This is a genomic window from Bifidobacterium parmae (assembly GCF_002860365.1).
GTDB classification, from domain to species: Bacteria; Actinomycetota; Actinomycetes; order Actinomycetales; family Bifidobacteriaceae; genus Bifidobacterium; species Bifidobacterium parmae.
This window is the reverse complement of the sequence record NZ_NMWT01000010.1, coordinates 1-57,671: the sequence shown is the minus strand read 5'-3', so window position 1 is coordinate 57,671 and position 57,671 is coordinate 1. Positions and strand designations below refer to the sequence as shown.

Here is a 57,671-nt window from a genome sequence, read left to right as displayed (position 1 = left end):
CGCCGAGATCCTCGGCGATGGAGCCCCACTGGTTGATCGAGGCGACGACGGCGAGTTTGCCTGCGGATGCGCCATCGGCGGATGCTCCCGAACCGCAGGCGGCGACGGAACAGAGCGTCGCGATCGCGGCGACGGCGGCCAATCCTCGCCTGACGGCGGACGTGATGGTGGTCGACATGGGCATGATGGGTGATTCCTCTCTACGCGGCCGTCTTCCCGGCCGTCTCGTGTGACGCATCACACTATAACACATATTGAGAACTATTATCATTAGCACTTTTGCGGCGTGTCGCGCAGCTGCCTTCCACCGGAGCACACAGCTGAATCCCGCCGGCCGCCCATATCGCATCAGCACAGCAATCGCCGACGACACATCGCCATAGAATCACTTGCGAGACCGCACACCGCGGATGAAGAAGGAAGACCACAGTCATGCGACACCTGCCACCGGCTCCCACGCCAGCGCCCACGACGACCATGCCGCCTGTACCCGCACCGCTCCCCCAAAACGCGGGAGATCCGCCCATGCCGACCCCATCGCGACCGGTCGGCGACGCGACCATCACCGATGCCCCCGCACCGGCGTCGCAACAGGCCGTTCCACCGGTACCGGCGCCCGCATTCGCTCCGGCATCCGTGCCGACACCCGTACCATTCCCCGCGCCGGCTCCCGTACCGCAACCACCCGCACCCGCAGCCGCTGCCGCAGCCATCGGAAAGCAACCGCCAGCACCGACCGAAACGGCTCCACTGATGGCATTGCCCGCGGCGATCGAACCGTCGCCGCTCGCACCGCTCGCCGCCGTGGCAACCGAGGAAACCCTCACACCGGAACCGGAACCGGAACCACAGTCACAACCGGAACCACCGTCGCGGACGCAACGGCCGATGGCGCAGCAGCCCGGCTCCGCACCTACTCCCGCAGCCTCCGGTCCATCCACCGGCGACAAGCGCCGTCTCACCATCATCGCCGCCGTCACGGCCGCAGCCTTGATCGTCGCCGGAATCGGCGGCTACCTGCTGTGGTCGAATCATCGGCGCGACGCTGCGATGACCGCCTGCCGGAACGCGGCCAAGGAATACGACAAGACGCACGACGCGATGGCGAAGATCCTCGCACAGGCGAAATCCCTCTCCTCCACGGACGAAAGCACGATGAGCTCGACGGATTCGCTCGACAAGCTCAAGAAGCTCATCGCGAGCAAGACCGCCACCGACACCACCCCGCCGATCTGCGACGCTGGACTGGTTACCAGCGAACTGGAATCCACGAAGGGACGTCTCGACGATCTCGCCGGCGACAACCGCGCGCTGCAGCGGCAATTGGAGTCGTCCATCAAGGACGTGAACGCCAGCATCGACGCCAAGACGCTGAAGAACGCCCAAGACGATCTGAACGACGCAATCGACCAAGCACAGAACGTGCTCGACAGTTCCGCCGGTCAGGTCGCCGACGAATCCACGCGGTCGAATCTGCAGACCGCGATCGATGACGCGCGCAAGACCGTGAACAAGGACAAGCCCAGCGCCGCGGAGATGACCAAGGCCACCAAGTCGCTGACCGACGCAATCGGCAAGGTCAACTCGTCCATCGCCGCGAAGCAGCAGGCGGACGCCGAGGAGAAGGCGCGCAAGGCCGCGGAGGGGCCGCAGGGCGCGTTCTTCTTCGCCGCCGGCGCCGGCGGGTACCGCGAGAGCATCACCTTCGCGGACGGGCAGGCGACGAGCATCCAATGGATGTCGCTGAGTCCCGACAGAAAGACGGTCGTCTATCAGGTGAGCTCCGATGATGGATATACTTACACGCTGACCGACAACGAGGGCGGCACCCGCACGTTCACCTACGACAGGGGATCCAACACGCTCACCGACGTCACGGCCGGACTGTCCAACGAATACGCACACGCCGACAACTGATTCCCACCGTTCGCGGGACACGATCGTCCACCACGACTCCTCCGCCGCAGCGGACGGATCGCAGTACACGCCGATAACGCAGGAGGGGTGCGGTTCACAAGAACCGCACCCCTCTTATCGACGGGAATCCACTGCCTGGAACCCACTGCCTGCCGAAGCCGTTCGGAACAGGCCGGAACCGTTCAGACCGTCTCCTTCGCCTTCTCCCGACATTCCGGGCACAGGCCGAAGACCTCGAGCGTATGACGCTCGACGGTGAAGCCGTGGCCCTCGGCGACCTTGCGCAGCCAGGCTTCGCTGGGCGGGTCGATCTCGACGGTCTTGCCGCATTCACGGCACACCAGATGGTGATGGTGCCCGTCGTCGCCGCACAGGCGGAACAGCTGCTGGCCGTCGAGCCGGATCGTGTCGGCCGCGCCCGAGTCGGCGAGCGCGTTCAGCTGCCGGTACACGGTGGCGAGGCCTATGCGCGAGCCGGCATCCTGCATGCGCCGGTGCAGGTCCTGTGCGGAAATGAACTCGTCGCACCCGGCGAGCGCCGCGTGGATCGCGTCCTTCTGCTTGGTCTGACGTTCGATGTGTTCAGCCATGGACGCGGGTCACGCCTCCGTCTCGGATCCGGCTGCGCCGGACGCATCGGAGACACCAGACACAGCGGGCTGCACGAACGGACGCGCGTAGGGCTTGAGATCGTCCCAGCAGCCGGTCGCCTCGAGCTCGTCCACGGTGCGCGCGGTATCGTCGGTGAGCACGGTGATGTGCCCCATCTTGCGGTTGTGGCGCAGCTGCGCCTTGCCGTAGTCGTGCACGTTCCATTCGGGATGCGTGGCGATCTGCGCGCGCGTGGGCAGCACGTGCTGGCCGAGCACGTTGACCATGACGGCGGGGCTGAGCAGCTTCGGCTGGATGAGCGGCCAGCCGGCGATGCCGCGGATGTGCGCGTCGAACTGGTCGAACGAGCACGCCTCGATCGTGTAGTGGCCGGAGTTGTGCGGGCGCGGCGCGAGCTCGTTGACGATGACGCGGCCGTCCTTGGTGACGAACAGCTCGATGGCGAGCGTGCCGGCCAGTTCGAAGCCCTTCGCGAGCGCGAGCGCCATCTCGTGCGCGGTCTTCGCGATTTCGGGGCTCACTTCGGCGGGCGCGATCGTCATGTGGAGGATGTTGTTGCGGTGGTCGTTGCGCACGATCGGGAACGTCACGTAGTCCTTGCCGTTGCCGGACACGAGGATGGACGCCTCGAACGCGAAGTCGACGAAACCTTCGAGGATGGACGGGGGGAAGCCGCCGCCGCGGTCGCCGCGCGCGCGGATCTTCTCCAGATCCATGTCGTTCTTGAGCACGTGCTGGCCGTGGCCGTCGTAGCCGCCGGAACGGGTCTTCAACACGCACGGGTAGTGCAGGTCGTCGATGGCGGCCTCGAGCTCGTCGAAGTCGTTGACCTCGCGCCACGGGGCGGTCTCGATGCCGTGCTTGTTGATGAACGTCTTCTCGTTGATGCGGTCCTGGGTGACGCGCAGCAGGTCGGTGCCCTGCGGGGCGGCGACCAGGTGGCGCACCTCGTCGATCGAATCGGCGTCCACGTTCTCGAACTCGTAGGTGAGCACGTCGGACTTCTCCGCCAGATCGTGGATGGCGGTCTTGTCGTCGTACTCGCCGACGACCTGGAAGTCGGCGACCTGCGCGGTCGGGCAGTCGGGGGTCGGGTCGAGCACGCCGATGCGGAAGCCCATGTACTTGGCGCTCAGGGCCATCATGCGGCCGAGCTGGCCGCCGCCGATGATGCCGATGGTCGCGCCCGGCTGCAGCATCTGCGTGGCGCCGTGGGTTTCCTCAAACAAGCTGGGCATTGGATTCCGCCACCTTCTCCTTCAGCGACTCACGGTAGGCCTGGAGCTTGTCGGCCAGGTCGGGCTCGAACGCGGAGAGCATCTGCACGGCGAGCAGGCCGGCGTTGGTGGCGCCGGAGTTGCCGACGGCGGTGGTGGCGACGGGGATGCCGCCGGGCATCTGCACGATGGAGAGCAGCGAATCCCAGCCGGACAGGGCGTGGGAGCGCACGGGCACGCCGATGACGGGCAGCGTGGTCTGCGCGGCGATCATGCCGGGCAGGTGGGCGGCACCGCCGGCGCCGGCGATGATGACCTTGAGTCCGTTGGCGCGCGCGTTGTGCGCGAAGTCGGCCATGAGCTCCGGGGTGCGGTGGGCCGAGATCACCTGCTTGTGATAGGCCACGCCGAACTGGTCGAGGATGTCGCAGGCGCGCTTCATGGTCTCCCAGTCGCTGGACGATCCCATGACGACGGCCACTTCGGGCTTGCTGTCCGTCATTATCATTACCTCCACGTTATTGAGAATGTGGTTTCACTGTACTCCCCCGCCACCCCGGCGCGGCGACGGGCTCACACGGTAAGCGCGACCTTGCCGAACACGTCGCCGCCGATCGCGCGGCGGAACGCGTCCGGCGCGGCGTCGAGTCCGGCGAACGTCGAATCGATCGCCGGATGCAGGTCGGCGTGTTCGACGAAGCGCAGCAGGCGTGCGAAGTCCTCGCGCGATCCCATCGTGTTGCCCTGCACGCGGATGTCCTGGAAGAAGACGCGTGTGAGCTCCGCGCCCGGCTGGTCGCCGGTCGTCGCGCCGCATATGGCGATCGTGCCGCCCGGACGCACGGATTTCACGGAATGGGACCACGTGGCGGCTCCCACGGATTCGATGACTGCGTCGACCTTGCGCGGCAGACGCGCGCCGGACTCGAACGCCGCGTCCGCGCCGAGCGCCAGCGCGCGTTCGCGTTTCGCTTCGGAACGCGACGTGACGAACACCTCCAGCCCCGCCGCGTGCGCGAGCTGGATCGCCGCGGTGGACACGCCGCCGCCCGCGCCCTGCACGAGAATCGTGTCGCCGGGCTTGACGTTCGCCGCCGTGAACACGAGCGCATAGGCGGTGAGCCAGCTGGTGCCGAGCGCCGCCGCCTCGGCGAAGTCGAGGTTCGCGGGCTTGGCGAACACGTTCGCGGACGGCACCGCGACATGTTCGGCCATCGTGCCCGGATACTTCTCGGACAGGATCGTGCGCCGCTCCCCCGGAGCCACGCCCGCGCCGTCGGTGCCGACGAACGTGTAGAGCACGACCTCGCTTCCCGCTTTGAGCCCGCCGCGGCCCGACACGTCGTCGTCGAGGATTCCGGCGGCGTCGGTACCGAGGATCATCGGCGTCTGCTTGTCGGAGAGTCCCACGCCCTTGAGGCTCCACACGTCGTGATGGTTGACGGTCGCGGCTTTGACGGACACGGTCGACCAGAACGGTCTCGGCTCCGGCTCGGGCATCTCGCCCACGGCGAGCGCGGCGAGCGGGTCGGCGTTGTTGACGCAGGATGCGTATACGGCCTTCATCGGCGTTCCTTTCGTTGCGGCGCCGTCACGCACCACCGCGCGACGGTTCACTTTCCGTCATTATTGTCGCACGCGCACACGCCGATTTACGGAGATGTTGGGAGTATCGCCGCGTGGCACGCGGACAGGAGCGGCCGATGCGTCTAGGCTTACGTCGGCGGAAGGTAGTCAGTCGGGAGGAGAGACACGCGTATGACGAACGGCATTCTGGAGCGGATTTCGGGGCCCGACGACGTCAAGGCGCTCTCACGCGCGGAACTCCACGGGCTGTGCCGCGACATCCGGTCCACGCTGCTCGCCTACGGCCACGCGCACGGCGGCCATATCGGCTCGAACCTCGGCATGGTGGAGGCGACGGTCGCACTGCACCGCGTGTTCGATTCCCCTCACGACCGCATCGTGTTCGACGTGTCGCACCAGAGCTACGTGCACAAGATGCTCACCGGCCGTGCCGGCGCATACCTCGATCCGGCGCGTTTCGACGAGGTGACCGGGTTCACGAATCCGGACGAAAGCGAACACGATCAGTTCACGCTCGGCCACACCGGCACGTCAATCTCGCTCGCCTGCGGTCTCGCGAAGACGCGCGACATGGCGCTTGCGGCCTCCGACGGGACCGACGACGCGGGCATCGGCGACGTGGTCGCGGTGATCGGCGACGGCTCTCTGAGCTCCGGCATCGCGTTCGAGGGACTGAACAACGCGGCCGAGCAGGGCGGCAACCTCATCATCGTGCTCAATGACAACGAAATGTCGATCGCCGGCGATTTCGGTGGCATGTACGGCCCCTTGGCGCGTCTGCGCGAATCGGGCGGCACCGCCGAACCCAATCTGTTCCGCGCGTTCGGCCTCGACTACCGGTATGTGGCGCGCGGCAACGACGTGGACGCGCTGGTCGCGGCGTTCGAGGAGGTCCGCCATATCGGGCACCCGGTCGTCGTGCACATCCATACGTTGAAGGGCGCCGGATTCGCGGGCGGTCCGGTCGCTCAGGTCTCCCCGGACGATCAGGTCTCCCCGGACGCTGTCGCCGCGACCGGCGGTTTTGACGGCGCGTCGAGCGACACCGGCATCGCCACGACCGGCAACGTCGCGCACGCCGAGCCGTGGCGATCCGACCACTGCGACCTGCCGGACTCCGCGCCGCACGAAGGCCAATGCGAAGCATCGCACTGGCAGACACCGGACAAGGCGCTGGGCCGCCCGGACGATCCGCGCAAGCACTACGGCAAACTCGCGATGGCGGCACTGGAACGCCGCTTCCCCGACGAGCCGGGACTCGTCGTGATCTCACCGGCGACGCCCGGATCGAACGGCATCACGCATGATTTCCGCGAACGCGCGGGCGCGCACTACGTGGATTGCGGCATCACCGAATCGCATGCGGTCACGTTCGCCTGCGGCATCGCACGCGCCGGCGGCACTCCGGTGGTGGCGACCACCGCGTCGTTCTTCCAGCGCGCCTACGACCAGTTCTTCCAAGAGATGAGCCTCAACCGTTCCCGCGTAACGGTGCTCGACTTCCTCGGCGGCCTGTCCGGTTCGGACAACACGCATTCGGGTGCATACGACATCGCGATGTTCGCGAACATCCCGGGCGTGACGATGCTCGCGCCCACCTCGACGCGCGATTATCTCGACGCGCTGGCCTGGGCGACCATGCCGACCGATGCCGCGAACGGTGACGGCACTCGTCGCGCTCGCGGCGCTGTCGGTACTGTCGGCATGATCGGTGCCGCAGGCGCGACGAATCCGCCCGACGGCCCGGTGGTGATCCGCGTGCCGGGACAGGCGATCCTCGACCGCGAACGTAATCTGGGACGCGAATCCTCGCCCGAAGAGGTGCTTCGCGGAGATCTCACGGGCGACGGCGCGTCGGACATGCTCGCGTACCGCATGAACCACGCGGGCTCCGACGTGGCGGTGCTCGCGCTCGGCAACACGCATCCGTTGGGCGAACGGGTGATAGAGGCGCTGGCTGCGCCGGACACGACCGATGCCGTCGGTGAAGGCGACGGCGGCCACTCCCCCATCGACGCGACCCTCATCGACCCGCGGCAGTGCACGACGCTTGATATCGCGGCGCTCGACGCGCTGCGCGACGGGCATCGTCTCGTCGTCACGTTGGAGGACGGACAGCTGGAAGGCGGCTGGGGCGAGAAGGTGACCGCATACTATGCGAACCATCCCGGCGCCGCCGTTGATGACGCGGACCGCGGAGGCGCGGACGGCGGGCGCATGCGCGTGCTCAACTTCGGCGCGACGAAGGAGTTCACCGACCGCGTGCCACTCGCCGAACTCAACGCACGCTACGGGCTGACCGTGGAGGCGGTCGTGCGACGCATCCGCGAAACGCTCGATCGCTAAGGGCACGCGGAGGGCACGACGGGTGCGTTAGGGTGCACGGAGGGTGCGGCACACCGATGCCGGGGTTGCGCCAAACCCGCTCCACCATTAGAATTCATTGAGTTTGGCCCCGTAGCTCAGCTGGATAGAGCATGTGACTTCTAATCTCAAGGTCGACGGTTCGAGCCCGTCCGGGGTCACTTTTTCAACGTCAGGCGCATCTGATGCCAGACGACGTCGCCGTGCGTGGATTCGGAGATGCCTTCGTCCACGAATCCGAAGCGCGCGTAGAAGCCGACGAGCCGGTCCTTGCATGTGAGCACGAGTCCCTTACGACCGGCAGCGCGCGAATCCGCGATCACACGGCGCATCACGAGGCTCGCGAATCCACGATGCCGGAAGGCGGGCGCAGTGTCCACGCCGAAGATCATCTGCCACGCGCCATGCGGGTCATGCTGCGCCGCATCGTCGTACATGTCGTCCGTCAAATCGGGGCGGTCAGTGGCGAATCCGTTGACGAACGCGACGATTCCGCCGTCACCGTCACGTGTCAGCAGCCAGAATCCTTCCGGATAGGAGGCGAGCCGTGCGCGCAACGATTCACGCGACGCGGCTTCGGCATCCGGGAAACACGCGGATTCGATTGCGTCGAGCGCGTCAAGGTCGGCCGTCGCCGCGTGACGGACCGTCATGCCCGTGGGAACGTCACATGCATCCGACACCGGTTTGATGGATGCGGAGGAAACGGCGGACCGGCCGGCTCCATCGGTCCCATCGGTTCCTTCATGTGTTGTCATCATTGTCATATCGGCATCGTATCGCCCGGCTGCACCGGATGGTTCACGAGGTCGCGTTCGATCCACGCCATGACGAGGTCGGCGAGGCGATTCACCTCCGCATCGGTGAGCTCGCGGCCCTTGGGAATGTGATGCCATTTCTCGATGCAGCCGCGGCAACAGGTGGCGGTGGCATGCTGCGCGGTGAAGACCGGATGACCGCGCCACGGCGTCTGCCGTCCATCGTTCTTCGGAATCGCATCGCCGACGCGGGCGCGCAGCATCTCGCGCGCATGCCGGTCGATGATCGCTTTCCCCTTGGCGCGCGCATAGGCGCGGTCCTTGTCCGTCAACGCGAATTTCGCACGGAACGCGGAATGCGAGAGTCGTGCCAGCGTTCCGTCGATCCACCGCCGTTCGTCATCATCCATGTCCGTCTGCCACCTTTCGCATCCGCGCCTTTAGCACCGCACGCCCGTGATGGTGCCCTACCCCGGCATAACACGTCCCACTCCCGCCTGACGACATCGTTCCACGCCCGGCACGACTCATTCCGGCCCTTGCACGACTCGCTCCCCGGCAATCACGGCTCGCTCCTTGACTTGCCACGACAATCCGTAACAAACCGTGGAGGGAACCGTGCACGGTAGGGAGGGAACCGTGCAGGACGGGGAGGAAACCGCGCGAGGTAGGGAGGAAACACGGGGACGAGAGGAAACGCCGACGGGAACGCTACCCATCGGAGCGGGAAACGACTAGAACAGGAACCAGCCGGGGAATCCCGAGGGCGGGGTTCTTGAAATCCACGGCATACGCCGATGCCGATGGCGTGCGTGCGACGGCCGTGGTACGAAACGCAAGGAGTCTACTATGACTGGCATCAGCGAAGAGGAACTGGACGAGAAGCTTGCGGCGGCGCAGACCATCGACGAGGTCATGGCGATCGCCAAGGAGGCGGGTCATCCGCTGACCTACGAGGAGGCGGATGCGTTCTTCGGCCGTATCGAACAGGCGAAGTCGGATACGGCCGAGCTTGTCGGCGATTCGGTGAAGTCCGTAGCCAAGGAGGCGCTCGGCATCTGAGCCGGAACGGCCAAACGACTATAAACGACCGTATCGGATCGCATTGATACGAGCGGCGGGCCTTTGGGAAGAAGGCCCGCCGCTTTTGCATACCAACCGTCGCTCCCCTAGTAGTCAACTACGACGACAGCCTCTTCATCGGTGGGAGCCGAGTTCAGCAGGCACAGTCGAGCTGCGTCAACGCACCATCAGGGGGACGGCTGTGAGGGTCAAGCCTGCGGACGGGCGCGCAGGAGCGCACGGCCGGAGGCGAGGCGGTCGAGCACGCCGGTCGCGGCGAGCGCGAGCATGAGGAACCACGGCATGACGCCGCTCAGCACCACGCCACCGGTCACTTCGGAAATCAGATGCACGATGCCACGCGGGCTCGCAATCGCCACACCCTGGTAGCGGAAGAACAGCAGGTAGAAACCGTATTCGATGGCGACCATCGCACCGGAGGCGATCAAAACCGGCAGGTTGAACACGCGGTAGCGGGTCAGGAAGAACGGAATCTCGGCGAACACGCCCTGCAGCAGGGCGGACACGATCACGAATCCGATGCCGTACTGGCTGCCGATCACGGTTTCGACAAGCGTGCCGACCACGTTCACGTACAGCGCGGCACCGGGCTTGCGCAGCACGAGCACGGCGAGCGTGCCGGAGAAATACCACATGGCGTGCGTCACGCTCGCAAGTCCCGGCAGCACGGCGCCAAGGAACGACGAGATCGGCATGTACGCGAAGTTGAATCCCCAGAAAATCACGCCGCATGCGACGCCCAGCGTGGCACCGACGGCGATGTCGAGCGGACGCCACTTGAGACGGGTCTCATCGGACACCGACGCCGCGGAGACGGAACGATCGGAACGCCCGAAACGATCGGAACGATCGGAACGATTGGATGAATGGTTGTTTTGCTGAACGGACATGGTACTCCCCTTGCCGGTCTCGGCCGCGCACAGTGATCCACGAAGACGTTCCTTGACCTGCGCGGCTCGGGCGGGAACGCCGTCTGTCAGTATACGGGCTTCGGATACGAACACGTGAACGACCTCGGCTGCGTGGGGCGGCACCATATCCCACCGCATTCCACCGCATCCCGCCCCAAGCCGACCCCGAACCGCGAACAGCACAACTTCGCACAGGAAAACCGCACACAACATCACAAATCGCACCGTTTCGAGCGGTTCACGGCTGCAAGTACCCTAAAGAGTTATGAAGCTTACCGATATTTCCCCCGCAATCGCACTGACGCCGCTCGACGGCCGCTACCACAACGCCACCGCCCCGCTCGTGGAATACATGAGCGAACCGGCCCTCAACCGCGAGCGTATGCGCGTCGAGGTGGAGTGGATGATCCTGCTGGCCAACGGCTTCGAAGGCAACGGCGACCAGCCGATCATCGACGGCGTCGAACCGTTCACCGAGGAGGAGAAGGCGTTCCTGAGGTCCATCCCCGAGGACTTCGGCGCCGAGGGCATCAAGCAGCACGCCGCGCACGAGGCCGTCACGCACCATGACGTGAAGGCCGTCGAATACTACATCGACGACCAGTTCGACAAGGCCCCGGCCTCCCTGACGCACATCAACGACCGTCTCAAGACGCTCGTCCACTTCGCCTGCACCTCCGAGGACATCAACAACCTGTCGATCGCCCGCTGCGTGAAGAACGCCGTCGAGAACGTATGGACCCCGGCGTTCAGGGAGATCATCGATCATCTCGCCGCCAAGGCCGAGGAGCACAAGGATCTCGCACTCCTGTCCCTCACGCACGGCCAGCCGGCCACGCCAACCACGCTCGGCAAGGAGCTCGCCGTCTACGTCTACCGTCTGAACCGCCAGCTCAAGCACATCGAGAACCAGGAGTACCTGGGCAAGATCAACGGCGCGACCGGCACGTTCGGCGCGCATCTGGCCGCCTGCCCGGACGTCGACTGGGTCGCCGTCTCCCGCGAGTTCGTCGAGAACCGCATGGGCCTGACCTGGAACCCGCTGACCACGCAGATCGAATCCCACGACTGGCAGGCCGAGCTCTACTCGACCATCTCCCACGCGAACCGCATCATGCACAACCTGTGCGTGGACGTGTGGATGTACATCTCCCGCGGCGTGTTCGCCCAGGTGCCGGTCAAGGGCGCCACCGGCTCCTCCACGATGCCGCACAAGGTCAACCCGATCCGCTTCGAGAACGCCGAGGCCAACTTCGAGATCAGCTGCTCGCTGCTCGACACGCTGTCCGCCACGCTGGTGGAATCCCGCTGGCAGCGCGACCTGACCGATTCGACCACGCAGCGCAACATCGGCTCCGCGCTCGGCTACTCGCAGCTCGCCCTGACCAACCTCATGGGCGGCCTCAAGTCCATCCACCCGAACGAGCACGTCATCACGCGCGAGCTCGACGAGAACTGGGAGGTGCTCGGCGAGCCCATCCAGACGGCGATGCGCGCCTGCGAGCTGCGTGGCCTGCCGGGCATGGAGAAGCCGTACGAGAAGGTCAAGGAGCTCATGCGCGGCCACACGATCGACCAGGCCCAGGTCGAGGCGTTCATCGACCAGCAGTCCTTCGATCCCGAAACCGCCGCCCGCCTCAAGGCGCTCACGCCCGCCACGTACACGGGCGTCGCCTCGAAGCTCGTCGCCTTCGACCGCTGATTCCGCAAGGAGTCGTACCCACCGATGTCCACGCACATCGACGATGTGGCGCCCCGGCGCACACACGATTTCGGTGATCTGACACGTGCCGCCATGTCCCTCGGACTGGCGGCCGTCGTCATGGTGTTCGCCGTATACATGGGCGGCATGACGCGCGGCGTCGAATCCGACGCGCACACCGCCGCGCAGGCCATCGACTGGCTCGCCGGCATCCCGTCCACCGTCCTGCAGCAGTTCGCCACGCTCGTCATCGTGGTCATGGTGCTGTGCCAGCTGCTGATCGGCCGCGAATGGCTGCAGGCGGCCGTCTCCGCGCTCGCCATGTTCGCCGGCTACGGCACGGTGTGGCTCGCGTCGGCGGCGATCAGCGGGCTGGCGGACAAGACGCTCGCCCTGTCGCTCGCCTCCGCCGCGACCGCGTTCGGCTCCGGCCTGCTGCCGAACATGTACGCGGGCATGGCGTCGTTCCTCACCGTGGCCGGTCCGCGGCGCACGCGTTCGAGCGTCAAATGGAGCTGGAACATCCTGTACGCGGTGGCGGCGGTCATGGTGGTGCTCTCCTGGCATTCGGTGACCGGCATGCTCGTCTCGTTCGCCTGCGGGCGCACGGTCGGTATGCTCATCCGATTCGCGGTCGGCACGCAGAACAAGGGCGTGTGGGGCGAAGACCTGGCGGCCGCGCTGCGCGGCGTCGGCCTCGACCCGTCGTCGCTGGTGCGCCGCGAGGACCCGTCGCCGGGCGTGCGCGCGTTGAGCGCCTCCCTCGACGACGATCTGGTCGAAGGTTCGCGCATCTACGATCTGGAGACCCGCGACGGCGGCCGGTACACGGTGTCCGTGCTGGACGCGCAGACGCACACGGCCGGCTATCTCAAGCAGTTGTGGGATTGGCTGCGGTTCTCCGGCGTGGCGATGCGCCGCGACCGTTCGGCGCGCGACGCCGTCCAGCATCATCTGTCGATGCTGCTCGGCCTGCACAACGTGAAGCTGCCAGCGCCCGCGCCGTACGCGATCGCCGACACGGAGGAGTCCGCGATCCTCGTGCTCAACGCGCATACGACGGAGCTCGCCGCGAACCTCAACACGCTGACGCGCGGCGACGCGGTCGACTACATGCGGTATCTGGCCGTCGCGAACCGTCGCGGCTACACGCACCGGCGCATCACGCCGGACGTGCTGTCGCGCTTCGAGGACGGCACGCCGGTGATCGCCGGATGGCAGAACGGCGACGGCGCCTCCTCCCCCGCGAACACCGCGTTGGACAAGGTGCAGCTGCTCGCCCTGTTCGCCGCGCTGATCGGCGTGGACGAGGCGGTCGCCGCGGCCCGCGACGCGTGGGACTCCGCGACGCTCGCCTCGATCGCGCCGTTCATCCAGAAGATTGCGGTGCCGGCACCCACGCGCGCGCTCGACGCGTGGGACAAGACAACGCTGAAATCGTTGCGTGACGCGGTCGCGCCGCGACGCGACGATACGAGCGAGACCGACGCCGCCGAGACCGCGACGGCGGACGACGAGACGCCCGTGGAGACGGTCCCGTTGGCGCGGTTCTCGCTGCGTTCGATGCTCACGATGCTGCTGCTTATCGTCGCCGCGGTCGTCGTGTTCACGCAGATGCGACCCGACGAGATCATCGCCGCGGTGCGCAACGCGAATCCGGTCATGGCGCTCGTCTGCCTCGCGTTCGGCGTGTGCGGTTGGATCGGCTCGTCGCTTTCGCTCGGCGCGCTGATGGATCGCGACCGGCGCGACCCGATGGGCGTGTTCATGAGCCAGGTGGCCGGCGGCTTCGCGACCGTGTCGATGCCGGCGGGCGTCGGCCCTTCGTTCGTGAACCTCCAGTTCCTGCGCCGGTCCGGCTACCGCAACACGGCGGCGACGGCGATCATGAGCGCCGCGCTCGTCGTCTACTATGCGGCGTACGCGGTGATCGTCGTGGTCATCGGCCTGTTCACCGGCCGCAACACGTTCTCCGGCATGATCCCGACGAACACGCTGGCGATCGTGTTCGGCATCCTCGTCGTCGTGTTCTCCGTCGCGATGATGATCCCGACCATACGCCATCTGGTCATGCAGCGCGTCGTGCCGGTCGTGAAACGGTATCTGAGCCAGCTGCTCGACGTGCTCGGCCAGCCCGCCCAGCTCACGGCGAGCGTCGCCGGCGCGTTCCTGCAGAACGTCACGACGGGACTCGCGTTCTGGGCGGCGCTGCTCGCGTTCGGCGTGCACACGAATCCGATCGAGACGACGTTCGTGTTCATGCTCGCCTACGCGCTCGGCTCGGCGGTGCCGACCCCCGGCGGTCTGGGCGGCGTGGAGGCGGCGCTCACCGTCTCGTTCGCCGCGGTGGGCGTGCCGCAGGGCGTGGCCCTGTCCGCGACGCTGCTGCACCGCGTCGTCTTCTACTGGCTGCGCATCCCGCTGGGGGCGCTGGCGATGAAATGGCTCGACAAGCGCAACCTCGTGTGATACGCGAACCGTTCGCGCCAATCCGCATAATCCGTGAAAATCCGTCGCGGAACACGTGAAATCGTTGAAAAATGCGCTGTTTGGCCTCATCATGCGCTATCATCATTGATGAAATAAACGGACCGGCGGCCAAGTTGCCGGTCCCCGGACAAAGAAGGATGCTGTTCATGGCATACAACAAGTCTGATCTCGTTTCGAAGATCGCCCAGAAGTCCAACCTGACCAAGGCCCAGGCCGAGGCCGCCGTCAACGCCTTCCAGGATGTGTTCGTCGAGGCCATGCAGTCCGGCGAAGGCCTGAAGCTGACCGGCCTGTTCTCCGCCGAGCGCGTCAAGCGCGCCGCCCGCACGGGCCGCAACCCGCGCACCGGCGAGACCATCGAGATCCCCGCCACCTACGGCGTGCGCATCTCCGCCGGCTCCCTGCTGAAGAAGGCCGTCACCAACAAGTGAGCCTTCCGCCCCACGGCGTAGCAGCATAGATCTTCGAGGGCCCTCCGCACCGGATTGGTGCGGAGGGCCCTCGCGTATGCGTGCCGTCGTGATTCACGCTGTCACTCCATCGCGGCCATCAACGCGCGGTAGGCGTCGGTCGGTTCGGCGCCGAACGGGTCGAGGAGCGTCGCCTCGCGGCGGGTCGGCGCGGTGACGACGAGCGTCGTCCAGTCGCAGGAGAACTGCACGCCCGCGTCGAGCGCGCGCCGCACGAACGCGCCGCGCAGCGCGGCGCGCGTGTCGGCGGGCGGCCGGTGCTTCGCCGCGGCCACGGTCGAATCCTCCAGCAGCACCTGCAGCCGGCTGTGCGCGACGAGCGACCCGTAGAGCCGCCCGTTGGCCACGTCGTGGTAGTCGAGCTCCATCCGTTCCAGCTGCGCGAAGTCCAGGTCCGGCCGGCGGCGGCGCATCGCCGAGGCGAGCACATGCTTCGCCGCCCAGTCGACGCGCGTCGCCAACGCGAGGAAATCCCGGCGTTCCAGCATCTCCAACGCCCACCGCCAGTCGGCGAGCACGACGTCGACCTCGCTTCGCGGCAGGGAGGCGGCGACCGCGTCGTGATGGTCGCGCACGAACGCCTCGACGATGTCGAGATAGCGATGCTGCATGGCGAGCGGATCGGGCATGCCGTCGGCCCCGTCATCGTCGGACGGCCGCTCCCCCGTGTCCAGCCAGCGGCTGACCGCGCGGTTCGCGGCGGCCGGATCGTCGAACGCGAGATCCTCGAATCCGCTCGGACGCCCGCGGCGCACCGCGTCCTCGATCACGCACAGGACGAGGTGCGTGACGGCGAGCTTCATCCACGTGGCCCATTGGGAGCGGTTCGAGTCGCCGATGATGACGTGCAGGCGGCGGAACGATTCGGGGTCGGCGTGCGGCTCGTCGCGCGTGTTCACCATCGGGCGGGAGCGTGTGGTGGCGGATGAGACCGCCTCGTCGAGGAAGTCGGCGCGTTGCGTGATCTGGAAGCCGTCCGGCGTGAACCGGCCGGCGCCCGTGTACAGCTGGCGGGTGATGAGGAACGGCAGCAGCTGCTTCTCGATCGTCTCCAACGGCACGAACCTGCGCACGAGATAGTTCTCGTGGCAGCCGAACGCGTGGCCGGCGGAGTCCACGTTGTTCTTGAACACGTGGATCGTCGCGTCTTCGCCGTGGCCCGCACGGAGCCGGGTCTGCGCGTCCGTCGCGAGCGACGCCATCACGCGTTCGCCGGCCGCGTCCTGCGCGAGCGCGTCGTACGGGTCGCGCGCCTCCGCGGTCGCGTACTCCGGGTGGGATCCGACGTCGAGGTAGAGGCGCGAGCCGTTGTCGAGATACGTGTTCGTCGAACGGGCGCGGGAGACGACCGGCTGGAACATGGTCATCGCGACCTGTCCGGCGTCCACCGGACGGTCGGCGCCCGTGACGGACACGCCGTATTCGGTTTCGACGCCGAAGATGCGCATGAAGCCGTCGAGTTCGGCGGCCGGCGTCGCGCCCGCCTCGTGGGCGGCGCGCGTGCCGCTGTCGCGCAGCTGCGGCATCACTCGCCGCCCTTCTGCACGAAGCTGTTCACGTACTCCTCGGCGTTGGTCTCCAGCGTGGATTCGATGTCGTCGAGCACCGCGTCGAGCGCGTCGAATTCGACGTCCGACTGCTGCGAGGCCTGCGTGGCCGCGGACGCGAGCTCCTCGCCCGTGGTCTGCTGGTCCGACTGCGCGGACTGGTTCGCCTGCGCGAATTCCTGAGGCATGATGGTTCCTTCCGTTCGTTGCATTCGTTACGTTCTGTGTCCGTTTTCCGGCGGCCCGTCGCCGCCGATCCGTTGCCTACGATACGCGAAAGCCCCGGGATGTTCCCCCGGGGCCCGCGATACGGTTGTCGTCAGGCCGTCACTCGCCTTCGCTTTGGACGAGATACGGCTTGATCTCGCGGTCGATCAGACCGTTCGTGCACAGCACGTCGTTGTTCTGACGCCAGTGGATGCCGCTGCCGTTCCAACGCCGCAGCGCGCCCTGCGCCTCCCAGACGACCACGGCGGCCGAGGAGATGGCGGGCACGTCCCACTCGTGCAGCATCGGCTCGAAGTACGCGTCGTACGTGCCGTCGGCCACCTTGCACAGGTCGAGCGAGGCGGGGCCGACGCGCTTGATGTCGGCGGGACGGCCTTCGGCGAGCGCGGCGACGGTGTGCAGCGCGCGATCCGCCTCGCCCGGCACGTAGGACATGCCGAAGCTGACGACCGCGCCGTCCAGCGAGGCGGTCATGGACGGCACGACCTTCTCGCGCTTCTCGCCGACGGGCGTGTTGCGGATGCGCACCGCGCCCGCGCCCTTCGCGGCGAGGTACGTCTCGCCGAGCGCCGGCGCGTGCACGACGCCGAGGATCGGCTGCGCGGAGCCCTCCTCGTTGAATTCGAACAGGGACACGGTAATCGCCCATTCGCTCATGTTGCGGATGTAGTTGATGGCGCCGTCGATCTTGCCGACGCACCAGTAGCGCTGTCCGGGGCGGGATTTCGACGGACGCGTCTGCCAGAAGCCGTCGAAGTGCTCCATGTCGGCGAGACGGCCGGACATGTAGCGCAGCAGACGCCCGTCGACCTCCACGTTGAACTGTTCGCCGGGGTTCTCGCGTGAGATGAGCATGTCATGCGGTGCCATCTGATCCTGCAGGGCGTGCTTGCCTGCCGCCTGGGCGATGGCGGCGACCTTCATCGCGAGGTCGCGCAGATTCTCCTGTTGTGCCATGGTTCACCATCTTATCGGTGTTTTGTGGCGGTGTCGTGCGGCCGGTGGCGCGACGGCCGCCGACGGCCGCCGGCGACGGCCCGCGTCGGCTATCGGCGCAGCGCGAGCCGTTCGATCAGCGAGGCCGCGTCGTCCGCCTCGGCGAGCGCGGTCTCGACGTTCTCCTTACGGAACGCGAGCGGATCGGACATGTCGAGGCTGACGAGGTCGCCGGGGCGCACGCCCGTCGCGTCGTCGCCGACGCCGGCGGCGGGTTTGCGCACGGTCAGGTGCGACCAGCTGGCGGCGACCACGTCGGCGGGGAACGTGCGCACGAGCGCCGCGCGCAGCCAGGCGCGCGTCGTCTCGGGCGGGTTGTGCGCGGCGCGGTCGAGCGCGTCGTCGTCGACGAGACGTTCGACGCTGCCGGCGGCGGCGAGACGCGCGAACACGGATTTCGCCGGGTCGAGCGCCGCCCAGGAGAGGTCGACGGCGGCGAGACGCGCGTCGGCCCATGAGGCGGCGCCGGTGCCGGTCGTGTCGGTCGCGCGGGTCGCGCGGGCGATCTTGCGGCGCAGTTTCTCGAGCAGCTGCCACTTGAGCAGCCATTCGACGCGCCCGGCCTCCGCCTTCATCGTGAGGCGCGTATCGTCGTCGGCGTGGCGGATGGCGGCGGTGTCGGCGAGCGCCTGCCCCCACATGGCCATGATGTTGCGGGTCTCGCGGTCCTCCCATGCGGGTTCGCCCTTCGTGTCGGTGCCGAGTGTGGCGGCGGCGACCTCGTAGACGGCGCGTCGCAGGGCCACCTGCATGAGCCATGCGGTGGTCGTGCCGCCGGTTTCGAGCGGGAGCGCGGCGGTGAGCGTCAGGTCGTGGGAGACGGTGTGCATCGCCTCGACCGGGTCGGCGAGCTGGAGGGAGCCGAGCAGCGCGTCGAGGTCGTAGCCGGCCTCGCGCGCGTGTTCGAGCGTCCACAGGAGGATGGAGGTGACGCCGAGTTTGAGCGCCTGGGGCACGTCCATGCGGTTCGCGTCGCCGACGATCACGTGGAGGCGACGGAATGCGCCGGTGGAGTGGGATTCGTCGCGCGTGTTGATGATGGGCCGGTCGAACGTGGTCTGCAGTCCGATCTTCGCGTGGATCGTGTCGGCGCGCTGGCTCAATTGGAAGCCGGGCGTCTCGCTCGCCTCGCCGATGCCGACTCTGCCGGAGCCGGCCCAGATCTGGCGGGAGACGAAGTGCGCGGTCATCAGGGCGGCCACGTCCGCGAACGGCACGTCGCGGCGCATCATGTAGTTCTCGTGCGTGCCCCAGCTGGCGCCTTTGCCGTCCACGTTGTTGCGGTGGAGCACGACCGGGTGCCCGGACGCCTCGGGTTCGGGGTCGGCGGCGCTTGCGGCCCGCGCGGCGGCGAGCATGAGGCGGTCGCCGGCGTGGTCGTAGAGCAGCGCCTGGAACGGGTCGGTGGTTTCGGGCGCCGAGTATTCGGGGTGCGCGTGGTCCACGTAGATGCGTCCGCCGTTGGGGGCGATCACGTTGGTGATGTTGAGCTGGGGCGCGTCGGTGAGCATGTCGGGGCGCGCGGCGGCGCGGTCGAGCCGCGTGCCGCGCGCGTCGTTGACCGGATCCTCCTGCCGGTAGTCCCAGCGGATGTGCCGCGTCGCGTCGTCGGCGGCCGCGCCGACCACGTCGAAGCTCAGTTTGACCGGCTGGTAGTAGGCGACGCCCGGCTGCGACACCGCGTACTCGGTCTCCGTCCCCATCACTCGTCTGACGGTCATGTTCCACTCCTTGCTACTGTTCCACGCCGCGGATCGCGGTGACGGTTCCGGCGTCGAAGCCGTTGACGCGGCTCCACTGCACGGGGTCGGCGTCGAGCAGCGAGTCGCGGGTCTCCGCGAACTCGTCCTCGACGGCCCGCGCCAGCAGGTCCACGCCGATCGCCACGTCGCCGCCCTGTCCGATCGACGCCTTGACGGCGAGCGTCTTCGCCCGGTCGACGATGTTCTTGAGGCTCGCGCCGCTCGTCACGTCGGCGAGGAACAGCGCGTTCCACGTGCCGTGCTCGTCGCGCACGTCGGCGAGATGGCGGCGTGCGGAACGCGTGTAGATGTCGCGCACGAGCACGCGGGCGAGCGCGTCCGCGTCGAGGCCCGGATCGAGCGGCAGGTCGTCGGTCAGATAGTGGCGCACGATGGCGACGGCGGCCTCGCCGTCCGGCCGGTCGATGCGGATCTTCACGTCGAGACGGCCCGGGCGCAATACGGCCGGGTCGATCATGTCGACGCGGTTGGAGGCGCCAATCACCATCACGTTGCCGAGCGATTCGACGCCGTCCAGTTCGGCGAGGAACTGCGGCACGATCGTCGTCTCCACGTCGGAGGAAACGCCGGACCCGCGCGTGCGCAGCAGCGAGTCCATCTCGTCGATGAACACGATGACGGGACGGCCGTCGGCGGCGCGTTCGCGGGCGCGCTGGAAGATGAGGCGGACGAGGCGCTCCGACTCGCCGACGAACTTGTTGAGCAGTTCGGGGCCTTTGACGGACAGGAACACGCCCGGTTTGCCCGTGCCCGCGCCTTCGGCGAGCGCGTGGGCGACGGCCTTCGCGATGAGCGTCTTGCCGTTGCCGGGGGACCGTACAGGAGCACGCCCTTGGGGGCGGCGAGATCGTAGCGGGCGAACAGGTCGCGGTGCTGGAACGGCAGTTGGACGGCGTCTCGGATGCGGTCGATCTGGCGGTCGAGGCCGCCGATGTCGTCGAACGTGACGTCGGGCGTCTCCTCGAGCACGAGGTCGGCGTCGTCCTGCTTCGGCAGCGCGGCGACGGCGATGCGTCCGGACGTCTCGACGACGACGCGGTCGCCCTTGTCGAACGAAACGGAGGCGAGCGCGCTGGCGCGGCGGACGACGCCCGGATTGCCGCCCGCGTCGGCGACGACGAGACGGCCGTCGGCGAGCGTCTCCGCGACGGTGCGGACCGGACCGAGCACGTCGTGGTCGCGTTGCTCGACGAGCACCATCTTCTCGTTGAGGACGACGGTGGCGCCGGTGGCGAGACGGGACGCGTTGAGGTTCGCGGCGACGGGCACGACCATGCGGCGCGTGCCGGCGATGACCTCGGCGCTGGCGTGCTGCACGCCCATGTCGTCGATGCGCGACGAGTCGACCTTCACCATCGTGGCGAAGGTGAGCGGCGGCTGGGCGAGCTGCGCCAGCTGCGAGCGCGCCTTGGTGAGCTCCTTGCCGGCGCGGTTCAGCGCCTCGGCGAGCGCATGGTTCCTCGCCATGAGCCGGTCGTTCGCCTCCGCCAGCTCGCGGGCCGTCTCCTCGCTCATCGCCTCTCCTTTCCGTTCATCGCCTGTTCTGCATCACTGTACGCACCTTGCGCACGACCCACACGGCGATGACCACGATGAAGGCGACGATGACCACGTCCTCGAACACGTTGAGCACCCCGAGGATCGAGCACCATCCGGCGCCGAGGAAGTATCCGGTGGAGACGAGGATCGTGTTCCATACGGCGGAGCCGAGCAGCGTCCATCCGGTGAAGTGCAGGAAGTTCATGCGGTTGAATCCGGCGGGGATGGAGATGAGCGAGCGCACGACGGGGATCACGCGGCCGATGAGCACGCTCCACGTGCCGTATCGGGTGAACCAGTCGTTCGCCTTGTCCACGTCGTTGCGGCTCACGCCGGGGATCCGGTCGGCGGCCTTGTGGATGCGGTGCAGTCCCACCCACCGGGAGATGCCGTACAGCGCCCACGCACCGAGCAGGGAGCCGACGGTCGCCCAGATGATCGCCTCGGCGAGGTGCAGGGTGCCGCGGGAAGCGGTGAATCCGGCGAGCGGCAGGATCACTTCGGAGGGGATCGGCGGGAAGATCGATTCGAGTGCGATGGCGAGTGCCACGCCGATGCCGCCGACCGTCTCCATGAGGGAGACGAGCCAGTCGGTGATGATCTGGATGAGGCCGCCGTCGCCGGTCGGGCAGACGGGAGCGGCGGCGGAGGCGGCGAGGGCGGGGCGGACGGTCGTGGCGGCCGCTGCGGTCGTGGTCATGGCGTCATGGATGGCGTCGAAAAGCATAGGGGGTATTGTCCCAAGGTTTTTCGACAATCGGAGGCATGACGCTTGAAACCACGCAATTCCTTGACGAACACGACGCCGGCGCGGCCGGACCCGATCTTCCGGAGCCGCCGACGCTCGCCGAGCCGGGACTGCTGGTCATGGACGTCGATTCGACGCTCATCGACGAGGAGGTCATCGACGAGCTGGGCGAGGCTGCCGGCTGCGGCGAGCGCATCGCCGAGGTGACGGAGCGCGCGATGCGCGGCGAACTCGAGTTCTGCGACGCGCTGCGCGCCCGCGTGGCGCTGCTGGAGGGCCTGCCGGTCTCCGTGTTCGACACGGTGCACGACAAGCTGCATTTCACGCGCGGCGCGTTGGCGCTCATCGACGAGCTGCACGCGCACGGCTGGAAGGTGGGCGTCGTGTCCGGCGGATTCCATGAGGTGGTGGACCGTCTCGCCGAGGAGGCGCGCATCGACCATTGGCTCGCGAACCGTCTCGACGTGCGCGACGGCCGTCTCACCGGCCAGGTGGTCGGCGACATCGTATGCAAGACGGTGAAGCTGCACGCGTTGCGCGAATGGGCGAAACGCGACGGCATCCCGATGGCGCAGACCGTGGCCGTGGGCGACGGCGCGAACGACATCCCGATGATCCAGGCCGCGGGGCTCGGCATCGCGTTCTGCGCGAAGCCGAAGACCCAGTTGGCCGCCCACGAGGCCATCAACGAACGCGACCTGACGAAGGTCCTCGACTTCCTGCGCTAGGCGAGGCGGGCGCCGGGGGCGAGGCGGGCGCCACGCGCCCAGTCGGCGGCGCGCATGGCCTTCTTGCCCTGCGCCTTGACTTCGAGGAGTTCGAGCGGCGTGGTGCCGGTGCCGACCCACACGTTGCGCTTGCCCGCTTCGAGTTCGCCCGGTTCAAGCGACGTGGGCGCGTTCGGGTTCGCGGCGTCGGCCGGCTGGGCGCGCAGTATGTGGAGGGTGATCGGCTCGGTGTCGTCCGCGTCGCCGCCCGCGTGCAGCTTGCACCATGCGCCGGGGTGCGGCGTGCAGGCGCGGATCTGGCGGTCGATCCCGTCGAGCGGATCCGTGAAGTCGATGCGCGCGTCCTCGACGGTGATCTTGTGCGCGTACGTGAAGCCGTCGGCTGGCTGCGGCGTGTAGGCCGCGGTCCCCTCCCCCACGCGTGCGAGCGCGTCCACGTACATGGGCGCGCCCTCCTCGGCGAGACGGTCGAGCAGTTCGCCGGAGGTCTCGCGGCCGGTGAGCGTCACGCTCATCGTCGCGATGACGGGGCCGTCGTCCAATCCGACGCCCACCTTGAACACGTCGGCGCCGGTGGTCGCGTCGCCGGCCCAGATGGCGCGCTGCACGGGGGCGGCGCCGCGCCACGCGGGCAGGTTGGAGAAGTGGAGGTTGTACCAGCCGAGCGGTACGGCGTCCAGCACGTCGGCGGGCAGGATGTTGCCGTAGGCGATGACGGCGGCGATGTCCACGTCCAGGGACTTCAGCGTGTCGAGGAAGCCGGGGTCGCGCGGCTTCGCGTCGATGACGGGGATGCCGAGCTCGAGCGCGGCCGCCTTGACCGGGCTGGGCTTCAGCTTGCGGCCGCGGCCGGTGGGCGCGTCGGGACGGGTGAGCACGGCCGCGACCTCGAATCGCGGGTCGGCGGCGAACGCCTTGAGGGACGGCACGGCCACGTCGGGGGTGCCGGCAAACAGCAGTCTGAGCATGGAGCGGTGGGATTCCTTTCGATGGGATGGGGATATGGGGCGTTCGTGGTACGCCCCCTCAGTCGGCTGCGCCGACAGCTCCCCCTCAAGGGGGAGCAGAAACGTTACTGGAGGGCGGGGATGTTCACGCCGTTGGCGATGAGCAGCTCGCGCAGCCTGACCGGGTCCTTGAAGCGGACGCCGCGGATGCCGGCGGCGTTCGCGCCGACGATGTTCATCGCCTTGTCGTCGATGAACACGGCGCCGTCGGCGGTGATGCCGAACTCCTGCAACGCGCGCTCGTAGATGTCCTTGTGCGGTTTGCGCAGCTTCACGTAGCCGGAGACGACCTTGCCGTCGAGCCGTCCGAGGATCGGCGTGGCTTTCTCGGCGATCGGGAACAGCTCCTTCTCCCAGTTGGACAGGCCCCACACGCCGATTCCCGCGGCCTTGAGGTCGTTGATGAGCACGCGCGCGCCGGGCACGACGCCGACGAGCGAGTCCTCGAAGTTGTCGAGATAGTACTTGAGGATGTCGGCCCACTTGTCGCCGTGGGTCTCGCGCATCCACGCGACGCCCTCCTCGGGGGTGGCGCCGCCGTCCATGCGGTCGTTCGCGTCGTAGAAGCCGGAAACGTCGTTGTCGAGGAACTCGTCGATGGTCTTCCGGCTGTAGCGCGGGATGAGCACGGCCGCCGGATCCCAGTAGATGAGCACGTTGCCGAAGTCGAAGATGACGTCGGTGATCGGCTTGCCCGCGTTCGCCGCGGCCTCGCCGTCGGCCACCAGCACGTCGTAGTCCATTTCCGGTTCTCCCGGCCAACCCTTCATCGCGTCTCCTTACGTTCGTCCGTATGTTTCCGCAGGCGGGGTGCGCCCGTCGCCGCCATCATGTTCCCATGCGTGCGGGACGGTGGGCGTGGACGCGGGATTCCCACGAGGGAACCACCCCCACCCGCTTCGCGGGAGCCCCCGCCGGCGGGGGCGATGATGAAGGCACTCGCAGGATTCCAGGGCGGGGCGGAGGTGACGGTCTCCGGCGGGAGCGGAGGTGACGGCCTCCGGCGGGGCGGCTCTCAGATGAGGTCCTTTCTGTCGAGTTGGAAGCGCAGTTCGCCGGGTTCGCGGGCGGCCACGTGGCGGGCGACCTCGGTGCGCAATCGTTCCGCGAGCTCCTCGCGCCGCGCGTGCGGCACGCGGATGACGGCGCGCACGCGGTCGGCGGTCACTTCGAGTTCGCGCGCGTCCACGGTGCGTGGCTGCGGGATCGGCACCGGCCCGAGCACGCCGGGCAGTTCCGGAACCGTCGACGGCGTTCCTCCCCCGCCCGGCAGCGGGCAGACGGCCATGTCGCCGCCGATCGCCGCGCCGACGGCGTGCAGCGCGTCGTCGACGGCGTCGCGCCGGCCCCACACGCAGGCGACGGAGACGACCGGCGGCATGCCGGTCTCGTAGCGTTCCGCGAGTTCGCGCGAGGCGAGCATCGAGGAGTCCCAGAGCATCAGCGACTGCGCGATGGCCGGATCGGTCTCCCCGAGCAGCAGCGCCTGTCCGCCCTGTTCGCGCGGCGCGCATAGGGCGACGGCGCGCATCCACGCGGCGAGCGTGTCCACGCGCGCGTCCAATCCGGGCGCGTACAGGCTCGTCCACGCGTCGAGGATCGCGACGGCCGCGTAGGGGGCGTATCGGGGTCCGTCGCCTTGCGGCGCGCGCACGCGCGGTTCCGCGCCGGGCGTCGCGATGACGATCACCGGGCGGTGGTCGATCTCGCCGATCACGCCGCCCGGCTGGCTGGGCGACGACAGCAGGACGGGCACGCCGCGGAACAGGCCGCGCAGTTCGTCGGCGGTGCCGGCCGCGCCGACGCGCACGACGCGCAGCCGTTCGCCGTGGCAGTGCGGGCACGTCCAGTTCGACGCGGCGGCGCCGCACCAACGGCAGCGCGGCACCGGATTGCCGTTCACGCGCTGCAGCGGCCCGGTGCAGCGGCGGCATCGCGCCTGCCGCAGGCATTTCGGGTTCGCGCAGCTCAACGCCTCCGACACGCCGTCGGAGGGGATGGAGAAGAGGACGGGGCCGGAGCGCAGCGCCTCGCGGATGTTGCCGACGGCGACGTGCGGCACGCGCGCGCCGATGGACGGGTCGGCGAGACGCGCGAGCTCCTCGCGGTTGAGCCAGCGCACCCACGGCATGGCGTCACGGAGCACGGTGGGCAGCGGGCGGACGGGTGTGGCCGGGCCGCTCACCGCGGTCGTGACGGCGCGCCGCGGCACGCCGGGCAGTCCCACGGCCTCCATCTGGCTCAGCGGGCTGCGCGCGTTGGCGAGCGCGACGAACACGCCGCCGTGCGTCCGCGCTCGCAGACGCAGCACGCCTCGCGCGTGCGCGTACGGCATCATGCCGTCGGCCTGCTGGTAGGCGACGTCGTCCATGATGGCGAACAGTCCCGGCCCGTCGACGGGCGCGTACATGGCGGCGCGCGGCCCGATCACGCATCTCACCTGCCCGGTGGCGACGGCGAGGTAGGCGCGGTAGCGGTCGACCGGCGACATTTCGGCGCTGAGGATGGCGACGTCGCCGGTCCAGCCGCCGGTCGCGGCGCCGGCGCGTCCCGGCCCGAACGGCGCGAAGCCGAGCGCGCGCATCGCGTCGAGCACGTCGTGCGTATCCTTCATGCCGGGCAGGACGATGACGGCCGCATGCCCGGCCGTCAGCGATTCGGCGGCCATCCACGCGAGCGCGCGCGCGGCCTGGCCGACGCCGGGCAGCGGGTCGAAGACGAACGAACGGAAGGCGCGGGCGTGCAGCGCGTCGCGCAGGTCGCGCACGCCCGCGTCGTATTGTGCGGCGATGCGGTCGTAGCAGGCGTCGACGCGTGCGGCGGCCTCCTCCGGCACGTGCGCGGCCCCCGACGCCGAGGCGCGACCGGCGAATCCGGCGACGAGACGCTGCTCCTGTTCGACTTTGGCGACGCGCGGCGGCACGGTGAGGCGCAGGATGTTGGCGCGCGTGCCGCCGTACGCGTCGGCGATGAGCGTGATGTCGCGGCGCATGGCGGCGGGGACGAGGACGTCGCCGCCGAGCACGCGTTCCAGGTAGCGCAGGGAGGAGCGCGGCACGTCCGAGGATGCGGCGCGCTCCCAGATCACGCCGTTGACGCGTTGTCCGCCGAACCGGACGCGCACGAGCGCGCCGGGACGGGCGGCCTCGGCATCCTTCTCGTCGACGTAATAGTCGAAGGTGCCGCCCAGATGCGTGGCCTGGATATCCAGCACGACGCGCGCGATCGGGTCGTGCGCGGCGGGCGTGTGCGCCGCGGGCGCGCGACGGCGCCGCCTGCGGGGGGCGAGCCCTTCAAGCGCCAGCTGTTCCGCTTCCATTCCGGTCATGGCCACCATCGTAATGGCACTGAAAAAGGACCGGTACGGATGTACCGGTCCTTCATCGGTCAGGCGTGTCGCGTCGCCGCCCATTCCCCATGGTGCGGTTTGAAGGTTTTGTAAAACCGCGGCAACAAGCCGTTTTCGCCTACCGCACCATGAGAGTTTTACCGCACCATGGGAATATGGCGCGGGATGGGAGGGTCAGGCGAGGCTGGTCAGGCGAGTTCGGCGACGGCGGCCTTGAGGGCGTCGACCTTGTCGGTGCGCTCCCACGGGAAGTCGACGTCGACGCGGCCGAAGTGGCCGTAGGCGGCGGTCTTCGCGTAAATCGGGCGCTTCAGGTCGAGTTCGTCGATGATCGCGGCGGGGCGCAGGTCGAACACCTTGCGCACGGCGGCGGCGATCTGGGCGCGGGTCACGCCCTCCTCGGTGCCGTAGGTCTCGACGTTCACGGAGACCGGGTCGGCCACGCCAATCGCGTAGGCGACCTGGACCTCGACGCGGTGCGCGAGGCCGGCGGCGACGATGTTCTTCGCCACCCAGCGGGTCGCGTAGGCGGCGGAACGGTCCACCTTGGACGGGTCCTTGCCGCTGAACGCGCCGCCGCCGTGGTGGGCGGCGCCGCCGTACGTGTCGACGATGATCTTGCGGCCGGTGAGGCCCGCGTCGGCGGCCGGACCGCCGAGCACGAACGAGCCGGTCGGGTTGACGAGCTGGCGGTAGTCGTCGTGCGCCACGCCCTCGCCGAGCACCTCGTCGAGGATCGGGTCGATGACGTGCGCCTTGAGCTGGCCGCGCAGCCATTCCTGCGTGACCTCCGGATCGTGCTGGGTGGAGATGAGCACGGTGTCGACGCGCAGCGGATGGTCGTTCTCGTCGTATTCGATGGTGACCTGGGTCTTGCCGTCCGGGCGCAGGTGCGGCACCTCGCCGCTCTTGCGCACTTCGGTCAGGCGGTAGGCGAGACGGTGGGCCAGATAGATGGGCAACGGCATGAGCACGTCGGTCTCGTCGGTGGCGTAGCCGAACATGACGCCCTGGTCGCCGGCGCCCTGCGCCTCGTAGCGTTCCTCGCGGCTGGCGGCGGACTCCTTCTCGCCGCTCAGACGCGCGACGCCCTGGTTGATCTCGGCGCTCTGGCCGGTGATGGCGACGATCACGCCGCAGGAGTCGGCGTCGAGGCCGACCTCGGAGGACGTGTAGCCGATGCGGCGCAGCGTCTCGCGCACCTTGGACTGGACGTCGACGTAGCCTTCGGAGGTCACCTCGCCGAACACGAGGAACACGCCGGTGGCGGCGGAGGTTTCGACGGCGACGTGGGACTGCGGGTCCTGGCGGAGCAGTTCGTCGAGAATCTCGTCGGAGATCTGGTCGCACACCTTGTCCGGGTGGCCTTCGGTGACGGATTCGGCGGAGATGAGCTTGCGCTCCTGGTTGGTCATATCATCCCTCTTTCGGACTTATCGCCCCGCGTGCCGCGGGATGTCCCTGAGGGCTTCCGGCGCGGGCGAGGCACAATGATACGGATTGTTCTGTTTTCTTCTGGACCGCACGGGCTTCGACGCGGCATCGCGCGCCATGGACGCAGCCTCACGGCTACGAAAAAGGCCCGTGCCAGACCATCGGATGATGGTCGGCGCGAGCCTCAGGTCGTTCGCTCCTGTCGTCCAGTTCTACACGACACGCCGTCTTGGGGCAAGCGTGTGTCGGGGAATCAGGGCGCGGCGGGGCGGATGTGCCGGAAGGTCAGTTGCCTTCGGTCAGGTCGTCCTCACCGAGGGTCTCCTCGAGCAGGCCCTCGTTGATCTCGCGGAAGGCGATGGACAGCGGCTTCTCGTTGTTCTGGTACTCGACGAGCGGGCCGACGTTCTGCAGCAGGCCCTCGTTGAGCTGGGTGAAGTAGGAGTTGATCTGACGGGCGCGCTTGGCGGCGAAGATCGCCAGCGCGTACTTGGAGTCCGCGTGCTCCATGAGATCGTCGATCGTCGGGCTGGCCAGACCGTCGGGGGTGGGGCTGGTGCCGAACTCCTCGTTGCCCTTGACCTCGGTGGTCTCGGTCTCGGTTTCTTCTGCCATATTCATGCTCCAAACCATGGAAAATCTATCTCAACCGCAACGAGTATAGCCGGGTGCGGGGACTCCCCCGCCGTCGCGCCGGCGCGACGGACGACGCCGCGACGGCCGGCGACGGTCGTCTACGGATGCCGCCGGTCGTCGACGGTCGACGGCGGACCCGCATGCGCACGCCTGCGGGCACCGCGACACGCCGACGGGCGACGGATCGCCGGAAATCCGCCGTCGGCGCCCGCGACGGCCGCGCGGCGACGAAGGCCCCGGAATGGACGACGCGTCAAAACCCAATGATGGCAACGATTCACGGACGCGATTCCTGCCAACGTTTGCATCGAACCGGTTCGACACTTGCGGCGATTGACCTGCGAGGACAGGGCGCGACACGCCGGAATCGACGATTCCCCCTTGCGCAGGTCACGATGACGCGCTATTCTGAAACCGGTTTCAGAAAGGAACCGGAAAACAACAAAGCAAAGCCACCAAGGGGCTTTGACCAACGAAAGGAATGGATATGTCGTTCAAGGATTCCATGATTCGCGGTCTCGCCATGTACGGTGCCAGCACGATGGCCCAGCACTCCATGGGCAACACCAAGGTCCTCTCCGACCTCGTGAACGAGTCCGACAAGCTCGGCCGCTGAATCCAGCGCTAACAAGTACAGACTTCGCGACGCACGCCGGCGATACGGAAGACATGCCGCGGCGTCGCACACCGAAAAATGCAAACGTGGTCATCGGCCCAACGCCATGACCGAACCTGAAAGGAAATCATTATGTCGTTCAAGGATTCCATGATTCGCGGTCTCGCCATGTACGGTGCCAGCACGATGGCCCAGCACACCATGGGCAACACCAAGGTGCTCTCCGACATCGTCAACGACGCGCAGAAGATCGCCCGCTGAATCTGATTCATGACTTGTCGGCTCGCGCCTGAGCCGACCGCTGTGTGAGAGAGAAGAGAAGACGGGGGTTCCGGATGATTCCGGAACCCCCGTCTTTCGTATACACGACTACCATCGGCGGGGCGTGGAACTGCTGCTCGGCACGGCGATTCTCGCGCTCGGCGTCGGCACGATCGTCGCCGCCGCCATCACCGGCCCGTTCGTCAACGCCATCAACCGCCGCTGCCGCTTCGTCCCCGCCGTCGATCCGCACGCCGCCGCACATGTCTCAACTCGGACAGCCTGAGGTCAACGTCGCTCCGCGCCGGAATGCAGCCGCAACGTGCGCACGACCTGTTCGGCGGTGAACGCGACGTTGTCGGCGGCGTGCCGGAGCAGGTCGTCGAGCGTGGCGGCGCCGGGGGCGATGCCGAAGACCGCGTCGATGCCGACCTCGTGCAGTTCGCCGACGCCCCTGCCGATGTGGCCGGCCACGGCGATGACCGGGCGGCCGTGCCGCTTCGCGGTCCTGGCTACGCCTGCGGGCGTCTTGCCGAATTTGGTCTGGAAGTCGATCGAGCCTTCGCCGGTGAACACGACGTCGGCCCATCGCGCGGCCTCGTCGAGTCCGGACTGCTCGATGACGAGGTCGACGCCGGGCATGAAGCGCGCGTGCAGGAACGTGAGGAGCGCGGCGCCGATGCCTCCGGCTGCGCCCGCGCCGGGGCGGTCGGCGACGTGGACGTCCAGCTGGCGTTCCACGACGATGGCGAAGCGGGTCAGGGCCTTGTCGAGCAATGCGACGTCGGCCGCGGTGGCTCCCTTCTGCGGGCCGAACACGGCGCTGGCGCCGTCGGGGCCGGTCAGCGGATTGGTCACGTCGCAGGCGGCGACGATCTCGACGTCCCTGACGCGCGGGTCGAGGCCGGTCAGGTCGACGTGGTCGAGGCCGGCGAGCGCCGCGCCGCCGGGTTCGAGGTCCCGTCCGTATCCGTCGAGCAGCCGGGCGCCGAGCGCCTGGAGGAGTCCCGCGCCGGCGTCGTTGGTGGCGGAGCCGCCGAGTCCGACGAGGATGCGTCGCGCGCCCGCGTCGAGGGCCGCGCGGATGAGTTCGCCGGTGCCATACGAGGAGGTGACGAGCGGGTCGCGCTCGCCGGGGTCGAGCAGCGCCAGGCCGCTGGCCTCGGCGGTCTCGACCACGGCGGTCGCGCCGTCGCCGAGCATGCCGAAGGACGCCTTGACCGGGCGTCCGAGCGGGTCGCTGGCGTCGATGGTGCGCATCGCACCGCCGGTGGCATCGGCGAGCGCGCGCGTGGTGCCCTCGCCGCCGTCCGCCATGGGCAGGCATCGAACCTCGGCATCGGGGTCCGCGTTCTTGATGCCCCGTGCCATCGCCTGCGCCGCCTCCATGGCGGTCAGGCTCTCCTTGAAGGAATCCGGGGCGCATAGGTATCGCGTCATGGCTCACAGCCTACCCCGCACGCGTCGGGGCGGAAATGTTTACCACATAACGCAAGGAACAATTTCGAGCCGAACAGTCGATTGTTACGTGCCGATTATGCCCTTGACGGGGCCTGCTCGCCTCGGCGTCGAGCTACGGGTACCGGACACCATCTGCATCATCGTCATGTTTTCTGCATCATTTTGCTATCATATGATGCAGAAAACATGACGATGATGCAGGAAACGAGGTATGACGACGATGAGGACATTCGACTACATCGCATCGGCGGCGGATCTGCTCACCCCGCGCACCACAAGCCTGCTCACCGCGATTCATGAGGAACGGGGACGCCAAAGCGTGCAGGCATCGATCCGTCCGGACATCCTGACGACGCTGACCGCGGTCGCCCGCGTCCAGAGCATCGACACCTCCAACCGCATCGAAGGCATCTCGACCAGCGACAAGCGGCTCCACGCGCTCGTCGCCGAGAAAGTCGCGCCACGCAACCGCGCGGAGGAGGAGATCGCCGGATACCGCGACGTGCTCGCGGTCATCCACGAAAGCCACGACTACATCCCGCCCACTCCGGGCGTCATCCTCCAACTGCACCGCGACCTGTTCCGCCACACCCCCCTCGCCTTCGGCGGACGGTTCAAGGACACCGACAACGTCATCATCGAACGCGACGCGACCGGCGAAAGCCGCGTGCGCTTCGCGCCGCCATCGGCGCTGTCCACCCCGGAACTGGTCGGACGCATCTGCGACGCCTACGCCGAAGCCATACGCGACGGGCACACCGACCCGCTGCTCGTCACCGCCATGTTCACCCTCGACTTCACCTGCATCCACCCGTTCAACGACGGCAACGGACGCATGAGCCGGCTGCTCACCCTGCTGCTGCTCTACCGCAACGGCTATGAGGTCGGCAAATACATCAGCCTCGAGCATCTCATCGAGAGCGGCAAGGAGACCTACTACGAGGCGCTGGCGGCGAGCACCACCGGATGGGACGACGGCGCGAACGACTACGCCCCGTTCACGAACTACCTGCTCGGCGTAATCCTCGCCGCCTACCGGGAGTTCGACGCCCGCGTCTCGGCCATCGAAGGCGAGAACCCGTCGCGCGGGGGGACGGCCGGAAGGAAGACGACCAAGGCGCGACGCATCGCCATCCTGTTCGACGAGACGCTCTCGCCGCTGTCCAAGGCCGACATCCTCGCCAAACTGCCCGATGTCAGCGCCGTGACGGTCGAACGCGCATTGAGGGCACTGCAGGACGACGGCGTCATCGTCAAAATCGGCGCCGGACGCGCCACCCGATACGTGAGGCGACGCTGAAAACCGGGACGACGCGGACGTGCGCGAAGTAACATCCTCGTGAATTCCACATATTGACTCTTGACAAAACGCGTGTCCCGATTAAGGGCTTGAATGGAACCATGACCGAAATGCGATCCGCAAAACTCATGTCCGGCCGCGTCTTCGCAGGCGCGCGCGCCCTCTACCGTGCCGCAGGCGTCAGCGGCGACGATATGGGCAAGAAGCCCATCATCGCCATCGCCAACTCCTTCGACGAGTTCCTCCCCGGCCACGTCCACCTCAACAAGGTCGGCCGCATCGTCTCCGAGGCCATCAAGGAGGCCGGCGGCATCCCGCGCGAGTTCAACACGATGGCCGTCGACGACGGCATCGCGATGGGCCACACCGGCATGCTCTACTCCCTGCCCTCCCGCGACATCATCGCGGACACCGTCGAATACCAGTGCAATGCGCACTGCGCCGACGCCCTGATCTGCATCCCGAACTGCGACAAGGTCGTCCCCGGCATGCTGATGGCCGCGCTGCGCCTCAACATCCCGACCGTGTTCGTCTCCGGCGGCCCGATGGAGGCCGGCACCACCGTCCTCGCCGACGGCACCGTGAAGAAGAACACCGACCTCATCTCCGTGATGTACGCCTCCGCCGACGACAACGTCTCCGAGGAGGACCTGCTCAACTACGAGAAGACCGTCTGCCCGACCTGCGGCTCCTGCGCCGGCATGTTCACCGCCAACTCGATGAACTGCCTGACCGAGGCCATCGGCCTCGCCCTGCCCGGCAACGGCACGATCCTCGCCTCCCACAAGTACCGCAAGGACCTGTTCAAGCGCGCCGCGCAGCAGGTCGTCAAGATCGCGAACCAGTACTACCGCGATTCCGACGACTCCGTGCTGCCGCGCTCCATCGCCACCAAGCACGCGTTCGAGAACGCGATGACGATGGACGTCGCGATGGGCGGCTCCACCAACACCGTGCTGCACATCCTCGCGATGGCCCAGTCCGCGGACGTGGACTTCACGCTCGACGACATCGAGCGCATCTCCCACACCGTGCCGTGCATCTGCAAGGCCTCGCCGTCCGGCAAGTGGGAGATCTCCGACGTGCACCGCGCCGGCGGCATCACCGGCATCCTCGGCGAGCTCGACCGCGCCGGCAAGCTGCACAAGGACGTCCATTCGATCGACTACCCGTCGCTCGAGGCCAAGCTCGACGCGTGGGACATCATGCGCCCCACCTGCACCGAGGAGGCCAAGAAGATGTACCATGCGGCCCCCGGACACATCATCTCCCCCGAGCCGTGGACGCACGAGACGCTGTTCGACTCGCTCGACACCGACCGCGAGCACGGCGCGATCCACGACATCGACCACCCGGAGATCCACGAGGGCGGCCTCGCCGTGCTGCGCGGCAACCTCGCCCCCGACGGCTGCGTCGTCAAGACCGCCGGCGTGCCGGAGGAGATTTGGAAGTTCCGCGGACCGGCGCTCGTCGTCGAATCCCAGGAGGAGGCCATCAAGGTCATCCTCGACGACACTTTGAAGCCCGGCATGGCGCTGGTCATCCGCTACGAGGGCCCGAAGGGCGGCCCGGGCATGCAGGAGATGCTGTACCCGACCTCCTTCGTCAAGGGCAAGGGCATCGGCAAGCAGGTCGCCATGCTCACCGACGGCCGCTACTCCGGCGGCTCCTCGGGCCTGGCCATCGGCCACATGGCCCCGGAGGCCGCGAACAAGGGCCCGGTCGCGCTCATCAAGAACGGCGACATCATCGACATCGACATCGAGGCCCGTTCCGTGAACGTCGAACTGACCGACGAGCAGCTGGCGGAGCGCCGCCGCGAGCTCGAGGCCGGCGACGGCTACGTGGCGCACCGCGACCGCAAGGTCTCGCAGGCCCTCAAGGCCTACGCCGCCTTCGCCCGCTCTGCAGACAAGGGCGCGACGCGCGACCCGGAGCTCATCAACAAGCTCTCCGGCCTCGCCTGATCGAAGCCGGTTCCGGCCGCGCCGGAACCGGACGGCCGGGGAATCCGCGTCCTACTCGTCGATTCCCCGGCTGAAACACCCGTTATCCGCGATGTACAGCATCAAATAGGACATTTCCCACGGTGAAAGCGTCCATTTGACGCTGTAGATCGCGGATTTCGTCTATTTGAACCCGTGGTATGGGTACGTGAGACCGTGGTTGGCCGGCCGGTCGGTCCCAGCGACCGGTGGAGTCTCCCCGGCCGGCCCCAGCGGCCGGCGTGGTCTCCCCGACCGGTCACTCCTCGGCCGGTCTCCTCACTCCCCGATGATCGAGGAGACCACGCCGGAGACGACGGCCATGATGATCGAGCCGATCGTCGCCCACCAGAAGCCGTGCACGTAGACGCCGACGCCGAACAGGCTCAGGGCGAGCCACGAGGCGAGGCGCATGAACAGCCAGTTGATGACCAGATACAGCACGCCGAACGTGAGAATCGTGAACGGCAAGGCGATCGCCTGCGTCACCGGCTTGACGGACGCGTTGATGAGCGCCAGGAACAGGGAGAACGCGGCCACGCCGAGGATCGGCGGCTCCCCCACCGTCGTCATGCCGGGCAGCAGCAGCACCATGACCGCCGCCGCGATCGTCAGCACCAGCCATTCGATCAGAAAGCTTCTCATAGCGCCCATCGTAACGACGCGCCCGTCGGGCTCGTCACGCAGGCGGCGGCACATCAACGGCATCTTCACCCCGTGACGGATGCGTGACGCGCGGCACACAATATGGTCCACGTCACACATCCCATATCCGACATGCCGCGACACGCGGGTGTATCGTTTGACGTATGGTGACGATGAAGGAGATCGCGAAGCGCACGGGGGTATCCATTTCGACGGTGTCGCTGGTGATGAACCACCGCGACGCGGGGCGCGTCAAACCGGCGATCGCGGCGCATGTGCGCGAGGTCGCCGAGGAGCTCGGCTACCAGGTGAACCCGATGGCGAGCTCCCTCAGGACGAACCGCACGCGCACGATCGGCTTCATCAGCGAGGAGGTCGCCACCACCCCGTACGCCGGCGGCATGATCCTCGGCGCACAGTCGGCGGCCAGCCAGCTCGGCTATCTGCTCATCACCGTCAGCACCGACGGCGGCATGGACGAGGGCGAGGAGATCGACGCGCTGAACCGCTACGGCGCGGACGGCTTCCTCTACGCGAAGATGTCGAACCGGGTGACCGGCCTGCCGGACCGCCTCAAGCACAGTCCGGTCGTGCTCGTCGACGCGACCGATGCGGACGGCACAATCCCCAGCATCGAACCGGACGAATACCGGATCGGCTACGACGCGACCAAGCGGCTCGTCGACGCGGGATGCGAGCGCATCGCCTATGTGGGATGCTCCGAGCCGATGATCGCACAGGAGGGCCGTCTCGCCGGCTACCGCGCCGCGTTGGAGGAGGCGGGGCGCAAGATCGACGACCGTCTCATCATCAGCGTGCTCAACAACGGCCCCGCGTTGGAGGCCGTCTCCGACCTGTTCGACTGGGAACGGCCGGACGGGTTCTTCTGCTTCAACGACGCACGCGCCTGGTACGTGTACGAGTGCGCGGCCCGCCGCGGTCTCACCATCGGCCGCGACGTGTCGGTCGTCGGCGTCGACAACCACCGCGTGTTCGCGGAGACGTTCTCGCCGCAGCTCACGACGGTCGCGCTGCCGCATTTCGAAATGGGATACTGGGCGGCCGCGAAGGTGATCTCGATGATCGAGCAGCGTCCACTCGACGATCTGCAATGGCCGGAGACGACGGCGCCGATGCCGCCGCTCGACGCGGAGATTCCGGCGAAGGTCCACTGCACCCTGATCGAGAAGGAATCGGTGCGTAAGGCCTGAGGCCGCGGGCACCCTTCATCCCCCGCGGCTTCGCCGTCAAACGGTTTCGCAACTCGATATCGAACCGGTTCGGAAAGGCGTTGCATCAAACGTTTGACACACTGGAAATATTGAGACACGCCGGAGTTGCGTTTAACGTTTGACGTAAATCGTTTGACGGTTTATAGTGAGAACCACAACGAACACGATTCCCCGCCACGGCGCGGCAGCCGCGACAGGGAACCCCGCCCGAGGCCATGACGGCCCGGACCCACACAACAAGCCATATGGAAGGAAGCGCCCGCGTCGCAGCGGACGCGAGAGACAAGGGAATACAAACAAATGGCAACCAAGGCAAAGACGTCTGCGTGGAGGAACCCCTCCTACCTGCAGAGCTCCTTCGGCATCTTCATGTTCTTCTGCTCCTGGGGCATCTGGTGGTCCTTCTTCTCCAGGTACCTCATCGACGGCGTCGGCATGACCGCCGCCGAGCAGGGCCAAATCTACTCGATCAACTCGCTGGCCACGCTGATCATCATGTTCGTCTACGGCGTCATCCAGGACCAGCTCGGCATCAAGCGCAAGCTCGTCATCTTCGTGTCCTTCGTCGCCATGCTCGTCGGACCGTTCGTCCAGTTCGTCTACGCCCCGATGCTCAACGCCGGCGGCACCACCCGCTTCATCGGCGCCCTCATCGGCTCCGTCGTGCTCTCCGCGGGCTTCATGTCCGGCTGCTCCCTGTTCGAGGCCGTCACCGAACGCTACTCCCGCCACTTCAACTTCGAGTACGGCCAGTCCCGCGCCTGGGGCTCCTTCGGCTACGCGATCGTCGCCCTGTGCGCCGGCTTCCTGTTCAACATCAACCCGCTGATCAACTTCTGGGTCGGCTCCGCCTTCGGCCTCGGCATGCTGCTCGTCTACGCCTTCTGGATCCCGTCCGAGCAGAAGGAGGAGCTCAAGAAGGAGGCCGATCCGAACGCGGCCCCGACCAACCCCTCCTTCAAGGAAATGGTCTCCGTCCTCAAGATGCCGACCCTGTGGGTGCTCATCGTCTTCATGCTGCTGACCAACACCTTCTACACCGTGTTCGACCAGCAGATGTTCCCGACCTACTACGCCTCCCTGTTCCCGACCATGGAGATCGGCAACGCCACCTACGGCACGCTCAACGGCTTCCAGGTCTTCCTCGAGTCCGCGATGATGGGCGTCGTCCCGATCATCATGAAGAAGATCGGCGTGCGCAACGCCCTGCTGCTCGGCGCGACCGTCATGTTCCTGCGCATCGGCCTGTGCGGCGTGTTCCACGACCCGATCTCCGTCTCCATCGTCAAGCTGTTCCACTCCATCGAGGTCCCGCTGTTCTGCCTGCCGGCGTTCCGCTACTTCACCCTGCACTTCGACACGAAGCTGTCCGCCACGCTGTACATGGTCGGCTTCCAGATCGCCTCGCAGGTCGGCCAGGTCATCTTCTCCACCCCGCTCGGCATGCTGCATGACCACATGGGCGACCGTCCGACCTTCTTCACCATCTCGGCGATCGTGCTCGCGGCCCTGATCTACGGCATCTTCGTCATCAAGAAGGACGACCAGGACGTCGGCGGCGACCCGTTCTACACCGACAAGCAGCTGCGTCAGATGGAAGCCGCCAAGGCCTGATCCGACGCCTCTCCCCGCCGGAGGCAGTCACCCACGGCAGACATCCTTCCTCCCGCCAGCGGCAGGTGGCGCGAAGCACCGGAGGGTGGACGACGGGCACGACAGCACAACCCGAACGACCACCCTCAGTCGCCTTCGGCGACAGCTCCCGCCAGCGGGAGCGAAGTAGAAACACACCGCCCCACCGCCCGCCAGCGGGAGCGAAGAGAAACGCACCACCCCGAGCGAAATAGGACGCACCGCCCCCGAGCGAAATGCGCTGCTCCGCAGTCTGCGGGGTGGAGCGAACCCTCCAACCAACACCTGTGGCGGTCGCAACGGCTTTCCCCTTTTTCTCCGTTGCGACCGCCGCACCCTACACGTGAAACCGCCCCACCCGAACCAACCCACCAACCAACCCAACATCACACAAGGAAGTGCCATGACCGATTTCACCCCCGCCAACCCGGTCCTCACCCCGATCCGTGACCACGCCGAGGAGCTCGCCAAGGCCGAGGCCGGCGTCGCCGCCCTCGCCGCGAAGCGCAACGACCGCTGGTACCCGAAGTTCCACATCGCCTCGAACGGCGGCTGGATCAACGACCCGAACGGCCTCACCTTCTACAAGGGCCGCTGGCACGTCTTCTACCAGCTGCACCCGTACGGCACCCAGTGGGGCCCGATGCACTGGGGCCACGTCTCCTCCGCCGACATGCTCACCTGGAAGCGCGAGCCGATCATGTTCGCCCCCTCGCTCGAGCAGGAGAAGGACGGCGTGTTCTCCGGCTCCGCCGTCATCGGCGACGACGGCGCGCTGCGCTTCTACTACACCGGCCACCGTTGGGCCAACGGCCACGACAACACGGGCGGCGACTGGCAGGTCCAGATGCTCGCCACCCCGGACAATGACGAGCTGACCTCCGCCACCAAGCAGGGCATGATCATCGACTGCCCGACCGACGAGGTCGACCACCACTACCGCGACCCGAAGGTGTGGAAGACCGGCGACAAGTGGTACATGACCTTCGGCGTCTCCTCCAAGGAGAAGCGCGGCCAGATGTGGCTGTTCTCCTCCGACGACATGGTGCGCTGGACCTACGAGCGCGTGCTCTTCCAGCACCCGGATCCGGACGTGTTCATGCTCGAATGCCCCGACTTCTTCCCGCTCCATGACAAGGACGGCAACGAGAAGTGGGTCATCGGCTTCTCCGCCATGGGTTCGAAGGCGAAGGGCTTCATGAACCGCAACGTCAACAACGCCGGCTACATGATCGGCACCTGGGAGCCGGGCGGCGAGTTCAAGCCGGAGACCGAGTTCCGCCTGTGGGATTGCGGCCACAACTACTACGCGCCGCAGTCGTTCCACGTGGACGGCCCGGAGCACGGCGGCGACGGCCGTCAGATCGTCTACGGCTGGCTGAGCCCGTTCGTCGATCCGGTCCCGATGCAGGAGGACGGCTGGTGCGGCCACCTCACCCTGCCGCGCGAGATCACGCTCGGCGACGACGGCGACGTCGTCACCGCCCCGGTCAAGGAGATGGAGGGCCTGCGCGCCGACACCTTCGACCACGGCGAGATCACGCTCGACATCGACGGCGAGAAGACGATCTGCGACGACGCCGAGGCGGTCGAGATCGAGATGACCATCGACCTCGCGCACTCCACCGCCGAGCGCGCCGGCCTCAAGGTCCACGCCACCGAGGACGGCGGCTACACGTACGTCGCCTACGACGACCAGATCGGCCGCGTGGTCGTGGACCGTCAGGCCATGAAGCACGGCGACCGCGGCTACCGCGCCGCCCCGCTCACCGAGGCCGAGCTCGCCGCCGGCACGCTGGACCTGCGCGTGTTCGTCGACCGCGGTTCCGTCGAGGTGTACGTCAACGGCGGCCATCAGGTGCTGAGCTCCTACTCCTACGCCTCCGAGGGCCCGCGCGCGATCCGCCTCTCCGCGGAATCCGGCTCGCTCAAGGTCACGTCGCTGAAGGTCCACCACATGAAGTCCATCGGACTGGAGTGAGTCCCCTCTCCACCATCCGTAACCATCGATAAGCCCCTCCGGTGAGGCGAAACCGACACTTTGTGTCCGGTTCGTCTCGCCGGAGGGGCTTTTCGTGAAACACTGCAGGCACCATCCGTCCGTGTTGTTTCACCTACGGGCCCACGCGAAACGATACGGGCAGCAGGCCGACGTCCCGTCTCGTCTGGCAAGCCTCCAGCGAGACGAAACGGACATGAGACGTCGTCCCCGTTCCGCCGGTGGCGACGGCCTTCATCGTGATGATGGTGTCGCGCCGATCAGCCGCGGCGCCTGCGGGTGATGACCAGCACGCCGGCCACCGCGGCGAGCAGCGCGACGACGCCGACCACGCCGGCCACCGAGGAGCCGGTCGCGGACAGTCCCTTGTTCATGTTCGGCTTGGCCGTCGTCTGGCCGTTGCCGCCGGCCGCGCCGGCGCCCGGCGCGGGCTGCTGCTCGGGGCCGGGCGTGACGGGCGCGGCCTTGACAGTCACCGTGAACGTGGCGGACACGCCGCGGTAGGACACGGTGACGGTCCGGGTGCCGGCGGTCGTGGAGTCGAAGCCGGAGACCGTGTACTCGTCGTCGGCGAGCGGCTTGCGCTCGGTCTTGCCGTCGCGCTGGTAGACGGCGGCGACCTTGAGGCCGGCGAGGTCGAGCGTGTCACCGACCGTGTACTCGGTCTTCGCGGGGGCCGTCACGTCGAGCGAGGCGAGCGTGGCCGCGTCGAACGTGACCGTGTAGGTGGCCGTATTCGCGCCGTCGGCGGAGGTCACGGCGATTTCGGCCTTGCCGCCGAGCGCGCCCTCCTTGACCGCGTCGCCGGTCACCTTGACGGTGGCCGCGTTGTCCTTGGCGTAGGCCTGCAGGACCGGGTTGGCTTCGGCGTCGATCGGCAGGTCGACCGTGTAGTCGGTCTTGGCCGGGTCGAAGCCGTCGATGGTCGCGCCGTCGAGGCGCAGGTCGCCGAGCGTCGCGTCGTCGGAGGGGGCCGCGACCCGCTTCGCCTCGTGGATGCGCACTTCGGAGATCTTCGCGTAGTAGTTCGCGTTGTCCGCGTAGGTGAGCTTCAGGCGCACTCCCTTGGTGGCGGGCAGCTTGTCGAGCGCGACGGTGGTCACGTCGCCCCGGTTGATGCGCAGGCCGGTCTCGGCGGTGACGCCGGAGTCTTTCCAGGTCGTGCCGTCCGCGTCGAGGACCTGCACGGCGAACGACTTCGGCGTGGCTTCGCCGAACGAGACGAAGTCGAGCGAGTGGAGCGTGCGCGCCTTGTCGAACGTGTAGCTCACCCACGGGTCCTTGTCCGTGTCGGAGTCCTCGCTCTTCCAGTTCGACCATGCCTTGCCGTCGGTCGCGCCGTCGCAGGTGTTGCCGACGACGTTCGCGCCTTCCGTATAGGAGGCGGCGGCGTTGGCGCAGAACGTCTTGGCGAGGTTCTCGCCGTTGACGGTCTCGCCCTTGGTCACGTACACGGTGAGCGTGGCGGGGATGGTCGTGCCGGTGCCACTGCCGTCGTCGACCGTGCCCTTGACGGTCACGGTGCCGGTCGCGGCGAGCTTGTCGTCGGCGAGCGTGGACCAGTCCCACGTCACGTCGCGCGCGAACGCTCCGGAGGCGCGCACATGCGCGTCGACGGTGGCGGGCGCGGCGGCCTTGACGTCGGCGGCGGTGGAGCCGGCGGCGACGGTGACGGACGCCGGATCGGTCGCGGTGAACGCGCCGACGGTCACGGTCGCGGCGACCGGGAACTCGTTGCCGTAGACGTCCTTGGCGACGGCGGTCGCCTCATAGGCGCCTTCCTTGGTGATGTCCACCTTGGAGACGTCCCAGCCGGCGGCGGTGATGTCGGCCTTGCCCTCGCCCCACGTGTAGTAGAGGGTGACGGTCTTCGGCAGTGCGGCGGCCGCGTTCACGGCGGTCTGCACGTCCACGGCCTTGGTGCCGGTCGGGGTGACGTCGCGCAGCGTCCACGTCTGGTTCGCGGAGGGCGACGTGCCGGTCGGCGAGGTCCACAGGCCGACCTTCGTGCCGGCGGCGGTGCCCGAGCCGTCCACGTCGAGGTTCTGTTTGGCGGCGGCGTTGAGCAGCTGGTAGCCGGATCCGTCGGACGTGTTGAGGATCCATTTGGCGGCCGGGTCGGACTTCGCCTGTTCGACGGATTCATCGGACAGGTCGTTGGTGCCGTTCTTGGAGACGAGCACCTTGCCGTCGGCGTCGGCGATCACGTACGCCTTGAGGTCGGGGCGTTCGGTGCCGGACTGGTCGATCTGGGTGAACGTCCAGGTCTGCTTCTTCGCGTCGGCGGCGGTGGTGGCCACGTCGGCGAGGGAGAGCGCGGAATCGCCGCTCGCGACCTCGGCGACGGCCTTGCCGGACTGCCTGCCGACGAGCTGGTATGTGCGGTCGGTCGCGGCGGCGACGGCGGCGTCGGCGTGTCCGGTGACGCCCTTCAACTGGATGGAGGCGATCGAGCGGGCGGGGACCGTCACGGTGGCGGTCTTGGCGGCCTTGTCGATGACGATGGAGCCCGCGGCCTGCCTGACGTTGCTGGTCTTGGCGAACACCTCGGGGGTGGCAGAGTCGACGCCCTTGTCCTTGTCGGACTGGGCGGTTTCGGTCGTCAGGTAGAGGTCGCCGGACGCGTCGTCGGCGATCCGGCCGTACTCGGACAGGTCGATGACGAACGTCTGGGCGCCGGTGCCGGAGTTGCGGTGCACGATCGTCTGGGTCGCGCCGTCGGCGGAGGTGGCGGTCATCGTGTTGTCGGCGTCGTTGTTGGCGATGACCTTGTCGCCGGCGTGGATGAAGCGGGTGATGGCCTTGACGCCGTTGTACTTCGCGTTCGCGATGACGGTGCACGGGGCGAGGCCGTCGGTCGTGCCGCCGTTGTTGTTGACGCGGCGCTCCGAGTAGAGCTTGCCGTCCTTGCCGGCCACGGTGCAGTCGAAGTCGATGAGCACGGTGCCCCAGTTGGTGTTCTCGCCGGCCGGGTTGACGTTCGAACCCATCTGCATGTTGTACTGGTCCTCGACGACCTGCCAGAACGTGAAGTCCTTGGATTGCAGGCGGTTCACGTTGGAGCTGATGTAGCCCATCATGCCGAGCGCGTTGTCGAAGCCGTACGGGTTGTACGAGCCGGACTGCCAGGAGCCGTCCACCTCGCTCATCGAGAGCTTCTTGCCGTCGGCCTGCGCGATGTCGCGGGCGAGCATCTGGCTGCCGGTGGAGTAGGCGTGCACGTTGTACTGGCCGACGAGGTCCCTGACCTCCTGCGGGTAGGCGTCGTACGACTTGACGAAGTCGGAGGCGTTGGTCGCGTCGGTGGCGGAGATGACGGTGCCCTCGTTGCCTGCGAGCACCTTGGACAGGGCCTTGATGGTGGCCTGCTGCTGGGAGTTGCCCACGTGCATGCCCTCCTGCGGCTTCTTCAGCGCGTTGGAGTACGGCGTGATGGTCTTGTCCTTGTCGGAGTAGTACGTGCTCCAGTAGTTCCTGATGAGGTCCTCGTCGGAGTCGCCCTTGCCGTCGTAGTCGGAGGCGGTCGTGCCCGGGGTGCTCCAGTAGCTGGTCTCGGACTCGTTGAACGGCTCGACGGTGTCGACGTTCACGCCGAGGCTTTCGAGATGCTCGACGTTCCTGGCCATGTACTGGGCGAACTTCTCCGGGTCCTTGAGGTTGTTGGCGCTCGCGTTGTAGCCGCCGGTCGCGTACCCGTTCTCGGTGAGGAACCACGGGGCGGAGTTGGCGAACGCCTCGACGTCGGTGATGTCGGCCTTGCCGTTCGTGCCTTCCACGCCGCGCGTGATCCACCAGTCCTGGGCGGCGGATTTGCCGAAATCGTACTGGTCGTCATCGGTCGGGTCGAACGCGGCGGCGAGCTTGTCCTTGTCGGCCTGCTTGGTGGTGACGCCGTCGCCGTACACGCCGGCCGAGCCGTCGGCGTCGTCCTTCCACGTGCCGGGCACGGCGGCGCCCTGGCGCATGAACGGGTAGCCGTACGCCACGTCGGAGGCGTTGCCGCCGCCCACGTTGTAGCGCACCATGTTGAGGTCGAGTCCGTCCGAGCCGAAGATGGACTGGTAGAACTGTTCGCGCAGCCGCTTGCCGTATGCGACGGCCTGCCGCTTGGACGCCTCGTCGCCGAGGTTGGTGGTGATGGACGATTCCTCGCCGAGGCCGCCGGTCGCGTTGGCGAACCAGGCGAGCGACGTGCCCCAGCCGTCGAACTCGTTGGCGTACCACGGGTTCGGGGTGACGGTGACGATGGTGGCGTTGCCATCGGCGGCCTCCGCCGTGCCGACGGCGGCGAACGCGCCTCCCGTCGTGAGCGTCGCCGCGGCGGCCAATGCCGCGAGCGATCTTCCCAATGCCTTCATTGTGCTCCTTACTGTGCGATTCCGCCGTCGTCATCGATGCCGCGGCGGCTCGTCCACGAGCCCCCGTCATGCGGTCACGCCGACTCCGGCGTTCGCGTCGGCTCCTTCACCCGACGCGCGGAGACGCCCATGCAAGATGTTTGCGCAAACATTCTCCGTTCCCGTAATTCTACCACGGAGGCGTTCGTCCGTCCCCGCCGCCTCTATACTTCTGTTGCGGTACCACAGGCCGTCCGACGCGCAGGCTCCTCACCTTACTGCTCCACGTCCCGGCCGCGAGAAGGGAGCAAGGTGACATCCATGACCGACACGACGCACACAGCCACGTCCACGATCGCATCATCATCGGAATCGTCCGCGGTATCCGCGACATCGTCCGAACCGTCCGCGTGGGCGCGCGTCGCCGCGGCCGTCACGCGCCGCATCCCCACCGTCATCGCCGTCATCGTGCTGTTCGCGGCATGGGAGGCGTGGGTGCGGATCGGCCACGTGCCGTCCACGATGATCCCCGCACCGAGCGAAATCGTCCAGGCGACGATCGAGGTGTGGCCGACGCTGGGACCCGCCTCCGCAGTGACCACGTACGAGGGCGTCGTCGGATTCCTGTTCGCCGTGCTGCTGGGCGTCGTCATCGGCATCGGACTGTACTGCTCGCGCGTGTTCAACGCCGCGTTCTACCCGCTGCTCGCCGCCGCGCAGACCATGCCGCTCATCTCCATCGCCCCGCTGTTCCTCATCTGGTTCGGCTTCGAGACCTACGGCAAGATCGTCATCACCGCCGTGTTCGGCCTGTTCCCCGTGGCCGTGCAGACCGTGCGCGGGCTCGAAGCGGTGCCCGAATTCTATTCGGACGTGGCCCTGACCTGCGGCGCGACCCGCTGGTGGACCCTGTGGCATGTGAAGCTCCGCGTCGCCGCCCGCCAGATCTACGGCGGCGTGCGCGTGACCGCCGCGTACATCTTCGCCACCGCCTCCACCGCCGAATACCTGGGCGCGCGCAAGGGCCTCGGCATCTGGCTGCAGGCCGCGTACAACTCGTTCCGCACGCCGCTCATCTTCTCCGCCACGTTCACGATCATCGCGATGACCTGCCTGCTGCTCATCGCCGTGAACCTGAGCGAACGCCTGCTGCTCGGCCCCGTCGGCGACGACGCCGACCCCGACGCCGACCAGTGAGACGGCGGCGCCGAGCGATGACACGACCGTCACCAAATCATCCGGCTCGTCGCCGTATACACTGGAACCGATGAATCAGGAAACAGCCGGAGTCGTATACACGAAACCATGGGTGGCCAGTCTCATGCTTGACATGGCCGGATACGTCGTGAGCGCCGGCACGTCATTGTCGCGACGGCTGATCGTGGAACCGAGTTGCGGAGACGGCGCGTTTCTGCATGAGATCATCACGCGACTCGTCGCGGATTCCCGACCTGAAACGGACGACGAATGGAAGCGCCTGTCCGGCGCCATACGCGCATACGACATCGATGCACAGGCCACGGCCCGCTGCCGCGACGCCTCGATTCGCATACTGCGAAGCTCGGGGTGTCCTCACGACATCGCGCTGTCTCTCGTTGATCGATGGATCAACGATGCGGACTTCCTACTCACCCGGATCCCCAAGGCGGATTGGGTCGTCGGCAATCCTCCCTATATCCGCGCCACTGATATGGACTCCGCCACGCGTAACCGTTACATGGCGGCCAACGATTCGATGACCGCCGGCACCGACATCTACGTCGGGTTCTTCGACCACGGCATCGATGCGCTCAAACCGGGCGGCAAACTGTGCTTCATCTGCTCCGACCGATGGCTGCAGAACCAATATGGCACCCGTCTGCGGGAGAAGGTCGCCATCGAGGCAAATCTCGACACATTGGTCCGCATGCACGGCGTAGACGCGTTCGCCGAAGAGGTGGACGCCTATCCGGCGATCACCCTCATTACGAAATCCACGCCGGCCGAATCATTGAAATACATAGATTGCACGGAGAATTTCACCGATTCGGACGCGCAATCGATACTCACATGGCTAAGCGCTCCATCGGATGTCTCCGCATCGCGGTTCTCCGCGGCGGTCGCCCGGAAGCCACTCTACCCATCGGATATGTTCCCACTGGGCTCCCCCGACGATATGCGATTCGTGATGCAGGCCCAGGAGCGACTGCCCAAACTGGAGTCGACGGGCGTGAATCTCGGCATCGGAGTGGCCACGGGCTGCGACGCAGTCTTCGTAACAGACAATCCCGATCTCGTGGAGAAGGACCGGATGCTGCCTCTGTTCTACATGCGAGACCATCGGCGTCATATCGACAAGCAACGCTGGCTGGTCAATCCATGGAATCCGGACGGCTCTTTGGTGGATCTCGACGATTATCCGATCATGGAGGCGTACTTCAACGACAACCGCGCCAGACTCGCCAATCGACATGTAGCCAAACGGCATACCTCGGCATGGTACAGGACGATCGACAAACTCGACCCCTCCCTCATGCACCGTGACCTGCTGCTCATGCCCGACATGGCCGCCGCGCCCGACCCCATTCTCAGCCGTGGGAAATACCCGCATCACAACTGCTACTGGATCGCCAGCGACGTGTGGGATCTGCCGGTGCTCGGAGGATTGCTGATGAGCGATCAGACGAAGACGTTCATCGACTGTCTCGGTGTGAAGATGCGAGGGAGGACGCTTCGCTTCCAAGCTCAGTACCTGCGATTGCTTCACATTCCCAGATATGGTGACATCACGCGCCGGACGCGCGAAGCCTTGGCACAGGCGTTCCACAGTGGAGATAGAGAGCTCGCCACCATTTCGGCCCGCCAAGCATATAAGGAGGCAATGGCATGAGAAACGACGTCAAAGAGGCCGTTCTGCAGATGTACCGCATGCTTGAGGAGGCCGCCCGACGACAGCGCACCTCCGGAGATGCCGATCGTGGCCGCAGGGCCGAGGCCACATCAGGACGGCATCTCGATCCGCTCGCCGATCTGATTCGCGAGGACCTCATTGCCGGAGGGTTCTCACCGGATGACATTTTCGACGGCAAGGCGTACCAACTACGTCTACCCGGCTGGTACCGCCGCTCGAAGAACTGGGACATAGTCGCCCTCAACGGCGAGGACGACCTGGTGGCGGCAATCGAACTGAAATCCATCACCAGTTCGTTCGGCAACAATGCGAACAACAGGGCCGAGGAGGCTCTGGGAAGCGCGACCGATGCTCATGCGGCATTCTCCGAACATCTCTATGGCATCGACGCCATGCCGCCGGCGCTCGGCTATGTCATGATCGTCAGGAGCTGCGGGCAAAGCCGAGAGGCCGGAAGAACCACACAGCAAACGTTGTTCGCCACGGACCCCGTCTTCGAGAACGCCTCATATCTGGACAGATTCCGAATCATGTGCGAACGGCTGAGAGCATCGAACCTGTACCAGGCGGTATGGCTGGTGTATGCCGATCCGGATGCGGGAACGGTTACGGAGCCCAGCCCGACATTGACCTATGAGAAGTTCATAGCCACCATCACCGCGACCCTTTCGATCCATCGGGCGTGACCGATCCGGTCTTCCATGCGAAGCCGATCGATGAAAACAACGATGACCGGCGCCGTATCCCCTCCCCTCTATAATGGCAAACGCTTGTCCGGCGTGTGGCAAACGGCTTCCCTCTCCTCTTCGCTTCACATGGGAGGGTGTGCCGGGGCGCCGGTCGGGCGGACTGTCAGGCCCTCCACGCCGTTCTCTGCCGATCGTCCGCCCGGAGCGACACCCAGAGAACGGTCGAGAGACAACGAACTAGGGATTCATCATGAAGCACAGCCTTGTGGCCAAGGCCATCGCCCTCGTGGGCGCCATCGCCATGACGATCGGCGTCGCCGCGTGCGGCCAGAGCAACGACTCCTCCTCCGCGAACGGCCTCAAGAAGGTCACGTTCATGCTGTCCTGGGCGCCCGACACGAACCACATCGGCGTCTACGTGGCGAAGAACAAGGGATGGTTCAAGGACCAGGGCCTCGACGTGGACATCGTGGCCGTCGCGCAGGCCGGCGCCGAGCAGGCCGTGAACAACGGCAACGCCGACTTCGCGCTGTCCAACCTCACCAACGTGGGCATGTACAACCTCAAGGGCGCGCACCTGAAGCAGGTGCTGCAGGTCCAGCAGAAGCCGAGCGCCATCTGGTGCGCGCTCGCCTCGAACACCGCCATCAAGTCCCCGAAGGACCTGGACGGCAAGACGTTCGCCACGTTCGGCTCCAACGAGTCCGACGCGGTGGTGCGCCGCATGATCCAGACCGACGGCGGCAAGGGCGAGTTCGACAAGGTGACCGTCGGCACCTCCACGTTCAAGACGCTCGAATCCGGCAAGGCCGACTTCGGCGGCTTCTACGCCACCTGGGAGGGCGTGCAGGCCGACATGTACGGTCCGAAGCTCAACTGCTTCACCGAGCCCGACTACGGCGTGCCCGGCAACGCGGACGCGATCGGCGTGATCACCAGCGACAAGACCATCAAGGAGAACCCCGACCTCGTGAAGAAGTTCACGCAGGCCACGCAGCGCGGCTACGAGTACGCGTACTCCCACCCGGACGACGCGGCGGACATCCTCGTCAAGGAGGCTCCGGAGGCGAACCTCGAGAAGAAGTTCGTGCGCAAGAGCATGCAGACCATCGTCGACGGCCAGTACTGGGGCGACCCGGCCAAGATCAAGGACGGCTCGTTCGTGCTCGGCACCAACGACTTCGTCGAACCGCAGAAGTACTTCGACTTCCTCGCCCAGGAGGACGCCTACACGGACAGCCACGACAAGGTGATCCACGAGGCGCCCAACACGAAGGACTTCGCCACCAACGAGTTCCTCGGCAAGTAACCTGGCCGGCTCCCCTTGTCAGGGGAGCCGGCCAGCGAAGCGGGACTGAGGGGTAGTCGCCCACGGCTACACGCGGCGTTCTCTCCCCCAGTCGGCTCCGCCGACAGCCCCCTCGTCAGAGGGGGCTTTTCGTTCGGTAGACTGGGCGGCACGGTCATCATGGGAGGCGATCATATGGGCATCGGTCACACGGCGGGCAGGATGCATACGCGTATCGTCGCATGCGTCGACACAGGCGTCGACGACGCGATGGCGCTCGCGTACCTGCTCGCCTCGCCGGACGAATGCGAGCTCGTCGGCGTGCTCGCCGGCTACGGGAACGTGGACGCGGCCACGGCCGAACGGAACACGCGACTCGTGCTCGACCTGTTCGGCAGGCCGGACATCCCCGTGTTCCGCTCGTCCACGCGCCCCTCGTGGGCCGACGTGTTCATCCCGGACGCGGGCTGCGCGCAGTTCCACGGGCCGGACGGGCTGGGCGGGTATGTCGATGGCGGCGCCGGGGCGACGATGGCCGACCGGAGCGATCGGCCCGTGCCGGAGAGCGCGATCGTGTCGGTCGGCGGATACCGGGTCGATGATCCGCATGCGAATCCGTCGGAGGGATGGGATGCCGTCCGTGACCACCCCCAGTCGGCTTCGCCGACAGCCCCCGCCAGCGGGGGCCAAGATAAAGGCGGCCCGTTCCCCCCGGAAGAGCTGCCGCCGACAGCCCCCGATGCTGTGTGCGACGTGCGCGATGCGCACTGCTATGGGACACTCCACCGGACTGCCCCATCCAGCGGGGGCCAAGATACAGGCGGCCCACTTCCTCCGGCGGAACTGCCGCCGGCGGGCCACGGCAGCGGGGGCCGGGAACAGGCTGGCATCGACTTCCTCATCGACGTGGTGCGTCAGTACGGGCGCGGGGTGACGGTGCTCGCCACCGGACCGCTCACCGACGTGGACGCGGCGATCCGGCGCGCGCCGGACATCGCCGGCAAGCTCCGCCTCGTGATGATGGGCGGCACGCTCACCCAGCCGGGCAACTGCTGGGACGCGGTCGCCGAGACGAACATCATCCAGGACCCGGAGGCCGCGGACCGCGTGTTCCGTTCCGGCGCGGACGTCACGATGGTCGGACTCGACGTGACCCACCAGTGCCTGCTGCCGCGATCGGCCGCCGAACGGTGGCGCGCCACCGGCACCGAGCGCGGCCGCTTCCTCGCGCGGATCGCCGGCTTCTCCATCGCGGCGAATCTCAAGGCCGACCCCGCGATCTTCGCGGGCGGCATGCCGCTGCACGACCCGCTGGCCGCGGCGACGGCGCTCGACCCGACGCTGGTCTCCACGTTCGACGTCGCCCTGCGCGCCGAGACGGCGACCGGCGACTTCACCGGCGTGCGCGGCCGCACCACCGGCGACCCCGTGGGGCTCGTCACGCCGGACGCCCCGCGCGTCCACGTCGCCCTCGGCGTGGACGCGAGCCGGTTCGTCGGCGGGTTCACCGACCGTCTCGCCATGGTATGCGCCGACCGGCCGTTTCTTAGGTACATCTGACGTTTCCTAGGTACCTCCCTCACGGCAATGGGGGTCGGAATCAACCGATTCCGACCCCCATCGTCCACGGACACCCACCTAGGAAGCGCGCGATGTACCTAAGAAACGCATTCGAAGTGCATCCATCTCACTTCTTCACGCCGCCGAACCGCCTGTCGCGGTGGATGTAGTGGTCGATGGAGCGCCACAGGACCTCGCGGCCGCAGTCGGGGAACAGTTCGGGCACGAAGTCGAGCTCGGCGTAGGCGGCCTGCCAGGGCAGGAAGTTCGAGGTGCGCTGCTCGCCGGACGTGCGGATCACCAGATCGCAGTCGGGCACGTCGGGCAGGTAGAGGTGGTCGGCGATCATCTTCTCGGTGACGCGGTCGCCGCTGATCTTTCCGTCGCGCACGTCCTTCGCGATGGCGGCGCAGGCGTCGGCGATCTCGGCGCGACCGCCGTAGTTGATGCAGAAGACCACGTCGATGACCTTGTTGTTCTTGGTGCGCTCCTGCGCGACCTCGAGCTCGTCGATGACGGACTTCCACAGCTTCGGGCGGCGGCCGGACCAGCGCACGCGCACGCCCCACTCGTCCATCTGCGCGACGCGGCGGTGGATGATCTCGCGCGAGAAGCCCATGAGGAAGCGCACCTCCTGCGGGCTGCGCTTCCAGTTCTCGGTGGAGAACGTGTACAGCGACAGGTAGCGCACGCCGGCCTCGATCGCGCCGGCGATCGTGTCGAACACGACCGGTTCGGCGGCCTGGTGGCCGTTGGTGCGGATCATGCCGCGCTCCTTGGCCCAGCGCCCGTTGCCGTCCATGATGACGCCCACGTGGCGGGGCACCTTGCCCTTGGGGAAGTCGGGGATGCGGGAGGGGTCGGAGAAGGGGGCCGCCGGAATGTTCAGCGACGTGTAGTCCACGTTTTCGAAAGCCATGGTTGTCAATCTAGCAGCCGCATGGAACGTAGCGGGCGTTCCAGATAGTACTCGGCCCAATCCTCCACGAGGCGCGCGGTCTCGGGGGCGAGCTCGCGGCCGTCGAGCTCCGCCCAGTCGCCGTCGGCCAGCGCCTCGAGCTGGGCGAGCGCGAGCGGCGTGATGCGTTTCGCCTCGGGCGTATGGTCCTTCGCGCACATGAGGCCGCCGGCGGGGACGGACAGATACAGGCCGCCCGACTGCGAACCGCCCGTGAAATCGCCCGTGAAACCATCCGTGAAACGTTGCGGCGACTGGGTTTCCGCAACGGAGACCCTATTCCCGACATCACCGGAATCCCCCACGCCCCCACCCGTGGAACACTCCGTGAAACGTCGCTGGCCGCAGACGACGCACGCGTGCAGGCGCGGCGACCAGCCGGCGAGCGCGAGCGCGCGCATCACGTAGGAGGCGCTGATCTGGTCGCAGGCGTGCGCGTGCTTGGCGAGCGCGTTCAGAGCGCCGATGAGCAGCCGGTATTGGCCGGCGACGCGCTCCTCCTCAGCGCCGACGATCTTGTCGGCGGTCTCGACGATCACGTTGGCGGCCGTGTACGCGTCGTAGTCGGCGCAAATCGGTTCGGCGTAGGCGGCGACGGATTCGGCTTGGGAGACGACGTCGAGCGAGCGACCTTGGGCGATGAGCAGGTCGGCGCGCATGAACGGTTCGAGGCGGGCGCCGAAGCGTGATTTGACGCGGCGCACGCCTTTGGCGACGGCGCGGATCTTCCCGTGCCCGCGGGTGAGCAGGGTGATGATCCGGTCGGCCTCGCCGAGTTTCGCGGTGCGCAGCACCACCCCTTCGTCTCGATACAGCGGCATGGTTCCCCATTATGGCGCAATGTGTGGCCGGCAACGTGTGGCCGGCACGGGACACCCCCTCAGTCGGCTTCGCCGACAGCTCCCCCTCAAGGGGGAGCAGAGAAAAACAGAGAAAACAGTCAGTAGACGAAGAGGCCCCAGAAGGCGAAGAAGAAGAGGACGTGGAGCATGGCGGCGGCGGTGAGCCAGAACAGGACGCGTCCGAAGCGCGTGTCGGCGAGCACCGGTTCGCGTCCGGTCACGATGCCGTGGATGGCGTCGCGCCGGGGCGGCCAATGCAGCACGCCGCGCCGGGAGGCGACTTCGATGAGCCGGGCGAACACGCGCGACCATGCCCAGACGACGAGCGTGCACACGATCTCGATGACGGGCCAGCTCCACCAGATCATGCCCGGCTCCTCGGCGGGCGCGGCGCCCCAGGCGAGTTTGACCACGGCCATGACCACCTGGCCGAGACCGGCGGCGAACAGGAGGAGCGTCGCCATCGTGGTGACGGTGAGCGTGACGAGCGCGTTGCCGAATCCGTGCCGGAATCCGAGCCCCGGGTAGCGCACGCCCCGGTTGCGCCGCCGCAGCCGGAACGCGATGCGCCGGCCCAGCGCGACGAGCCAGGCGACGAGCGTGGCCAGCAGCAGTACGAGCATGCCCGCGTGCAGCACGGTGCCGTAGATGGTGAGCGAGCGCCGGGGCGTGAGGTCGTCGGGCACGGCGATCGACTGGTAGATCGTGTCGCCGGCGACGCGTTCCGACGTCTGGGTCAGTCCCGCGGCCGTGCCGGACGCCCAGGCGATCACGTCGTCCACGTAGGCGTCGGCGAATTTGGTGCCGGTCTCGGATTCGTCGCCGAGCCGCAGCACGTGGTTGGCGACCGGGTAGCTGCGCACGGTCACGTCCTTGTTGCCGGCCTTGTGCGCGAGGGCGAGCATGTGCGTGACGCCGTCGACCTGCGCGGTCATCACGTCCTTCGACCCGTAGGCGATGAGCGTCGGTATGGCGTACGCGGTCGATTCGGGCAGGTCGAGGTCGAAGTTGCGAAGGCCGAACAGCGCGGTGTCGGCGTTGAACACGCGGCGCACGATCGACTGGTAGCCGTCGTTCGCGCCGACGAGCGCGAAGTCCTGGGAGACGAAGAAGCCGAGCGAGCGGCGCGGCGTGAACACCATCGGCGACAGGAGGATCTGGAACGCGACGTCCGGGTCGTCGGCGAGCAGGTATTGCGAGATCCACGTGGATTCGCTGGTCGCGTAGATGCCGACCTTGGCCGCGTCCACGTCGCCGCGGGCGCGCAGCAGGCCGATCGCGGCGTCGTAGACGCGCGCGGAGGCCCGGTAGTCGCGTGTGATGTCGGTGGTGGACCAGACGGGCTTGTCGATGACGGCGGTGACGAAGCCGGCCGAGGCGAGCGACGTGGCCATGTCGCCGAACGAGTTGTAGGCGGTGCCGAAGCCGGCACCGTGCATGAACACGACGCCGGGGCGCGAGCCGCCCGCGCCGGCGGGTTCGCGGATGAGCACGGTCACGTCCTGCGTCTCGTCGGCGCCGTCGCCGTGCACGCGCCACGTGGTGTCCGCGGCGGCGTCGACCTTCACCCGGCGTGCGCCGCCGACCTGCGTGCCGTCGCGGCGCACGGTGATGGAGACCGCGGTCTCCTTCACGTCGTACGCGCCTTCGGCGGCGGTCGTCGCGGCGCCGGAGGCGCTCGCGTCCGACGCGCCGTCGAACGTGACGGACGTGTCGTCGTCGAGCGTGGCGACGGTGCGTCCGGTGGGTTCGTTGTCCCACGGCACGGTGGTGAGGTTCGATACGGAGACGAGCAGTCCGATCAGGATGATGAAGATCGGCAGGCTGACGGACAGCCTGCGCCAGCGCGACCACGGCATGTCCCGTGTCGCGTCGCCTTCCGATGCCCGCCGTTCGCGCGTCACGCCGCTCCCCCGGTCCGGTTCAGTGGCCGGGATGCTGGATGGGGACGACGACGGGGCCGGTGGAGCCGTCGGGCACCTGGCCCGCGGCCTCCATCTTCGCGGCCATGTCGTTGGCGATCTCGAGCAGGGTCTCGACGATCTGGTCCTCGGGCACGGTCTTGATGACCTTGCCCTTGATGAAGATCTGGCCCTTGCCGTTGCCGGAGGCGACGCCGAGGTCGGCCTCGCGCGCCTCGCCCGGACCGTTGACGATGCAGCCCATGACGGCCACGCGGATCGGCGCGGTCACGTTCTTGAGGCCGTCGGTCACGGCGGAGGCGAGCTGGATGACGTCCACCTGGGCGCGGCCGCAGCTCGGGCAGGAGATGATGTCGAACTTGCGCGGGCGCAGGCCCATGTATTCGAGCAGCTTGCAGCCGACCTTCACCTCCTCGACGGGCGGGGCGGAGAGGGACACGCGGATCGTGTCGCCGATGCCTTCGGCGAGCAGGGCGCCGAACGCGAGGCACGACTTGATGGTGCCCTGCCATTGCGGGCCGGCCTCGGTGACGCCGAGGTGCAGCGGCCAGTCGCCCTTCGAGGCGAGCAGGCGGTAGGTCTGGACCATCGTGATCACGTCGTGGTGCTTGACGGAGATCTTGAAGTCGTGGAAGCCGACGTCCTCGAACATGTGGGCCTCCTTGAGCGCGGAGGCGACGAGGGCCTCGGGGGTCGGCCCGCCGTACTTGGCGTACAGCTCCTTGTCGAGCGAGCCGGCGTTCACGCCGATGCGCAGACTGATGCCCGCGTCGGTCGCGGCCTTGCAGATGTCGGGGCCGACCTGGTCGAACTTGCGAATGTTGCCCGGGTTGACGCGCACGGCCGCGCAGCCGGCGTCGATCGCCTGGAACACGTACTTCGACTGGAAGTGGATGTCGGCGATGACCGGGATCGGCGACTTGCGGCAGATCTCGGGCAACGCGTCCGCGTCGTCCTGGCTGGGCACGGCGACGCGCACGATGTCGCAGCCGGCGGCGGTGAGTTCGGCGATCTGCTGGAGCGTGGCGGGCACGTCCGCGGTGAGCGTGTTGGTCATCGACTGCACGGAGATGGGCGCGCCGCCGCCGACCGGCACCGGGCCGACCATGATGCGGCGGGACTTGCGGCGCGGGTGGAGCGGCGATTCGCTGGTCAGCTCGACCGGGTCGCCGGTTTTGCGGAACGGCTTGTTGACGGGATTATCCGTATTCAATGGACTGGTTCCTCCGGAGTTCGTACATCGGTGCTCCCGCCGGCGGGAGCTGGCTCGCGCAAGCGAGACCGAGGGTGGTCCGCATCACGGATAGGACCACCCTCAGTCGGCGAACGCCGGCAGCTCCCGCCGGCGGGAGCCCTGCAAGGACTACTGCCTGTCTATCAGCTCGTCGGCCTTGGCGCGGGCCTCGCGTTCGAGCTGTTCCATTTCCTCCACGTCCCGGAACAGCGGGTCGCCGCGCATCTCGGCGTCCATCGAGTCGAGCACGGCCTTCACCGTGTCGACGATGCCGAGGTAGGGCAGGCGATGGTCGAGGAACGCGTGCACGGCCTGCTCGTTGGCGGCGTTGAGCACGGCCGTGTGCTTCTCGGAGGCGTCGAGGCAGTGGCGTGCGAGCGAGACGGCGGGGAACGCCTCGTCGTCGAGCGGCTCGAACGTCCACGAGGCGGCCTTCGTCCAGTCGCACGCGGCGGCCACGTTCGGCATGCGCGCCGGCGCGGACAGGCCGAGCGCGATCGGCAGGCGCATGTCCGGCGGGGACGCCTGGCAGATGGTCGCACCGTCGACGAATTCGACCATCGAATGGACGATGGACTGCGGGTGGACGGTCACGGCGACGCGTTCGGGCGGGATGTCGAACAGCCGGGACGCCTCGATGACCTCGAGTCCCTTGTTCATCAGCGTGGACGAGTTGATGGTGACGACCGGCCCCATGTTCCACGTCGGATGGTGCAATGCCTGCTCGGGCGTGATGCCGGTCATCTGGTCGCGTGTCATGCCGCGGAACGGGCCGCCGGACGCGGTGACGACGAGACGCGCCACCTCGGCGTGCGTGCCGGAGCGCAGCGACTGCCAGATAGCGGAATGTTCGGAGTCGACCGGGTTGATCTGCTCCTCGCGCGTCTGCGCGCCGAACAGCAGGTGGCCGCCGGCGACGACGGACTCCTTGTTGGCGAGGGCGAGCTGCGAGCCGGCCTTCAGCGCGGCGATCGACGGTTCAAGGCCGATCGAGCCGGTGATGCCGTTGAGCACGACGTTCGCGCCGGAGCCGGCCATCGCGATGACCGCGTCCGGCCCGGCCTGCACCTGCGTGTGCTTCGCGCCGGCCTGGTCGAGCGCCTCGCGCAGCGCGGCGGCCTTCGTCTTGTCGAAGACGGCGACCTGCGGCACGTGGAATTCGGCGGCCTGCCGCGCGAGCAGGTCGATGTGCGCGCCGCCGGCGGCGAGGCCGACGACGGTGAACCGTTCGGGATGACGGGAGATGACGTCCAGGCCCTGCGTGCCGATGGAACCGGTGGAGCCCAGGATGACGACGGTGCTGCTGTGGATCACTGCTGCTTCTTCTCGTCGTTGCCGAAGGTCGGGAACGACAGGTCGGGGATTTCCAGATCGTTGTTGTCGGTGGACAGCAGCGAGAACGGGTTGGTCGACGCCGGGGCGGGCGTCGCGGGGGCCGTGGCGGACGGCGTCGCCGGCGTGGCGGACGGCGTGAACGTCGGCAGCGACTCGGAGGTGGTCGTCACGGACGGGATGTCGAGGCTCGGCATCTTCGGCGTGAACGACGGCACGTCGATGGCGGGAAGCTCCTGCGAGACCTCGGCCATGTGGGCCAGCGCGGCCAGCGAGCCGGTGGACGGCGTGGAGGCCGGCGTCGTGTCGACGTGCGGTGTGACCGGAGCCGGCGTGGAGACCGGGGAAATCGGGGACACCGGAGCGGCCGGAGCGTAGGAGGAGACCGGCGCGGCCGGCGTC

Annotated in this window: 45 protein-coding genes, 1 tRNA gene, 3 pseudogenes and 1 riboswitch (1 of these 50 running past the window's edge); of the genes and pseudogenes, 21 read left to right on the top strand and 28 right to left on the bottom strand. The window is 67.4% G+C overall.

The window, feature by feature from the left end:
* On the bottom strand, positions 1–184 hold the start of the coding sequence (locus tag Uis4E_RS04615) for a metal ABC transporter solute-binding protein, Zn/Mn family (protein ID WP_423734910.1). The gene continues 731 nt to the left of window position 1, outside the view; only the first 184 of its 915 coding nucleotides appear in the window; it begins with the start codon at positions 182–184; the stop codon falls past the left edge of the window.
* A gap of 704 nt (positions 185–888) precedes the next feature.
* Between Uis4E_RS04615 and Uis4E_RS04610 the strand changes: the two genes are divergently transcribed.
* Positions 889–1,917: a hypothetical protein gene (locus Uis4E_RS04610; protein WP_101622056.1), complete on the top strand. Its 1,029-nt coding sequence runs from the start codon at positions 889–891 to the stop codon at positions 1,915–1,917.
* A 182-nt stretch (positions 1,918–2,099) separates the two neighbouring features.
* Here the strand turns inward: Uis4E_RS04610 and Uis4E_RS04605 are convergent, their stop codons facing one another.
* The 4 genes and pseudogenes from Uis4E_RS04605 to Uis4E_RS04590 form a co-directional block, all read right to left on the bottom strand.
* A complete protein-coding gene (locus Uis4E_RS04605; RefSeq protein WP_101622055.1) occupies positions 2,100–2,507 on the bottom strand; it encodes a Fur family transcriptional regulator in 408 nt (135 codons plus the stop codon).
* A 90-nt stretch (positions 2,508–2,597) separates the two neighbouring features.
* Positions 2,598–3,767: pseudogene (gene purK, locus Uis4E_RS04600) on the bottom strand (5-(carboxyamino)imidazole ribonucleotide synthase); the annotation flags it as partial.
* Complete coding sequence (gene purE, locus Uis4E_RS04595; protein ID WP_034526948.1) at positions 3,751–4,248, bottom strand: 5-(carboxyamino)imidazole ribonucleotide mutase; 498 nt, start codon at positions 4,246–4,248, stop codon at positions 3,751–3,753. The gene purE and the pseudogene purK, both read right to left, overlap by 17 nt.
* A 71-nt stretch (positions 4,249–4,319) precedes the next feature.
* On the bottom strand, positions 4,320–5,312 hold the full coding sequence (locus tag Uis4E_RS04590) for a zinc-binding dehydrogenase (protein WP_101622054.1): 993 nt from the start codon (positions 5,310–5,312) through the stop codon (positions 4,320–4,322).
* Positions 5,313–5,504: 192 nt separating this feature from the next.
* Between Uis4E_RS04590 and Uis4E_RS04585 the strand changes: the two genes are divergently transcribed.
* Both Uis4E_RS04585 and Uis4E_RS04580 read left to right on the top strand, forming a co-directional pair.
* Positions 5,505–7,679: a 1-deoxy-D-xylulose-5-phosphate synthase gene (locus Uis4E_RS04585; protein WP_101622053.1), complete on the top strand. Its 2,175-nt coding sequence runs from the start codon at positions 5,505–5,507 to the stop codon at positions 7,677–7,679.
* Positions 7,680–7,784: 105 nt separating this feature from the next.
* A tRNA-Arg gene (locus Uis4E_RS04580) sits at positions 7,785–7,858 on the top strand.
* Here Uis4E_RS04580 and Uis4E_RS04575 read toward each other — a convergent pair.
* Together Uis4E_RS04575 and Uis4E_RS04570 are read right to left on the bottom strand one after the other, a co-directional pair.
* Positions 7,856–8,350: a GNAT family N-acetyltransferase gene (locus Uis4E_RS04575; protein WP_101622052.1), complete on the bottom strand. Its 495-nt coding sequence runs from the start codon at positions 8,348–8,350 to the stop codon at positions 7,856–7,858. The genes Uis4E_RS04580 and Uis4E_RS04575 overlap by 3 nt on opposite strands.
* Before the next feature lie 110 nt (positions 8,351–8,460).
* Positions 8,461–8,865: a DUF4186 domain-containing protein gene (locus tag Uis4E_RS04570; protein WP_101622051.1), complete on the bottom strand. Its 405-nt coding sequence runs from the start codon at positions 8,863–8,865 to the stop codon at positions 8,461–8,463.
* Positions 8,866–9,304: 439 nt separating this feature from the next.
* Between Uis4E_RS04570 and Uis4E_RS04565 the strand changes: the two genes are divergently transcribed.
* Positions 9,305–9,517, top strand: a complete 213-nt coding sequence (locus Uis4E_RS04565) for a Nif11-like leader peptide family natural product precursor (RefSeq protein ID WP_101622050.1) — start codon at positions 9,305–9,307, stop codon at positions 9,515–9,517.
* A gap of 209 nt (positions 9,518–9,726) precedes the next feature.
* Here Uis4E_RS04565 and Uis4E_RS04560 read toward each other — a convergent pair whose 3' ends face one another.
* Positions 9,727–10,428, bottom strand: a complete 702-nt coding sequence (locus tag Uis4E_RS04560) for an ECF transporter S component (RefSeq protein WP_101622049.1) — start codon at positions 10,426–10,428, stop codon at positions 9,727–9,729.
* A gap of 286 nt (positions 10,429–10,714) precedes the next feature.
* Between Uis4E_RS04560 and purB the strand changes: the two genes are divergently transcribed.
* From purB to Uis4E_RS04545, 3 genes are all read left to right on the top strand, one after another.
* Entirely contained in the window at positions 10,715–12,151 is a 1,437-nt protein-coding gene (gene purB, locus Uis4E_RS04555; protein ID WP_101622048.1) for an adenylosuccinate lyase, read from the top strand.
* Positions 12,152–12,175: 24 nt separating this feature from the next.
* Entirely contained in the window at positions 12,176–14,620 is a 2,445-nt protein-coding gene (locus Uis4E_RS04550) for a lysylphosphatidylglycerol synthase transmembrane domain-containing protein (RefSeq protein WP_101622047.1), read from the top strand.
* A gap of 167 nt (positions 14,621–14,787) precedes the next feature.
* Positions 14,788–15,072 carry an HU family DNA-binding protein gene (locus tag Uis4E_RS04545; RefSeq protein ID WP_055426949.1) on the top strand — a complete coding sequence of 95 codons (285 nt, stop codon included), beginning with the start codon at positions 14,788–14,790 and terminating at the stop codon, positions 15,070–15,072.
* A 101-nt stretch (positions 15,073–15,173) separates the two neighbouring features.
* Here the strand turns inward: Uis4E_RS04545 and pafA are convergent, their stop codons facing one another.
* From pafA to Uis4E_RS04515, 6 genes and pseudogenes are all read right to left on the bottom strand, one after another.
* Positions 15,174–16,637: a Pup--protein ligase gene (gene pafA, locus Uis4E_RS04540; protein WP_101622046.1), complete on the bottom strand. Its 1,464-nt coding sequence runs from the start codon at positions 16,635–16,637 to the stop codon at positions 15,174–15,176.
* Positions 16,637–16,846: a ubiquitin-like protein Pup gene (locus Uis4E_RS04535; protein ID WP_101622045.1), complete on the bottom strand. Its 210-nt coding sequence runs from the start codon at positions 16,844–16,846 to the stop codon at positions 16,637–16,639. The genes pafA and Uis4E_RS04535 overlap by 1 nt, the downstream gene beginning before the upstream one ends.
* Before the next feature lie 139 nt (positions 16,847–16,985).
* A complete protein-coding gene (locus tag Uis4E_RS04530) occupies positions 16,986–17,843 on the bottom strand; it encodes an inositol monophosphatase family protein (protein ID WP_101622044.1) in 858 nt (285 codons plus the stop codon).
* 89 nt (positions 17,844–17,932) lie between these two features.
* Entirely contained in the window at positions 17,933–19,603 is a 1,671-nt protein-coding gene (dop, locus tag Uis4E_RS04525) for a depupylase/deamidase Dop (protein ID WP_165784848.1), read from the bottom strand.
* A 13-nt stretch (positions 19,604–19,616) separates the two neighbouring features.
* Positions 19,617–21,160: pseudogene (gene arc, locus Uis4E_RS04520) on the bottom strand (proteasome ATPase).
* A gap of 16 nt (positions 21,161–21,176) precedes the next feature.
* A complete protein-coding gene (locus tag Uis4E_RS04515) occupies positions 21,177–21,884 on the bottom strand; it encodes a DedA family protein (protein ID WP_101622119.1) in 708 nt (235 codons plus the stop codon).
* A gap of 65 nt (positions 21,885–21,949) precedes the next feature.
* Between Uis4E_RS04515 and serB the strand changes: the two genes are divergently transcribed.
* Positions 21,950–22,660 carry a phosphoserine phosphatase SerB gene (gene serB / locus Uis4E_RS04510; protein ID WP_101622042.1) on the top strand — a complete coding sequence of 237 codons (711 nt, stop codon included), beginning with the start codon at positions 21,950–21,952 and terminating at the stop codon, positions 22,658–22,660.
* On the opposite strand, the gene fmt is transcribed toward serB, so the two are convergent.
* The 5 genes from fmt to rpoZ all read right to left on the bottom strand — a co-directional run bounded on the left by fmt (position 22,657) and on the right by rpoZ (position 29,065).
* On the bottom strand, positions 22,657–23,628 hold the full coding sequence (gene fmt, locus Uis4E_RS04505; protein WP_101622041.1) for a methionyl-tRNA formyltransferase: 972 nt from the start codon (positions 23,626–23,628) through the stop codon (positions 22,657–22,659). The genes serB and fmt overlap by 4 nt on opposite strands.
* A 104-nt stretch (positions 23,629–23,732) precedes the next feature.
* Positions 23,733–24,437, bottom strand: a complete 705-nt coding sequence (locus Uis4E_RS04500; RefSeq protein WP_101622040.1) for an HAD family hydrolase — start codon at positions 24,435–24,437, stop codon at positions 23,733–23,735.
* 245 nt (positions 24,438–24,682) lie between these two features.
* Positions 24,683–26,995, bottom strand: coding sequence for a primosomal protein N' (locus tag Uis4E_RS04495; protein ID WP_101622039.1), 2,313 nt, complete (start codon positions 26,993–26,995; stop codon positions 24,683–24,685).
* A gap of 209 nt (positions 26,996–27,204) precedes the next feature.
* Complete coding sequence (gene metK / locus Uis4E_RS04490; protein WP_101622038.1) at positions 27,205–28,431, bottom strand: methionine adenosyltransferase; 1,227 nt, start codon at positions 28,429–28,431, stop codon at positions 27,205–27,207.
* Positions 28,427–28,514, bottom strand: a riboswitch (SAM riboswitch). Its footprint overlaps the gene before it by 5 nt.
* A 221-nt stretch (positions 28,515–28,735) precedes the next feature.
* Positions 28,736–29,065: a DNA-directed RNA polymerase subunit omega gene (gene rpoZ, locus Uis4E_RS04485; RefSeq protein WP_101622037.1), complete on the bottom strand. Its 330-nt coding sequence runs from the start codon at positions 29,063–29,065 to the stop codon at positions 28,736–28,738.
* A 508-nt stretch (positions 29,066–29,573) separates the two neighbouring features.
* Here rpoZ and Uis4E_RS12320 point away from each other — a divergent pair.
* The 3 genes from Uis4E_RS12320 to Uis4E_RS11845 all read left to right on the top strand — a co-directional run bounded on the left by Uis4E_RS12320 (position 29,574) and on the right by Uis4E_RS11845 (position 30,249).
* Positions 29,574–29,702, top strand: coding sequence for a hypothetical protein (locus Uis4E_RS12320; RefSeq protein ID WP_274518548.1), 129 nt, complete (start codon positions 29,574–29,576; stop codon positions 29,700–29,702).
* A gap of 132 nt (positions 29,703–29,834) precedes the next feature.
* Complete coding sequence (locus Uis4E_RS12315; protein ID WP_274518547.1) at positions 29,835–29,963, top strand: hypothetical protein; 129 nt, start codon at positions 29,835–29,837, stop codon at positions 29,961–29,963.
* Positions 29,964–30,087: 124 nt separating this feature from the next.
* Positions 30,088–30,249, top strand: a complete 162-nt coding sequence (locus tag Uis4E_RS11845) for a hypothetical protein (protein ID WP_165784847.1) — start codon at positions 30,088–30,090, stop codon at positions 30,247–30,249.
* Between the two features lie 2 nt (positions 30,250–30,251).
* Here Uis4E_RS11845 and Uis4E_RS04480 read toward each other — a convergent pair whose 3' ends face one another.
* Positions 30,252–31,352: a glycerate kinase family protein gene (locus tag Uis4E_RS04480; protein WP_243394333.1), complete on the bottom strand. Its 1,101-nt coding sequence runs from the start codon at positions 31,350–31,352 to the stop codon at positions 30,252–30,254.
* Between the two features lie 292 nt (positions 31,353–31,644).
* Between Uis4E_RS04480 and Uis4E_RS04475 the strand changes: the two genes are divergently transcribed.
* Positions 31,645–32,724 (top strand): Fic family protein, encoded by a 1,080-nt coding sequence (locus Uis4E_RS04475; protein ID WP_101622118.1) that lies wholly within the window; start codon positions 31,645–31,647, stop codon positions 32,722–32,724.
* 101 nt (positions 32,725–32,825) lie between these two features.
* Entirely contained in the window at positions 32,826–34,691 is a 1,866-nt protein-coding gene (ilvD, locus tag Uis4E_RS04470; protein ID WP_101622035.1) for a dihydroxy-acid dehydratase, read from the top strand.
* Between the two features lie 297 nt (positions 34,692–34,988).
* On the opposite strand, the gene Uis4E_RS04465 is transcribed toward ilvD, so the two are convergent.
* Positions 34,989–35,354, bottom strand: a complete 366-nt coding sequence (locus Uis4E_RS04465; RefSeq protein ID WP_101622034.1) for a phage holin family protein — start codon at positions 35,352–35,354, stop codon at positions 34,989–34,991.
* Between the two features lie 164 nt (positions 35,355–35,518).
* On the opposite strand from Uis4E_RS04465, the gene Uis4E_RS04460 reads away from it, so the two are divergent.
* The 3 genes from Uis4E_RS04460 to Uis4E_RS04450 all read left to right on the top strand — a co-directional run bounded on the left by Uis4E_RS04460 (position 35,519) and on the right by Uis4E_RS04450 (position 40,199).
* Positions 35,519–36,565 carry a LacI family DNA-binding transcriptional regulator gene (locus Uis4E_RS04460; RefSeq protein ID WP_101622033.1) on the top strand — a complete coding sequence of 349 codons (1,047 nt, stop codon included), beginning with the start codon at positions 35,519–35,521 and terminating at the stop codon, positions 36,563–36,565.
* Positions 36,566–36,886: 321 nt separating this feature from the next.
* Positions 36,887–38,200, top strand: a complete 1,314-nt coding sequence (locus Uis4E_RS04455; protein ID WP_101622032.1) for an MFS transporter — start codon at positions 36,887–36,889, stop codon at positions 38,198–38,200.
* Between the two features lie 421 nt (positions 38,201–38,621).
* Positions 38,622–40,199 (top strand): glycoside hydrolase family 32 protein, encoded by a 1,578-nt coding sequence (locus tag Uis4E_RS04450; RefSeq protein ID WP_101622031.1) that lies wholly within the window; start codon positions 38,622–38,624, stop codon positions 40,197–40,199.
* Between the two features lie 278 nt (positions 40,200–40,477).
* On the opposite strand, the gene Uis4E_RS12310 is transcribed toward Uis4E_RS04450, so the two are convergent.
* Positions 40,478–44,575 (bottom strand): bacterial Ig-like domain-containing protein, encoded by a 4,098-nt coding sequence (locus tag Uis4E_RS12310; protein ID WP_101622030.1) that lies wholly within the window; start codon positions 44,573–44,575, stop codon positions 40,478–40,480.
* 300 nt (positions 44,576–44,875) lie between these two features.
* Between Uis4E_RS12310 and Uis4E_RS04440 the strand changes: the two genes are divergently transcribed.
* The 5 genes from Uis4E_RS04440 to Uis4E_RS04420 all read left to right on the top strand — a co-directional run bounded on the left by Uis4E_RS04440 (position 44,876) and on the right by Uis4E_RS04420 (position 50,981).
* A complete protein-coding gene (locus Uis4E_RS04440) occupies positions 44,876–45,751 on the top strand; it encodes an ABC transporter permease (protein WP_101622029.1) in 876 nt (291 codons plus the stop codon).
* Between the two features lie 70 nt (positions 45,752–45,821).
* A complete protein-coding gene (locus Uis4E_RS04435; protein ID WP_101622028.1) occupies positions 45,822–47,423 on the top strand; it encodes an Eco57I restriction-modification methylase domain-containing protein in 1,602 nt (533 codons plus the stop codon).
* Positions 47,420–48,130 carry a PaeR7I family type II restriction endonuclease gene (locus Uis4E_RS04430; RefSeq protein ID WP_101622027.1) on the top strand — a complete coding sequence of 237 codons (711 nt, stop codon included), beginning with the start codon at positions 47,420–47,422 and terminating at the stop codon, positions 48,128–48,130. Before Uis4E_RS04435 ends, Uis4E_RS04430 begins: the two co-directional genes overlap by 4 nt.
* A gap of 253 nt (positions 48,131–48,383) precedes the next feature.
* Positions 48,384–49,442, top strand: a complete 1,059-nt coding sequence (locus Uis4E_RS04425; protein WP_101622026.1) for an ABC transporter substrate-binding protein — start codon at positions 48,384–48,386, stop codon at positions 49,440–49,442.
* A gap of 201 nt (positions 49,443–49,643) precedes the next feature.
* Complete coding sequence (locus Uis4E_RS04420; RefSeq protein ID WP_101622117.1) at positions 49,644–50,981, top strand: nucleoside hydrolase; 1,338 nt, start codon at positions 49,644–49,646, stop codon at positions 50,979–50,981.
* A gap of 127 nt (positions 50,982–51,108) precedes the next feature.
* Here the strand turns inward: Uis4E_RS04420 and Uis4E_RS04415 are convergent, their stop codons facing one another.
* The 6 genes and pseudogenes from Uis4E_RS04415 to Uis4E_RS11840 form a co-directional block, all read right to left on the bottom strand.
* Positions 51,109–51,900, bottom strand: coding sequence for an isoprenyl transferase (locus tag Uis4E_RS04415; RefSeq protein WP_101622025.1), 792 nt, complete (start codon positions 51,898–51,900; stop codon positions 51,109–51,111).
* 5 nt (positions 51,901–51,905) lie between these two features.
* Entirely contained in the window at positions 51,906–52,760 is an 855-nt protein-coding gene (gene recO / locus Uis4E_RS04410; protein WP_101622024.1) for a DNA repair protein RecO, read from the bottom strand.
* 119 nt (positions 52,761–52,879) lie between these two features.
* On the bottom strand, positions 52,880–54,640 hold the full coding sequence (locus tag Uis4E_RS04405) for an alpha/beta hydrolase family protein (RefSeq protein ID WP_101622023.1): 1,761 nt from the start codon (positions 54,638–54,640) through the stop codon (positions 52,880–52,882).
* Between the two features lie 64 nt (positions 54,641–54,704).
* Positions 54,705–55,916 carry a flavodoxin-dependent (E)-4-hydroxy-3-methylbut-2-enyl-diphosphate synthase gene (gene ispG, locus Uis4E_RS04400; protein WP_101622022.1) on the bottom strand — a complete coding sequence of 404 codons (1,212 nt, stop codon included), beginning with the start codon at positions 55,914–55,916 and terminating at the stop codon, positions 54,705–54,707.
* A gap of 150 nt (positions 55,917–56,066) precedes the next feature.
* Positions 56,067–57,248 (bottom strand): 1-deoxy-D-xylulose-5-phosphate reductoisomerase, encoded by a 1,182-nt coding sequence (gene dxr / locus Uis4E_RS04395; RefSeq protein WP_101622116.1) that lies wholly within the window; start codon positions 57,246–57,248, stop codon positions 56,067–56,069.
* Positions 57,248–57,671: pseudogene (locus Uis4E_RS11840) on the bottom strand (hypothetical protein); the annotation flags it as partial. The pseudogene Uis4E_RS11840 and the gene dxr, both read right to left, overlap by 1 nt.

Coding starts and splice junctions, on each gene's coding strand:
- Uis4E_RS04610 (WP_101622056.1), top strand. CDS start 889: ATGGCGCAGCAGCCCGGCTCCGCACCTACTCCCGCAGCCTCCGGTCCA.
- Uis4E_RS04605 (WP_101622055.1), bottom strand. CDS start 2,507: ATGGCTGAACACATCGAACGTCAGACCAAGCAGAAGGACGCGATCCAC.
- purE (WP_034526948.1), bottom strand. CDS start 4,248: ATGACGGACAGCAAGCCCGAAGTGGCCGTCGTCATGGGATCGTCCAGC.
- Uis4E_RS04590 (WP_101622054.1), bottom strand. CDS start 5,312: ATGAAGGCCGTATACGCATCCTGCGTCAACAACGCCGACCCGCTCGCC.
- Uis4E_RS04585 (WP_101622053.1), top strand. CDS start 5,505: ATGACGAACGGCATTCTGGAGCGGATTTCGGGGCCCGACGACGTCAAG.
- Uis4E_RS04575 (WP_101622052.1), bottom strand. CDS start 8,350: ATGACGGTCCGTCACGCGGCGACGGCCGACCTTGACGCGCTCGACGCA.
- Uis4E_RS04570 (WP_101622051.1), bottom strand. CDS start 8,865: ATGGATGATGACGAACGGCGGTGGATCGACGGAACGCTGGCACGACTC.
- Uis4E_RS04565 (WP_101622050.1), top strand. CDS start 9,305: ATGACTGGCATCAGCGAAGAGGAACTGGACGAGAAGCTTGCGGCGGCG.
- Uis4E_RS04560 (WP_101622049.1), bottom strand. CDS start 10,428: ATGTCCGTTCAGCAAAACAACCATTCATCCAATCGTTCCGATCGTTCC.
- purB (WP_101622048.1), top strand. CDS start 10,715: ATGAAGCTTACCGATATTTCCCCCGCAATCGCACTGACGCCGCTCGAC.
- Uis4E_RS04550 (WP_101622047.1), top strand. CDS start 12,176: ATGTCCACGCACATCGACGATGTGGCGCCCCGGCGCACACACGATTTC.
- Uis4E_RS04545 (WP_055426949.1), top strand. CDS start 14,788: ATGGCATACAACAAGTCTGATCTCGTTTCGAAGATCGCCCAGAAGTCC.
- pafA (WP_101622046.1), bottom strand. CDS start 16,637: ATGCCGCAGCTGCGCGACAGCGGCACGCGCGCCGCCCACGAGGCGGGC.
- Uis4E_RS04535 (WP_101622045.1), bottom strand. CDS start 16,846: ATGCCTCAGGAATTCGCGCAGGCGAACCAGTCCGCGCAGTCGGACCAG.
- Uis4E_RS04530 (WP_101622044.1), bottom strand. CDS start 17,843: ATGGCACAACAGGAGAATCTGCGCGACCTCGCGATGAAGGTCGCCGCC.
- dop (WP_165784848.1), bottom strand. CDS start 19,603: ATGACCGTCAGACGAGTGATGGGGACGGAGACCGAGTACGCGGTGTCG.
- Uis4E_RS04515 (WP_101622119.1), bottom strand. CDS start 21,884: ATGACCACGACCGCAGCGGCCGCCACGACCGTCCGCCCCGCCCTCGCC.
- serB (WP_101622042.1), top strand. CDS start 21,950: ATGACGCTTGAAACCACGCAATTCCTTGACGAACACGACGCCGGCGCG.
- fmt (WP_101622041.1), bottom strand. CDS start 23,628: ATGCTCAGACTGCTGTTTGCCGGCACCCCCGACGTGGCCGTGCCGTCC.
- Uis4E_RS04500 (WP_101622040.1), bottom strand. CDS start 24,437: ATGAAGGGTTGGCCGGGAGAACCGGAAATGGACTACGACGTGCTGGTG.
- Uis4E_RS04495 (WP_101622039.1), bottom strand. CDS start 26,995: ATGACCGGAATGGAAGCGGAACAGCTGGCGCTTGAAGGGCTCGCCCCC.
- metK (WP_101622038.1), bottom strand. CDS start 28,431: ATGACCAACCAGGAGCGCAAGCTCATCTCCGCCGAATCCGTCACCGAA.
- rpoZ (WP_101622037.1), bottom strand. CDS start 29,065: ATGGCAGAAGAAACCGAGACCGAGACCACCGAGGTCAAGGGCAACGAG.
- Uis4E_RS12320 (WP_274518548.1), top strand. CDS start 29,574: ATGTCGTTCAAGGATTCCATGATTCGCGGTCTCGCCATGTACGGTGCC.
- Uis4E_RS12315 (WP_274518547.1), top strand. CDS start 29,835: ATGTCGTTCAAGGATTCCATGATTCGCGGTCTCGCCATGTACGGTGCC.
- Uis4E_RS04480 (WP_243394333.1), bottom strand. CDS start 31,352: ATGGAGGCGGCGCAGGCGATGGCACGGGGCATCAAGAACGCGGACCCC.
- Uis4E_RS04475 (WP_101622118.1), top strand. CDS start 31,645: ATGAGGACATTCGACTACATCGCATCGGCGGCGGATCTGCTCACCCCG.
- ilvD (WP_101622035.1), top strand. CDS start 32,826: ATGACCGAAATGCGATCCGCAAAACTCATGTCCGGCCGCGTCTTCGCA.
- Uis4E_RS04465 (WP_101622034.1), bottom strand. CDS start 35,354: ATGAGAAGCTTTCTGATCGAATGGCTGGTGCTGACGATCGCGGCGGCG.
- Uis4E_RS04460 (WP_101622033.1), top strand. CDS start 35,519: ATGGTGACGATGAAGGAGATCGCGAAGCGCACGGGGGTATCCATTTCG.
- Uis4E_RS04455 (WP_101622032.1), top strand. CDS start 36,887: ATGGCAACCAAGGCAAAGACGTCTGCGTGGAGGAACCCCTCCTACCTG.
- Uis4E_RS04450 (WP_101622031.1), top strand. CDS start 38,622: ATGACCGATTTCACCCCCGCCAACCCGGTCCTCACCCCGATCCGTGAC.
- Uis4E_RS12310 (WP_101622030.1), bottom strand. CDS start 44,575: ATGAAGGCATTGGGAAGATCGCTCGCGGCATTGGCCGCCGCGGCGACG.
- Uis4E_RS04440 (WP_101622029.1), top strand. CDS start 44,876: ATGACCGACACGACGCACACAGCCACGTCCACGATCGCATCATCATCG.
- Uis4E_RS04435 (WP_101622028.1), top strand. CDS start 45,822: ATGAATCAGGAAACAGCCGGAGTCGTATACACGAAACCATGGGTGGCC.
- Uis4E_RS04430 (WP_101622027.1), top strand. CDS start 47,420: ATGAGAAACGACGTCAAAGAGGCCGTTCTGCAGATGTACCGCATGCTT.
- Uis4E_RS04425 (WP_101622026.1), top strand. CDS start 48,384: ATGAAGCACAGCCTTGTGGCCAAGGCCATCGCCCTCGTGGGCGCCATC.
- Uis4E_RS04420 (WP_101622117.1), top strand. CDS start 49,644: ATGCATACGCGTATCGTCGCATGCGTCGACACAGGCGTCGACGACGCG.
- Uis4E_RS04415 (WP_101622025.1), bottom strand. CDS start 51,900: ATGGCTTTCGAAAACGTGGACTACACGTCGCTGAACATTCCGGCGGCC.
- recO (WP_101622024.1), bottom strand. CDS start 52,760: ATGCCGCTGTATCGAGACGAAGGGGTGGTGCTGCGCACCGCGAAACTC.
- Uis4E_RS04405 (WP_101622023.1), bottom strand. CDS start 54,640: ATGCCGTGGTCGCGCTGGCGCAGGCTGTCCGTCAGCCTGCCGATCTTC.